We start from the raw sequence: 57,671 nt of genomic DNA on the forward strand, positions 1-57,671 counted from the left end.
CGAATTCAAGAAAAATTAAACCACCTATCCCCTAAAGAATTTAGGGAACAAGTGGTTTAGGTGTTTTGATTGGTGTCCCGTTTTCGGGGTTCACTTCAACTATCAAGGGGTTTTTCATATGATCCCGGAGAGGATCGAACTCACGACCTCCACCCTGTCAAGGTGGCGCTCTCCCTGCTGAGCTACGGGATCCCAACTATAAATATTACCACCAGCAATGTGTTTTCATTTCATTCGTGTAATCGGAGGATTTGTATAATCTGTTGAATATTGTAACATTTGATGTATTCCTATAATAGCAACAAACTTTAATAGTGTAAAGATGTAATTTTCTGAATATTATCATTCCAATTTTTATATAAAAAAATAAGCTCCGAAGAGCTTATTTTAATAATAATATTACCGCAATTATCAATGATATTATCAAAAATAAAATCATAAATAATGGAACTCAGTCATGAGCTATCGCCCTGTAACTGTCATTCCTGCTGTGTAAATTGTATCAATAGAACCGTCAGCGTCTTTTATTTCGACTTTATAACGATATGTTCCATCCTCATAAATATCATCGCCATATCCTGTGAAAGTTGCAATTTCATCATTGCTTCCAGCTGGGACCCATTGATTTTGCCAACGGAAGTTGGTTTCAAATTCTCCCCATCTATCGCCATATTTCTTTTCAAGGCTGACATTGTAATGAATTTCTTCCGCTCGGTCATTTGTAATTCTTGCAATTACGCTGTTACCAAAAGTAACTTGTGTAGAGTGTACCTGAACTGTAACACCGTTCACCGTTTCGCTAGGACCACAAATATAACGACAGAACTCGCTTGCTCCGTCAGCATGTGCCTTTGGTGTATCAATGTTCATAGCTGTTAAACCACCTAAAGCTAAAGCTCCTGTTAATAATACTTTACCAAATGTTTTCACTTGAAATTCCCCCTAAGTATATTCTCAATTCGTTCCATAGATACCACATTAAGTAGTTTTATAACATTAATCTAATCGAACGCTTTTTTCCTCGAGTGTATTCGCTATGAATCTTTCATCTTGTAGTAATCTAACCTCTACATATAATTTCATAGTTTTGATTCCATATATGTATCATGATTTACATAGAGCAAATCTGTTAATACGTTTTGGTTATTTACTTATCACACTGCTTTTTATTACCTTTTATTGGTAAAACGTTGATTTTATTATATACCATTATTATCTATTTACAAGAGAAAATCATACTGTATGCAAAAATGCATAATAAAAAACACTGCTTGTATTCTGAATTACAGAATACAAGCGGTGCTGAGTTTCAATTAATATTTGATTGGAACCTAATGCTAATTTTTTATGTTTAACAGTATACATATATCACTGTTTTTTAGTCATAATTGATAAACCTTGTTCAGAGGACGCTATTCCTGCTGGGCTACGGAATCTTCAAAAGGGAAAGTATAAGCGATTATGCTAGTAATGTATGAAGGGATAATGATAAGAAGAAAATTCAGTGAAAAGTAGTTTTTGAATGTAGCCGTTATATTATTTCCGGTATTTATCTAAAGGATTTTCATCGCTTAAATCAACAATTAAAGGGCATAAAAATAACAGTGGTAAAGCGGCGTTAGCTTGATGAAAAGTATCATTAGACATATATTGTCTTCCAAAACAATACGGACAATCTTTTTCAAATGTTATGAGAAGCGACCATACGTCTTTTACTTTCCACTTCGTTTTACAATACGTACAACGCGCCATTGAGTTCCTCCTCATTTTAAGGTGTTTTCTAATATATTCTACTTTATTGTACGAAAGTCATTTGAATTTGATGTGGCAAATTTCTGCGTTCTCTTTAATAAGTGGACTAGTTAAATCTCTACTATTCCAAACAAGAGCAACGTTTGCTTTTTGTTTTAAAATTCGTTGGCATTCAATTTTGAAAGCCTCTTTATCAAACCAATGAAATGCTTGGGCAACAGTTACTAAATCTACACTATTTTCTTTTAAAGTGGTATTTTCAGCAGTTGCTTTTATGGATTGAAAACGAGAATATAGTTTTGACGATTGCTCAGCCATCTTCCTCATATCATTATTTGGCTCAACTCCAATAACATGTAAACCACTTTCAAGCAGCTGGCGGCTAAATATCCCCGTACCCGTACCTGAACCAATATCAGCTACAATCGGATTTCCTTTCAGTTGGTTAGCTGAAAGTAAGTAATCAATATATTCATTAGGATAACTAGGACGATATTGTGCATATATATCGGCCCTGTCAGTAAAATTTTCTGTTGTTTTCACAGTACTACCTTCTTTCTTACAATATTATGTACAGAAATAGAAATTAAATATGAATTTCGGCATCAGTCTCTAAGTCTACCACTTAAGAGTCCAGCTAAATAGAAAGCCTCAGTTTCTGTATTCAAATATCCTTCATCCGTTTAGTATACTATTTTAGATAATATCTTCCAAAAGGCTATAATGGCTTACTTAAATAAATCCACATAACTGTATGTTTTTATGAATTTATTTAATAATTTATGAGCAGTTATATGTCGTATTACGTTTACGTAGGTAAGAGATTTTCATTTTTGCTATTTAAATTGGCCAATATATCCTTTTTACAATTTACTGAAAATCATGTATAACAGAGATACAAGATTATTTTATAAATATTCAGGAGTAGAGGGAGAAAAGTTGTAATGGTAAGAAAAACGTTCAAGATGCGCGTGTCTAGAAATAGAACGATTTCGATTAATGGATCGATTCTTGATGTGGATGTTACACATGATGAATTTTTACAAGAGTTTGTTGAGTGGGTTGATTCTAAAGGTTGGTCGTTTATGGGGATAACGGATGAGATTACGCCCGAGGAAGCTAGTCAAAAGTTAATAGATTCGTTGATTGATGAGAAGGATAAGAAAGAGTAATTCCTTCTTATTTTTATTGTATATTTATGTTCTTTATCGTAAAAATATGATATAGTAAAAAATAGTGAAAATTCTTCCAGTTTAATACAAATTACATATGATTGGTAGATATATTATTTTGTTAAGGGATTAAATGGAAAAGGGAGAGTCATATGGTAAATTTTAAGAAAATTTCGGTTTTTATTACAGTTATTTGTTTGTTTTTGTTGACACCTATGACATTGCGTGCTGAGACGAATATTGGAGTAAATCCAGAACAAGTTGCACCACCACCTGCGGAAGGACCAAATGTTTTTAGTCAGTTTGCAACGACAATTGATGCGAAAACAGGAGATGTTTTGTATGACAAAAACGCATATCACCGCGCATATCCTGCTAGTACGACGAAAGTGTTAACAGCGATTCTACTCATGGAGCATACAAAGCCAGAGGATCAATTTACATTTTCACAATTAGCATTAGATCAAGAGAAGAGTAATTATCAAATTGAGTTTCAACCTGGAGAGACAATTAATAGAAATACTGCGCTTATGATTTTAATGGTGCTGAGTGCGAATGATGTGTCGTATGCGATTGCGGAGCGGATTGGCGGGAGTGTTGAAAATTTCGCCAATATGATGAATGAGAAAGCAAAGCAATTAGGAGCGAGAGATAGTCACTTTGTAACACCGAATGGATTGCATGATCCGAATCATTATACGACGCCATATGATATGGCTATGATTACGAAAGGTGTGCAAAATTATCCTGAAATTTTACAAGCGATGAATACGAAAAGAACGACAGTTACGACGTCTAGGCAGACGGTGTCTATTTTTAATAAATCTAATTTTTTTGAAAATCCATATAGCATTGGCGGTAAGACAGGGTTTACGAATGAAGCGCGTAATACACTTGTTTTATTAAATGAGAAAGATGGAAATCGTATTATAAATGTAGTAATGGCTTCTCAAAGACCTGAAATTTATGAAGATTTGAAGCAGATGGCGGACTATTCTTTTGGTCAATTTGTGAAGCAAACTGTACTAGATAAACATAGTTGGCATCAAAAAACAACATATTTAAATAAAGATATTAATAGTGAACTTGAAAAAAGTGCAGAACTTATGCTTAAGAAAGATGAAGGGAAAAATGTGAAAACTATTTTCCGGGCAGCTTCATTAGATAAAGAATCTTTGTATCATAAAGGAATTCATCGTGGTGAGGTAGTTGGTGCAGTTGATATTACGAAAAATAATCAAACAATTGCGACGGTAAATGTTCTTTCAACAGAAGATGTCACTTTTGCGATGCCTAAAAAAGATACAATTGTATCAGAAGAAAAAGAGTCAAATGTGAAAGTAATAAGTGTTGGGGTAGGCGCACTTGTACTATTTGGAGCCATTTTATATGTAGTGCTACGCCGAAATACAAAAGGAATGAAAACAGAAGAAAAATAACGTATTAGTAAAAAGGCTGTGGAGATTTTATCACAGTCTTTTTCTATGCTAAAAATACTTTTAACTAATAATTGTAAATTTTCTTATTGCAATAACCTAAAGTTCGTTATATCATTTACTTGTGTTCTTGTTAAAGAACGAAATGAACATTGCATACTTCAAATAATATAAAACAACGGAGAGGGAGAGAGTCGATGAAATTAATTTGGAAGGTAATTAGCAACGCGATCTCATTTGTTTTATTTGCATTGATGGTGTTTTTAGCTTTTGTAGTTATTTCTTCAAAAGCAAGCGGTGGTGATCCCACAGTGATGGGATATCAATTTAAGAGCGTTCTTTCAGGATCAATGGAGCCAACGTTTTTAACAGGATCAATCATTGCAATAGAACCAAACAAAGATGGTTCTAAATATCAAAAAGGTGATGTTATTACCTTTAAAGAGAAAGATCAAAAAATTATCACTCACCGTATTATCGGTGTAAAAGATACAAATGGAAAAGTAGTGTATGAAACAAAAGGGGATAACAACAACGGACCAGATTTAGAGCCAGTACTTGCAGAAAATGTAGTTGGAAAGTATGCAGATATTACAGTTCCGTATGTTGGGTATTTACTGAATTATGCGAATTCAAAAGCGGGAGCAGCATTACTTCTTATTATTCCAGGAGTCTTTTTACTTGGTTATTCCGCGATTTCTATTTTTGGTGCTATTCGTAGTATTGACGGAGAAAAGAAAGATAAAAAAGTAGAACAATCCGTCTAGTTCGTTTGGTTATACTTTCCGTTTAGGAAGTTAACAAATATATATTAAGGGGATATGGACATGACTTTAAAGAAAAAATTAGGAATGGGTATTACATCAGCAGTACTAGGAGCAGCGTTAGTTGGTGGAGGAACATTTGCGTTTTTCAGTGATAAAGAAGTGTCAAACAATACATTTGCGGCTGGGACACTGGATTTAGCATTAAATCCATCAACAGTTGTTAACGTATCGAATTTAAAACCTGGGGATACAATTGAAAAAGAATTTAAACTAGAAAATAAAGGCTCTTTAGATATTAAAAAGGTTCTACTGAAAACAGATTATAATGTAGAAGATGTAAAGAAAGATAATAAAGATGATTTTGGTAAACATATTAAAGTAACATTCTTAAAAAATGTAGATAAGCATGAGACAATTGTGAAACAAACTACTTTAGATAAATTAAAAGGTGACACACTTACAGCTGTAGATAATGATTTATCGGCTTGGTTCTGGGATGAAAAAGGTATTTCAGCAGGTAAATCTGATAAATTCAAAGTGAAATTTGAGTTCGTTGATAATGGAAAAGATCAAAATCAATTCCAAGGCGATAAGTTACAATTAAATTGGACGTTTGATGCACAACAAACAGCAGGTGAAGAAAGATAATAACAAAAAGGGCTATCACATGGATAGCCCTTTTTCTATTTTTCTAGTATTTGTCTATCAATTTTAATAGTTCTTTACTATAATATAGATAATGTTCTGTATAAAGAACGTAATGTTCGATGGGGGAGATTAAGATGCTGAAAAGACCGCGGAATTTTAAAAAGATGCTTATATTGCCGTGTATGTGTTCTATTACGTTTTATTTAGGATCTCAAATTATGACGTATACAGAAGCGGCGTTCATTCATGAAACGAAAGTGGAAGCGACGCTTTCTACAGCAATTATATTTCCGAAAACAGTTAATACGTTAAAAGAGCAATCTGAGAAACATAAACAGTTTATTGAGCGTGAGTATGGAACGATGAAGGGGAAATCGAAAGCAACTTCTATTGAAGAAATAAAACAGGCGATTTCTGTATGGCAACAAGGGCGTGAGAAAATTGTTGCTGAGAAGGAAGCTCTGCAAAATGTATATACTGAAATAGAGGCTCCTTACAATCAAATACAAGAAGAATTAAAGGTAAATAAAGATGAGTCGATGCAGCAAGTGTCCGTATATGTAAATGAAGGCTTTCGCAGTATCAAAGAGAAACATGACTATATTGAGAAAGAAATTAGCTTGAAAGCTATTGATGAGCAAATTCAGGCTCTTCAGCAACAATTAAACATTGCAATTGAAGCGGAAGGACAAAAGAAAGCCGAAGAACAAAAGAAAGTAGAAGAACAGAAGAAAGCCGAAGAACAAAAGAAAGTAGAAGAACAAAAGAAAGTAGAAGAACAGAAGAAAGTAGAAGAACAGAAGAAAGTAGAAGAACAAAAGAAAGCCGAAGAACAGAAGAAAGTAGAAGAACAGAAGAAAGTAGAAGAGCAAAAGAAAGCAGAAGAACAGAAAAAAGCGGAGTAACTGCTGTAGTGAAACGGCTGGAAAACAAGAATGTGGTGCAAGAGATAATGAACGAATAAGCAAAACTAGTAATATTTATATGAGTGTGAGGGAACGTTAGCCCTCACCTCTTTGTTTTTCTTTTTTCTTATAGTATTAAATGCATTTGAGTGTGAAAAAAGTTATAAATCATCATTATTTTTTCTGAAAAATCTAAATAATATTGAGAAATAAAAATAATTGAAAATATTAATAAATATGTGTTGTGTTTATATAGGGTTGTTCGTTATAATGAACATAAGGTTTTTAAAAAAGAACACATATTAGCTAAGCTAATATAGTTTTCTTTACATCTCTTATTGAAAAATAAGTGATAAAAATATAAAAAAAAGCTAGGGGGAATTGATTGTGAGTCTGAAAAAGAAATTAGGTATGGGAGTTGCATCAGCAGCATTGGGGTTAGCTTTAATTGGTGGAGGAACATTTGCATTCTTTAGCGATAAAGAAGTATCAAACAATACATTTGCAGCTGGGACGTTAGACCTTACATTAAACCCTAAGACGCTTGTAGATATTAAAGATTTAAAACCAGGGGATTCTGTTAAGAAAGAGTTCTTATTACAAAACAGCGGTTCGTTAACTATTAAAGACGTTAAATTAGCAACAAAGTATACTGTTAAAGATGCAAAAGGTGATAATGCTGGTGAAGACTTTGGTAAGCACGTTAAAGTAAAATTCCTTTGGAACTGGGATAAACAAAGTGAGCCTGTATACGAAACAACTTTAGCAGACTTACAAAAAGTTGATCCAGATCTTTTAGCTAAAGACATCTTTGCTCCTGAGTGGGGAGAAAAGGGTGGATTAGCAGCTGGTACAGAGGATTATCTATGGGTACAATTTGAATTTGTAGATGATGGAAAAGACCAAAATATCTTCCAAGGTGATACATTGAATTTAGAATGGACATTCAATGCTAACCAAGAAGCTGGGGAAGAAAAATAATAAAAAAGCGGGTATTCCCGCTTTTTTTTATAAAGAAAAAGAAGTGCTGGTTGTAAGCACTTCTTTCTATTATTATTTTTGATTTTGCTTCCACTTTGTAAATTCAAGAAATTCACGAAATTGTTCTTTGGAGACACCAGAGTTCATTGCATCTTTAACGAGTTGTGTCCATTCGGAGTCTAGGTTAGTTGCCTTTGTTGTTTCATCATGAAGTAAAGTATCAACTGGAATTTGTAGAACTGCTGCGATCTTTTCAAGAAACTGAATGGAAGGGTTTTTTTGTAAATTTCGTTCTATAGAACTAATGTAAGATTTAGCAACGCCAGCTTTTTCGGCAAGTTCAGTTAATGAAATACCTTTTTGTAAACGAAGGCGTTTTATACGTTCTCCAATCATATTTGCGCACCTTTCTATCAATATGTAGTTGTCTTATGATGTCATTATTATAACATAAACTTCGTTAAAAAGAACAAACCTATTGAGCCTGACTGGATGGCTTCATACGTTGGAAAAATTGTTCGATGTCTTGCATGGCGATACCAGCATCTAGAGCTTCAAGTATTAAATCAATCCATTCTTGATCCAGTGCGTCTGTCTTATCTTTGTACAAATGTAATTCCTCCCTAATTATCGGTCATAATTGCTGCTACAGAATACATGATAATGCAATCGGACTTTGTGTTTTATATAGTGAATTATCAAATACTTTGTAGATGAAACAAAGATAAAATCCCCATTAAACTCCCTCTATGGAAATTATAAATTGTTCGATAAAAACTTTCAATATTTTCAGAAAACATTGTTGAATTGTGATATATCCGTATGCTAACTATGAAATTTTTACAAATATATTAAAAACATTACATAATATGACTAAATATTGAAAAAATATTGAATTTTTAATAAAATTTAATTTGTAATACATATTATTTATTAGGGGAGGAAATAAGGGATGAACAAGAAACCGTTCAAAGTTTTGTCATCGATCGCTTTGACAGCTGTATTAGGCCTTTCATTCGGAGCTGGCACTCAATCGGCATATGCTGAAACACCTGTGAATAAAACAGCTACGAGCCCAGTGGATGATCATTTAATTCCAGAAGAGCGTTTAGCAGATGCACTGAAAAAACGTGGGGTAATTGATTCTTCAGCTTCAGAGAAAGAAACAAAGAAAGCTGTTGAAAAGTATGTAGAGGACAAAAAGGGTGAAAATCCTGGGAAAGAAGCAACAAATGGGGATCAACTTACGAAAGAAGCATCTGACTTTTTAAAGAAAGTGAAAGATGCGAAAGCAGATACGAAAGAAAAACTAAATCAGCCAGCAACAGGGACACCTGCAGCGACAGGACCAGTTAAAGGCGGACTAAATGGTAAAGTACCAACTTCTCCAGCAAAACAAAAAGCATATAACGGCGATGTTCGTAAAGATAAGGTACTTGTTTTACTTGTAGAGTACGCTGATTTTAAACATAACAACATCGATAAAGAACCTGGTTATATGTATTCGGAAGACTTTAACAAAGAACACTATGAAAAAATGTTATTCGGTGATGAGCCATTCGCGTTAGAGGATGGAAGCAAAATCGAAACATTTAAACAATATTACGAAGAGCAATCCGGTGGTAGTTACACAGTGGACGGAACAGTTACAAAATGGTTAACAGTTCCTGGTAAAGCTGCTGATTATGGTGCAGATGCTGCTACAGGTCATGATAATAAAGGACCAAAAGGACCACGTGATCTAGTAAAAGATGCATTAAAAGCAGCTGTAGATAGCGGTCTTGATTTATCACAGTTTGATCAGTTCGATCAATACGATGTAAATGGTGATGGAAATCAAAATCAACCAGACGGTTTAATCGATCACTTAATGATTATTCATGCGGGTGTTGGACAAGAAGCTGGCGGTGGTAAATTAGGTGATGATGCAATTTGGTCACATCGCTGGACAGTTGGACCAAAACCATTCGCAATTGAAGGCACACAAGCGAAAGTTCCATATTGGGGCGGAAAGATGGCAGCATTCGACTACACAATTGAACCAGAAGATGGCGCAGTTGGTGTATTCGCGCATGAATATGGCCATGATTTAGGTTTACCAGATGAGTATGATACAGACTATACGGGTCATGGTGAGCCAATTCAAGCTTGGTCTGTTATGAGTGGCGGCAGCTGGGCTGGTAAAATCGCTGGAACAACACCAACGAGTTTCTCACCACAAAATAAAGAGTTTTTCCAAAAAACAATTGGTGGTAACTGGGCAAATATCGTAGAAGTAGATTACGAGAAATTAAATAAAGGTATCGGTCTAGCAACATATTTAGACCAAAGTGTTACGAAATCTAACCGTCCAGGTATGATTCGTGTTAACTTACCAGATAAAGATGTAAAAACAATTGCACCAGCATTTGGTAAGCAGTATTACTACAGCACAAAAGGTGATAATCTTCATACAACGTTAGAAACACCACTGTTCGATTTAACGAATGCAACGAATGCGAAATTTGATTTCAAATCGTTATATGAAATCGAAGCAGAGTATGATTTCCTTGAAGTACATGCTGTAACAGAAGATGGTCAAAAAACGTTAATTGAAAGACTTGGCGAGAAAGCAAATAGTGGAAATGCAGATTCGACAAATGGAAAATGGATTGACAAATCATATGATTTAAGTCAATTCAAAGGTAAAAAAGTAAAATTAACGTTTGAGTACATTACGGATGGTGGTTTAGCATTAAATGGTTTCCTACTTGATAATGCGTCATTAACAGTAGATGGTAAAGTTACATTCTCAGATGATGCTGAAGGTACACCACAATTAAAATTAGATGGTTTCGTTGTATCTAGCGGAACAGAGAAGAAAAAACATAACTACTACGTAGAGTGGAGAAACCATACTGGATCAGATAGCGCATTGAAATTTGCTCGCGGTCCAGAATATAACTCAGGTATGGTTGTATGGTATGCAGACTCAGCTTACGCAGATAACTGGGTTGGTTTACATCCAGGACATGGTTTCCTTGGTGTAGTTGATTCTCATCCAGAAGCAATTGTAGGAACTTTAAATGGTAAACCAACAATTGATAGTAGTACACGATTCCAAATCGCTGATGCGGCATTCTCATTCGATAAAACGCCAGCTTGGAAAGTTGTATCTCCAACGCGTGGAACGTATACGTATGATGGCTTAGCGGGTGTAGCGAAGTTTGATGATTCGAAAACGTATATTAATCAACAGATTCCAGATGCAGGACGTATTTTACCGAAGCTTGGTCTGAAGTTTGAAGTAGTAGGACAAGCTGATGATAATTCTGCAGGTGCTGTTCGTTTATATCGTTAATACTGTGAAACTACCGAGAGATTTTCTTTCGGTAGTTTTTTTGTGAGCAATGAATTTTATATAGTTGAAAAAGTCATATATAATGTAACTTTAAGAATAGAAATTTATTATATATGAAGTCTATATAAATAATGAAAGAACTGGATAAAAATAGTGGGAGAAGGTGAGTGAATGAGTATTTCCTCTATTGTAAGTAGGCAAAAGGAATATTTTTTAAAAGGGCATACGAGAAGCATCGAAATGAGAAAGAATAATTTGAAGAGGCTTTATGAAGGCATTCAGCGTTTTGAAGAAGAAATATTTCAGGCATTGAAATTAGATTTAAATAAGTCAGTTCACGAGTCGTTTACAACGGAAGTTGGATATGTATTAAAAGAAATTTCTTTTCAATTGAAACATATGTCATCGTGGAGTAAACCAAAGCGAGTTCGAACAGCACTGACTCATTTTGGATCAAAAGGAAAAGTAGTGCCAGAACCGTATGGTGTTACGCTTATTATTGCACCGTGGAACTATCCGTTCCAATTAGCAATTGCACCACTTGTAGGAGCACTGGCAGCTGGAAATACAATCGTTTTAAAGCCGTCAGAGTTAACGCCAAGCGTTTCAAAAGTGCTTAAGAGAATGTTAGGTGAGTTATTCCCAGAAGAGCTTGTAGCGGTAGTAGAAGGTGGCGTTGAAGAGAGTACATCTTTGCTGAGGGAACCGATTGATTATATTTTCTTTACTGGTAGTGTTGGCGTTGGAAAAGTTGTAATGGAAGCAGCAGCGAAACAGTTGACGCCGCTTACGTTAGAACTTGGCGGGAAAAGTCCTTGTATTGTACATAAAGATGCAAAGATAGAGATGACAGCAAGAAGAATTGTTTGGGGTAAGTTTTTAAATGCAGGGCAGACGTGTGTAGCGCCTGATTATATGTACGTGCATTCTTCCGTGAAAGAAAAGCTAATTGAGGCAATGCGACATGAAATTACAGAGCAGTATAGTAAAGAACCTTTGCAAAATGAAAATTACGTGCGTATTGTAAGTGAGCGTCATTTTGAACGATTATGTCGATTTTTACAAGATGGTCAAGTCGTAATTGGTGGAAACTATAAGAAAGATACATTACATATTGAGCCGACAGTACTAGCGGATACTACATGGCAAGATGCTGTTATGGAAGATGAAATTTTTGGCCCGATTTTACCAATCATAGAGTACGACAATATAGAAGATGTAATTGGCACAATTCAGCAACATCCGAAGCCGTTAGCGTTATATGTATTTTCTGAAGATAAAGAAGTACAAAAGAAAGTGACGAGTAATATTTCATATGGTGGAGGCTGTATTAATGATGTTGTCTATCATCTTGCCACGCCATATTTACCTTTTGGGGGTGTTGGAAGTAGTGGATTAGGGGGTTATCATGGGAAAGAAAGTTTTCGGACTTTTTCACATTATAAAAGCATTTTAGCCCAATCTACAGCATTCGACATGAAAATTCGTTACTCTTCTACAAAAAGTGCTTTAAAATTCATACGAAAGTTGTTAAAATGATGATGGTGTTTATCAGTAGGCGCAGCCGTATGATAATAGCCCCTTCGCAATGGAAGGGGTTTTTCTGTTCGACGTTATGTATCATGCGAAAATGAATCAAACATACTACATAAAGAATAGAAACGAACGCTTGCTAAATAACCATTTTTGTTTGGATCGAAACAAAAAATAGTCTATAGAACATAAATATTTATTCATGAATATAAAAATTTAAAATTTAAGGTAGATAGGACGGGAAAATGAAAAAGATTATTAAAGTTGAAGCAGTTGAAAAACATTTTGGAAATCAAGTGATTATCCCACCTCTTTCTTTAGATATTAAAGAGGGAGAGTTTTTAACAATTTTAGGGCCGAGTGGCTGCGGGAAAACGACTTTACTTCGTATGATCGCAGGATTTGAAACTCCAACTAAAGGGAATCTTTTATTAGATGATGAAAGAATTAACGATTTACCGCCATATAAGCGTCATATGAACCTAGTGTTCCAACATTACGCACTATTCCCACATATGACAGTGGAGAAGAATATTTGTTTTGGTATGAAAATGCAGAAAGTATCAGCAGCAGAGCAGAAAGAGCGTGCTGAAGAGGCAATGCGTTTAACGCAATTACTTGAGTTCCGTAATCGTAAACCTGCGAAGCTTTCTGGTGGACAACAGCAGCGTGTTGCAATTGCAAGAGCAATTGTAAATAATCCGCGTGTATTACTATTAGATGAGCCACTTGGAGCGCTTGACTTTAAGTTACGAAAAGACTTGCAACGTGAATTGAAAAACTTACAACGTAATTTAGGAATTACGTTCATATACGTAACGCACGATCAAGAAGAAGCAATGAGCATGAGCGATCGTATCGTGGTTATGAATAAAGGACATATCGAACAAATCGGAACGCCGAAAGAAATTTATAATAAGCCGAAAACGTTGTTCGTTGCGACATTCATCGGTGAAAATAATATTGTGAAAAACGGGGAAGGCTATGTAGCAATTCGCCCTGAAAATGTAAAAGTACGTTCGGTTGAAGAACCAATTTTAAAAGAATACCATCTTGGACATATTGAAGATATAGAGTTTGTCGGAAATATGGAGAAGCTTTATGTACGTGATGAGAAAACATCAGAATTACTAATGGCATATCAAACTGCTGAAGAGGCAGCGCAGTGGAGCATTGGAGATAATGTATATGTAGGCTGGGAGCAAGAGGACGAGGTGACCTTAAATTGAAAAAAGGGAAATTACTCGCACTACCTACAGTCGCGTGGTTATTAATTTTCTTCCTAATCCCGCTCGTATTCGTATTAGGATTCGCCTTCATGCAGCGCGGAGCTTACGGGACAGTAGAAATGCAATTTACGCTGGAGAATATATCCCGTGTGTTTGATCCATTGTACTTAGGGACATTATGGGAAACTGTTAAAATCGCAGTTATTACTACAGTAATATGTTTATTAATTGGTTATCCATTTGCGTATACAATTACAATTGTTGACCGCAAATATCGTTCTATTCTTTTATTATTGGCAACGATCCCGTTTTGGATTAACTTTCTTGTTCGTTCATACGCATGGATTGTTATTTTACGTTCACAAGGCCTTGTGAATACGTTGTTATTAAAGCTTGGTATTATTAGTGAACCGTTAAATTTATTATATAATACTCCTTCTGTAATACTCGGAATGGTCTATTCTTTATTACCATTTATGATCTTACCAGTGTATGCAGCAATTGAGCAGCTAGATAAGCGTAAGCTAGAAGCGGCTTATGATTTAGGAGCAACACCAATAAAGGCATTTTGGAATATAACAGTGCCGATGACAATGTCAGGAATTGCGACTGGTTCTATTTTAGTATTCGTTTCTTCTATCGGAATGTTTGTTGTATCAGACGTGATGGGCGGATCGAAAGTAGCATTAATCGGAAACGTTATTCAAAACCAATTCTTAGGTGCACGTGACTGGCCGTTTGGATCTGCGTTATCGATTATCGTTGTTCTATTCTCTGTTCTGTTAATTTACTTATATTATCGTGCAACGAAAGTATATAAATATAATGAGAACGGAGGGGAATAGGCAAAGATGAAGAAGTTTTTAGTTTCTTATTCTTGGTTAATTTTGTTATTCTTGTATTTTCCAATGATGGTTTTAATGGTCTATTCTTTCAACGACTCTCGCATTAATGCGGAGTGGGAAGGTTTTACATTCCATTGGTATACAGATTTATTTCAAAAACAAGATGTTATTGATGCATTTGTAAATAGTATTACGATTGCAGTTATAACAACGATTGTGACAACGGTACTTGGCGTATTCTTTGCGATTGCTTTACATCGTTATAAATATCGTTTCGAAGGGGCTATTAATGGCCTTGTATATTTACCAATTTTAATTCCTGATATTTTAATGGGATTATCTTTACTAATTCTTTTCAGTCAGTTAGGAATGGAACTTGGACAAACAACGATTATTATTGCACATATTACATTTAGTATTTCGTTTGTTGTTGTTATTTTAGCTGCGCGTCTTTCAAGTATGGGACGTGACTTAGAAGAAGCTGCAAATGATTTAGGAGCAACGCCTTGGCAAACGTTTCGTTATGTAACGTTCCCAGCAATTGCACCGGGAGTTATTTCGGCAGCATTATTAACATTCACATTATCAATTGATGATTTTGTAATTAGTTTCTTCGTATCAGGACCAGGATCAACAACATTGCCATTATACATTTACAGTATGGTTAAGCGCGGAGTATCACCAGAAATTAATGCTCTTTCTACAATTTTAATTGTTGCTATCGTAGGATTAATGGTTCTATCTGAAATCTTCCGTAACAAAGGTGCAGATGGTGAAGAAAACTCTGGAGGACACCTTCCTTTATAATACGAACGATATAGAAAGTACGAGGGGGTAATAAACCGATGAAATTAATGAAAAGAATAGCTGGCGCAGCAATTAGCTTTAGCCTTGTTGCTGGTGTACTTGCTGGTTGTGGTGAAAAAAAAGAAGAATTAAATATTTATAGCTGGGCTGACAATTTTGATGAGCAAGTGCTAAGAGATTTTGAAAAGAAATATAATGTGAAAATTAACTATGATAAGTACGCAAGTAACGAAGAAATGCTTGCGAAATTACAAGCTGGTGGCGCAAAGTATGATTTAATTCAGCCATCTGATTACATGGTTAAAACAATGGCGAAAATGGATTTATTAGCGCCGTTAGATAAAAAGAATATCCCAAATATCGAAAACATGGTTTCTAATTTCAAAACACCGGCGTTTGATCCAGAGAATAAATATTCTTTAGTGTACACTTGGGGTGTAACAGGGATTGCATACAATAAAAAGTATGTGAAAGAAGCACCTACAAGCTGGGCTGACTTATGGAATGAGAAATATAAAGGACATGTAACGTTACTAAACGATTCTCGTGAAGTATTAGGAATGGGTCTTAAGAAGCACGGTTTCTCAAACAGTACGAAAGAAGATGCAGAGTTAAAGACAGCAGCAGATGATTTAAAGAAGCTGCTTCCAAACTTATTAGCATTTGATACAGACAACATTAAACAAAAATTCATTACAGAAGATGCTTGGATCGGAACAGTTTGGTCTGGAGATGCAGCATTTATCGCAAAAGATAATAAAGATGTAGAATACGTTGTACCAAAAGAAGGCGGCACAATTTGGGCTGATACGTTAGCAATTCCAAAAGGTGCAAAACATAAAGAGCTTGCTGAGAAATTTATGAACTACTTACTAGATGAAAAAGTAAGTGTGAAAAACTACGAGTCAATTGGTTACAGTAATCCAAATGAAAAAGCTCATCCTCTTCATAGTAAAGAATACCGTGATAATCACATGATTTTCTTAACGAAAGAAGAGTTAGATCGTACAGAATGGCTTGTTGATGTAGATGATAAGTTAAAAGACTATGATCGTTACTGGACGGAGCTAAAAACAAAAGGTAAATAAGTAAGGAAATGCGGTTTCTAAAGTAGAAATCGCATTTTTTCATAGTAGGAGGAAATCGTTTGAAGAAGAAGTTACATCAATATGAGATAATGTGTATTGCTTTATTATTTGCTGTATTTGGTATTGTTGCTTGGCGCGTACATGCAGGTGGCGTTACCGTGATGGATACATATGTCCGTGGATTAGTAAAAGGGCTACAAACGGAGAGTTCCCTTACATTTTTCTCGTACTTTACAAAATTGGGATCAGCAATTGGGATAGTCGCTACGCTCGTTATAAGTTTGCTTGTTTTTTGGAAGAAGCGTTATTATGCTACGATGATTGTGTATCCACTGGGAATTTTAATAACACATCTTGTGAATAAAGGGATAAAAGAGATTGTACAGAGAGAACGTCCGTCATTAAATGAAGCGCTAGATGCACTTGGATATAGTTTTCCTAGTGGACATGCAATGCTATCAATTATGACATTTGGATTTCTTGCTTATATCATTGCTGCTAATTTGAAAAGCATAGCTGGGAAATGTGTCACAACGATTTTGATGGGCACAGTAATTCTATCGATTGGATTAAGTAGAGTCATTTTAAATGTACATTACCCAACTGATATTTTAGCTGGTTACTGCGTAGGTTGTATTTTGTTAGTTATCGCTATTTACTATCATCGTTTACTTACTGAGAGATTGGGGTTTAATAAAGAGAGATAGAAAAAACGCCTGGAAAAACTATCATTATAGTGTTCCTAGGCGTTTTTTGTTTGTATAAAGATATGATACAGTATAAGTGACAATTGAATTATTTAAAGTAGGTGAAAATGTGTGAAGACAAATGTTCATAAAGTTGATAAGTGGGGCAAGTTAGGAGCTTTTTTGTATCAATTTCGTTATACAGTAATTGTAGCGTTACTGTTGCTCGCAATCGCACTTGGGATTTTTGCTCCAAAGCTACCGGGAGTATTAGGTGGTGACGGTTTCCAAACGGAAGGCGACTATCAAAAAACAAAAGAAATTTTAGATAAAGATTTTAAGAGGTCTCAAGATACGCTTCTGCTCGTTTTTGAGAAAAATAAAGATGCTTCGCATGAGGAATTTAAAAAACGAATAGATGAAATTGTAAAGAATGTTCAAGAGAAAGAGAACTATGAATCTTTCCATCACCCAATCCAAAATAAAGAAATGCTACAAGGTGATATCGGTTATGCGACAATTTTATTTTCCGGGAAAACAAATAAAGAAAGAATGGAAAAGACATTACAATTTGCTGATGAGATTGAGAAAGAAAGTAATGTAGCATTAAAAGTAACACCTACAGGATTTCCGAAAATTAATCAAGAGATTAATGAAAGAACGCAAAATGATTTAAAAGTAGCAGAAATGATTGGATTACCAATTGCGTTTCTTGTATTACTATTTTCGTTTGGTAGCCTTTTGGCATCAATTTTACCGATTTTGAATGGGGCGCTTAGTGTTATTAGCACGATGGGTATATTGTATTTTATCGGTGTGGATAAAGAACTTTCTATTTTCGTGTTAAACGTTGCACCGATGATTGGACTTGCACTATCTATTGATTTTGCGCTATTATTTGTGAACCGTTTTCGAGAGGAAGTTGCTAAACGAACGGTAAAAGAAGCGATAGCAATTACATATCAGACGGCAGGACGTGCAATTGTATTTTCAGGATTATGCGTATTTGTTGGGTTGTCAGGTTTGTTTTTCTTTAAGATAGATTATATTCAATCTGTCGCGATTAGCGGAATGATTGTTGTGATTATGAGTATTTTATTCTCACTCACACTTCTTCCAGCGCTATTATCGTTAATAGGTAAAAGAATATTAAAAAAGAATCAAGTAGCACATACGCCGGCAAAAGCATGGCGTAAATTTGCACAATTTGTAATGAAACATCCAATCGCAATGATTATTGTTGTTACAACATTTATTGTTATTTGCTTATTGCCGTTACGTACAGCTAATTTGCAGTTCCCTGGTGTTGAAGCTTTACCTGAAAAGAGTGATACAAGGATTGCATATGAAAAGTATGAAGAAGCATTTAATGAAACTGTCAAAACACACGCTGATGTTATGTTAGTTGTAGAGACGAAAGAAGATATGAAAGAAAAAGAAAGTCTACAAAAGATAGAAGAAGTCGTTCAAAAGTTAAAAGATGATAAGAAAGTACATGAAGTAAGAAGTTTATACGACGGGTTAACTGGAATGAAAGCAGATCAAGTTGTTGGAATATTGCAGTCGCCAGAGTCAGCGAAACTAACTCCTGTATTTGAAGCATACACGAAAGGGAATAAGACGACGATAGAAGTCTTTTTGAAAACAAAACCACGTACAGAGACTGCAAAACAGTGGGTGCGTGACTTTAAAAAGAACTATAAAGAAACGGATGTTACGTATTATCTAGGCGGAATGACGACGTTTCAACAAGAATTAGAAGATGAAATTAAAGATAAAGTTGTAATTGGTATGTCTGTTATATTTGGATCGACCTTTGTTATATTATTATTTGCATTCCGATCTATACTCATTCCAATTAAGGCAATTATTATGAATATACTTAGTTTAAGTGCAACCATTGGAATTGTTGTTTGGTTATTTGAAGGTGGTCATTTCGGTTTAGAAGCGAGTCCGGTTCTGTTTGTCTTACCAATCTTCATTTTTGGCCTCGTATTTGGGCTTAGTATGGATTATGAAGTATTTCTTATTTCACGCATTCATGAGCTCTATGAAGAAACAGGAGATAACGATCAAGCAACGTTAGAAGGGCTCGTTTCAACAAGTAGAATCATTACATCAGCTGCTTTAATAATGATTGTTGTAACGGGTGCATTCGCATTTACTGATATTTTACCAGTAAAGCAGATGGGGCTTGGCGTCGCATTAGCAATATTTCTTGATGCAACAATTATTCGTCTTATGCTCGTACCAAGCTTAATGAAGTTATTTGGAGACTGGAACTGGTGGTTGCCATTTCGAAAAAAACGAGAAAAATCATCATAAAAAAATGCTCATCATATTGATGAGCATTTTTTTATGAATAGCAAGACCTACATTTTGCAAATAGTATGTGATAAGAACATTACATACAAGTAGGTGAAGGCAATGTTTCGTTATTTTAAGTTTAAGTTAAATGATACAGTACAGTTTGCAGAAAACGATGGGCATATGTATCGCATTGTCGGTTATCGGTTAGAAAAGGGATTTTATCCAAAAGATGAATGGACTCATATCATTTATGAACTACTTAGAGAATTTGACGGGTATACGATGGATGCAGAGGAGGAAGAACTTGTAAAGGTCGTTCAAGTAGAGGATGAGTATTACAAAATACAAGAAGTATCAGGTTATCGTTATCCAGTAAAAATGAAACAAAAACAACAAGTGATGAAAATAGAAAGGATGGACGATTTATTAGATGCTTACAATGATTATAAAAGGTTGGCAGATTTCTTTAAAGATTTATCGTATGAACAAAAAGCTGAAGAAGTATTGTTAGAAATGAAAAGGCTTAGAGCTTGAGGGGCAGTCTATTATAAGACTGTCCTCTATTTTTGACGGTGCATCAAAGTGTGTTTTCCGTTACAATGAGAGAATCAATAGAAATAAGGTGATAAACAGTATGGAAACAAAGAAAAAGGGCGAATGGTGTGAAATTACCGTTCCAGCTAAATGGAATGGTATAAGTATTGAATCGGTATTAAAAGTAGAATGGGAAATACCGAAAAAGCTATTACATCAGCTTCGTATGGAAAAAGGTGTTACGGTTAACGGGGAACAAAGAAGATGGAATGAGCTTTTAAAAGAGAACGATAAGTTACAAGTTCATATGTTTGCGGAGGAAGAGTACGGTGTAGATCCAGAATATGGTGAATTACATGTAGTATACGAAGATGATCACGTACTCATCGTAAATAAACTAGAGCAAATGGACACACATCCTGCTGAAAAAGGTGGAAACGGGACGCTTGCAAATCTTGTTGCTTTTCATTTTCAAATGCAAGGTTTAGAGACGAAGGTTCGTCATATTCATCGTTTAGATAAAGATACGACAGGTGGTGTCGTGTTTGCTAAGCATAGAATTGCTGGTGCAATTATGGATCGTTTATTAATGGAACGAAAAATTAAAAGAACGTACGCAGCGCTCGTTGAAGGGAAAGTAAAGAAGAAACAAGGAACGATTGATGCTGCTATCGGAAGGGATCGCCATCATGCTACAAGGCGTCGTATTTCTCCAAAAGGTGACCAAGCTATCACATATTATAAAGTAGAAAAGTATTTTAAGAAGCAAAACACGACTTTCGTAACGTTACAATTAGAAACGGGTAGAACGCATCAAATTCGTGTTCATATGAGTCATAATGGTAATCCACTAGTTGGGGATGTATTATATGGTGGGCAAACAAAATATATGTCCAGTCAAGCATTACATGCGATGAAGATAAATTTCTTGCATCCAATTACGAAAGAAGCGATTGAAGTTGATGTGCCGTTTCCTACAAAATTAAATAATAAAATAAAAGAATTTCAAAAAGAAAATGCGTAAAGTATAAGTTTTAATTTGAAAAAAGTAGATTTTTGCAGGGATTTCTCTAAAAGAAGCGAAGCCGTTAAGAGAAAAGAGAGGTGAGAATTACTTGATCAAATATAAGTATGTACTTGGAATATTTTTCGCTTGTCTTTTAGTTACTCTATGTCTTTACCCCTATTTACCAAATCGTATGGCAGTACATTGGAACGTAAATGGTGAGCCAAACGAGTTTATGAGTAAACAAGTTGTTGTAGCATTTATTCGTTGTTTTATTATTTTTTCATATGGATTTTTGTATATTATTTCACATAATATATTTAAGTTTAATGAAAGAGAGCATTGTATTATAGGTGGATTTATAAAGAAAATTACATTATTTATGTTGTTTATTCATATGCTTATTCTCTTGATTAATTTTGGAGATTTTATATTCTTTCAAACAGGATTAACGATTGGGATTAGTATGTTTCTTTTTATGCTGAGTAAAGAATTTAAGAAAATAAAAGGCAAAGAAAAAGATCCAATTAAATTACAAAAAATTCGTTTAGTAAGTAGACGGATTTTTCAAGTGATGGCATGTGGCATATTGTTTTCATTGTTTTTGAACTTAGAGTGGGGATTTTATATATTGCTTAGTGTAATAAGCTGTGGATCTATGTTGTTTATGTTCTATATTTTCTATTCATACATAATAGAAAGCTATGAAACTTGAAAAAGAGTCTTCTCATTATGAGAAGACTCTTTTAATCTATTTACTTTGTAATAAATTGTTGTGTCCAGTAGTTGCCGCTTTCTACATAACCAACACCGATGTGAGTGAAGCCGTTATTTAAGATGTTTGCACGGTGTCCAGCGCTGTTCATCCAAGCTTGTACTACTTCTTCAGGTGTACGTTGGCCTTGAGCGATGTTTTCACCTGCAGATGTATAAGAAATACCAAATTTCTTCATCATGTCAAACGGAGACCCGTATGTAGGGCTGTTATGATCAAAGTAGTTGTTTTTTTGCATGTCTTCAGACTTAATGCGTGCTACTTTGCTTAATTCAGTATCGATTTTTAGTGCTGGTAAGCCTTGCTTTGTACGCTCAGCGTTTGTTAATTCAACAACACGTTGTTCGAACTCGCTTAAAGATTTTGCTTCTTCAGCAGGCTTTTGCTCAGCAGGTTTTTGTTCAGCAGGTTTTTGAGTATTGTTGTTTTCAGCAGGCTTTTGAGCTTCTGGTTTTTGAACTTCTTCAGCAGGTTTTTGCTCAGCAGGCTTTTGAGTTTCTGGCTTAGCTGTTGGTTGCTCAGTTACAACATTTTCAGTAGGTTGTTGACCAGGAATAATGCAATTTGGTAGGAAGTTTCCTTGTTGCCATTGCGCTAATGACTCAACGCCCATAGATTGTAAGAATGCTTGTAATTCTTGTTGGTTCATTTGTTTCATCATTACTTTTGAATGCTGAATATTTTGAACCTTAATGTTAGATGGTTGTACTGTTGCAGCTTGTGCATCTAGAGAAGATACTCCTAAAGTAAGAGCTGTTGCAGCAGCTACAGATAATAAAACACGCTTTTTCATGATGTGTGTCCCCCTATATAAAGTTTTAATTTGTTTTCACACGATTTGTTTTTGACAGCCTGTCTGACTGACAAATTCATCGTAGCATACAATTTGCGAGAAAAAAGATGGAAAAAAATTCATAGACTTTAAAATTACCTAATTTATCCTAAGAGAAGAAGTGAGCAAAAATAAGAGAAATATAGAGTATAAAAGGAATTTATAGTGTTTTTATACTTGATTTTAAGAGGGGTTTTTTGGATAAATTTACCTAAAGAGAAAATAAAGAATCCTATTGTATCAATGGTTTGAGCGATTTTTTGAGGAATATAATGGATTGATTTTTACAAAACTGTAATGTTTCTGTTGTTCTTTTTTATAATAAAGTAACATATTTTTAATGTTGTAGCAGACAAAAAAGCGGCTATCTCTTTACATAGACGAAGGAGATAGCCGTTTTCCTATTATTACGTATGTTACGAGTTAGTTTCAATTGCTTCTAATAATAAATCTACAATGTGAATTCCTCTCATTTTATGAGAAAGCCCTTCTCGCTCAATTCCTAATTTCATTTGTAATAAACAACCTGGATTTGCAGTAACAATGGTTGCTGCGTCTGTTTCATGCACACGGTCCATTTTGTAATCTAGAAATTCCATTGATAACTCTGAATGAACAATATTGTAAATACCAGCAGAGCCACAGCAGCGGTCCGCATCTTTCATTTCACGATATGTTGCACCTTGGATAGCCTCTAGTAACATACGAGGTTCAGAAGCTGTGCGCATAACATTGCGTAAATGACAAGAGTCTTGATACGTAATAATTTGCTGCGTGAGTCGTAAATCAGTTCGCTTATGGAAGTCTAGTTCTACTAGTATAGCAGTAATATCTTTAATCTTAGAAACAAACTGCTTAGCACGTTCAGCCCACTCTGGATCATCCTTTAAAAGATAATCATAGTCTACGAGGTAAGCTCCGCAACCACCTGCATTCGTAATAATATAGTCGATGTTTAAATCTTCGAATGCCTTTATATTTCGCTTTGCTAATTCTTTTGCTCCACTCTTTTCACCAGCATGTCCATGCAATGCACCGCAGCAACTTTGTGTTTTCGGAATAACGATATCACAACCAGCTAATTGAAGAAGTTTCATCGTTGCGTTATTTGTTTCTAAAAACATAGTATCCATTAAGCAGCCTGTGAAGAATGCAACTTGTTTTTTCTTTGTACTTTCTGCAGGTAAAAATGAAGGACGATCTTTCATTGCTTTCATTTTTGGCACTTTTGGCAAAATGAGATCGATCGTTGCAAGTGTTTCAGGGAATAACTTCATAATACCTGTTTTATGTGTTAGTGTTTGTAAACCAGAACGTTGATAAAATCCAATTAGTCCTGTTAATGTTCTCATTCGATTTTGATGGGGGAACAATCCTTCAAAAACGACTTTTCGAACAGCTTTCACTGGCATTGAGAATTTTTTATTTTGATTAATAATATCACGAGCTTCTTCTAATAAATGTCCATAATTTACACCAGATGGACAAACAGGCTCACAAGCACGGCAACCAAGACAAACGTTTAATGTATTTTCAACATCTTCATCTGGTTCGATTAAACCATCAACGATAGCTTTCATTAATGCGATACGTCCGCGCGGTGAATGTGACTCTTTATATCCGGATTGAATGTAGGTAGGACAAGTAGGTAAACAAAAACCGCATCGCATACAGTTTAGTAATTCATCTTCACTTAATCGTTCTTTAAATTCTTTTTGAATATTTTCTTTATTTAATGTGGTCATCGCTCAACCACCACTCTTTTTCGAGTGTCTTTCGCGAACATTTTTCCAGGATTCATAATGTTATTTGGATCGAAAGCTTGCTTTATTCCTTGCATAGCTGCAATACCTTCTTTACCTAATTTCATTTCTAAATATGGAGCTTTCATCGCACCAACACCATGTTCACCAGTAATTGTGCCACCAAGTTCAATTGCTTTCGTAAATATTTCAGCAAAAGCTTGTTCAGCTCGGTGCATTTCTTCTGCATTACGAGCGTCTGTCATACAAGTTGGATGTAAGTTACCGTCACCAGCGTGTCCAAACGTACAAATAGGAATATTATATTTTTTTGCAATGGCATTAATAGCTTCAACCATCGGAGCGATTTGTGAACGTGGTACAGTTGCATCTTCTAATATTGTAGTAGGTTTTAATCGTGCGAGCGCTGATAGTGCACTACGGCGAGCGGTACGAAGTGCATCTGCTTCCGTTTCATCTTTTGCAATGCGAACATCAACTGCATTCATAGAGCGGCAAACGTTAGCCATGTTTTCAATATCTCGATTGACTACTTCGGGCGGGCCGTCTTGTTCGATTAATAAAATTGCTTTTACATCTGTAGGTAAACCGATTTGTGCAAACTCTTCTACTACTTCAATTGTCGGTTGGTCTAAAAATTCCAGAGTTGCTGGAATAATTTTATTTGCAATAATAGAAGAAACAGCACGTGCAGCTTCATTAATATCTTCATAGAGTGCAAGCATTGTTTTCTTTGTTTCAGGCATAGGAACAAGTTTTAATATCGCTTCTGTTACCACGCCAAGTGTTCCTTCAGAGCCGATAAATAAACGAGTTAAATCGTAACCAGCTACATCTTTTGCTAATTTGCCGCCAGTACGAATAATATCACCATTTGGTAAGACAAGTTCAAGCCCCATTACATAATCACGTGTTACGCCATATTTCAAGCCGCGTAACCCACCTGAATTTTCATTAATATTGCCGCCGATTGTAGAAATCTTCATCGAACTTGGATCTGGCGGATAAAATAAACCTTTTTCTTCTACTGCTTTAATAATATCAAGTGTAATGACACCAGCTTGTACAGTAATTGTTAAGTTTTCTTCATCAATTTCTAAAATATTGTTCATATGGCGGAAAATAAGGACGATACCGCCTTCAAGTGGACATGTTCCTGCGCAAAGATTTGTTCCAGACCCACGAACATACACAGGAATTTTGTGAGTGTTACATACCTTTAACACTTCAGCTACTTCATTTGTATTACGTGGAGCAATGACTGCATCAGGCATTGCTTGGAAGTTTGGAGTGGCATCATAACTATAAGTTAAACGCCCCATATTGGATGTATCTACATTATCTTCGCCAACAATAGATACGAATGAATGAATAATTTGCTTTTCTAACATTGGAAATCCCCCTCAAACTGTTAACGTGTTTAGTTATAATAAACAACGTGGTAACAGTGCTTTCATTATAATGATAAAAAAGTAAAGGGATTCTTTCTATGTGTAATCATCTAAAGATTAATCTGTTTTATCGTTCTTTTTTGTATGATTATCTAATAGGAGGAGTGCGAAGTATAAAACGTTTAAGTCTTTGAATTGTTTTGGATCAAGTCCTGTATGCTCTTCAATCTTTTTTAGCCTGTAATGTAATGTGTTAATGTGTATATGTAATTGTTTAGCTGTCTGTTTATAAGATTGGTTATAATCGATAAATAAGCGTAAGGTGTGCATAAGCTCAGGAGATGATAGTAAGTTTTCGATGGTACGCTCTAGAAATTGTTCACGCGTTTCGGCAGAAATATCTTGTAAACACATTTCTAAACGTAAATCTTCATTAAATACAATTTGTTTCGTTTCCAATGATACAGAAAGAGCACGTAATGCTTGTTCGTAAGATATGTTCATATTGTTTGGGGTAACTGTTTGTCCAATCCCGATATATAAAGGAATAGAAAATAAAGCTTCGCAGTCTTGTTTTAATCGTTTTAAAAATTGGTATGTTTGCTCGTTGGAGCTCATCGCTGTAAATAAAATAAAACGATCATTTCCCCACCGAACAAATAGATGCTCTTTTGTTAATATATTGCGTATATGTTGCCATATTTTACGCTGGAGCATCGTGTCATTTTTTCCAATAGAAAACAAAATAAGTTGTTTCTTCTTATATAAATCAATGCCAAGTGTTTTGGCGCGATCGAGAAAACTTGGAGACCATGCTGTATTTTGAAGCCAATCAAAGACGAAAGCTTCATAAGAACGGTGCTCAAGTTCTAGTTGCTCTAAAAAGTAGTTTTCATGAATTAATAACTCGGTCATCTTACGCAATATTTCTCCATAGCGTGAAATATTTTCAGGTTCTCCTGTAATTCCAATAACACCAATTACTTCGTCATGAAATAATAAAGGAAGATTCATTCCAGCCTTTACACCTTGCAACTGCCTTTCATCTTCTGTTGTAATGATGACAGTTTTCTTTTGGTTAGCGCAGCGGAGTGCACCTTCATGAAATTGACCAATTCTTTCTGTATCTGTACTTGCAATAATAACGCCTTGTATATTAATAATAATAATATTCTCTGTAATTAGTCTGCGTACTTCTCGTACAATTTTATTCGCTAAATCAGGAAATAGCATAATTGACACACCTCAAATTCTATTTGTTGTACATTATATATGTAAATTGAGTAAGAAAGGAAAATTTCACACTTTCCACACATTTATTTGTTATTTTACAATTATAACGAAATCATCCGAAGATGGAGGGAATCTTTTGAGAAAGTATGTTTTTCTTCTCTGTTTTTTATTTCTATTAGTAGGGTGTCAAGGAAGTTCATATACACCAATTGCTAAAGATAAAAATGTTATTATAACAACGAATATAAAAGAAGGAAGCATTAGTTTTATTGATAAAAAAAATAAAAAGTTAATCACGACATGGGAACTAAATGAGCCAATGGCCGGAATCACACTGCTTCCAAACGGTGAGGAAATCCTTGTATACGGTAAGCAATTAGAATATATGTATGTATATTCATTGGCGGAAGGAAGGCAAGTGGAAAAATATAAAACTGGAAAGGGCATTGTAAATGTGGTCGTATCAGAAGATAAAAAGCAATTATTTGCTGCCGATCAAAATGTTCAAAAGGTAAGGTTCTTTACGATAAATGGGAAAGAGACAGGAAATGTTTCAACAGGAAAAGGTCCTATAACGATGGTAGAGTATCATAATCGGTTATCTGTACTAAACTTTTATGATACGAAACTAACGACAATTGATACGAAGAAAAAAGAAGTTGTTCAATCCTTTATGATTCCGCCAGCATCAACCGGAGCAACGATTAGTCCTGATGGGAAAGAAATATGGATTGGCGGACATGGTGATGGAAATCAAGTAAATGAGAAAGTGTTAGTGTATTCTTTACAGGGGGGAGAAATGGTGCGCTCTTTACACGCTCCATTTATGCCTGTGAATATAACGAAGGATAGTAAGTACGTATATGCACTAAGTCATGGTTCGAACACACTTAGAAAGTTTGATATTAGCACATATAAAGAAATAGCTTCTGTAGAAGTAGGATCGAATCCATTTGCATTTTTGGAGAGCGGAGCAGAAGGATATGTAGCAAGTTATGATAGTGATGAAGTGTGCGTTATGGATATGAAGAATTTGAAAATAAAACAAACAATTAAAGTCGGAAAAGGACCGTTTCAACTCATAGAGAGGGAAGGGAAGGATAATGAATAAATATAGAGTGCTAGTTGTAGATGATGAAAGTGATATGAGGCAGCTTGTTGGAATGTATTTGGACAACTTCGGATATGAGTGGGGAGAAGCTGAAAATGGAAAAGAGGCTCTTAAAAAACTAGAAACAGATCATTATGATTTCGTTGTATTAGATATTATGATGCCAGAAATGGATGGACTTTCAGTTTGTAAAGAAATTAGAAAAACGTCAGATGTGCCGATTATATTTTTAACCGCAAAAGGTGAAGAGTGGAATAGGGTGAACGGCTTACGTATGGGAGGGGATGATTATATTGTAAAACCGTTTAGTCCTGGGGAATTGGTTGCCCGTATGGAAGCTGTGTTAAGAAGATATACAAAGCAAGAACAGCAAGAAGAGATTCAATTTGGACCAATTCTTATCAATGAAAAAAGTAGACGAATAGAGGCGGATGGTGAGCCGATTTCTCTTACAGTAAAAGAGTTTGATTTACTATATTTTCTTTGTCAGCATACAGGACAAGTATTTAGCCGGGAACAATTACTTGAAAAGGTATGGGGATATGATTATGCGGGAAGTACAAGAACAGTAGATACGCACGTGAAAACGATGCGCTTGAAGCTTGGAGAAAGTGGAAACTACATTCAAACTGTTTGGGGTGTAGGCTATAAATTCGAGGTGTAACGTATGTTTACGATGGTACAAAAACTTTGGCTTACAGTAGTGTGTGCAGTATGTGTAACAGTGTCCTTTCTTTATTTCGTATCTTTATACTCATATGAAAAACTATACGTTGATAATTTAAAAGGTTCATTAGTAATGGAAGGGAAAAATCTTGCTGCTCAGTATGATAAGCGCGAAGGAATATCAATTTTTGAAGAGAAAGTAAGATCATTTGATCAAATATCTAGTTCAGACGTTCTTTTCGTGTCTAATCCGCGTGATTTAAGTGCATGTTTACCTTTTGATGTGCATCATCATTCTCTTATAAGTGAAGGAGATAGGCAAACGCTATTAGATGGGAAAACTGTGACAAAGATAGGATATGAAGAACATTTTGAACGTAATATTATGGGGGTTGTCATCCCTGTATTGGAAAATAAAAAATTAGTCGGAATTGTATATTCTTATATTCCTTTAAAAAGTATAAAAGACTTAATATATGATATGGGTCTTATTTTAGCACCACTAGCAATTGCGATGATTTTAATTACGATATGGGTTGGAAGAAAAATTATAATTGCAATAACGAAGCCGCTTTCGCAAATGGAGCGGGTTGCAAACCATTTGGCTACGGGAGATTTCTCGGAGCGGATTACCGTTTCTTCAGAGGATGAAATTGGACGACTAGGAAAAGCATTTAATAAAATGGCAAATTCATTGGAAACAGAAGATGTAAAGCGTAAGGAATTTTTAGCAAATGTTTCGCATGAACTTAGAACACCACTTAGTTATATAAAAGGGTATAGCGAGGCTATTTTAGATGGCGTTGCAAAGGGACCACAGCAGGAAAAAGTAACGCAGCTAATTCATAAAGAAGCAGGTCGTATGCAGCGTCTCGTTCATGACTTGTTAGACTTAGCGCAATTAGAAGGTGAGCACTTTCCGTTAAAGAAGCAACCTATCGTTTTTTCACAGCTGATTGAAGACGTATTAGATACGTATGAGATTAAGTTTATAGAAAAGGAAATTCATATTTCAACCAATTTAAATCCAGAGGTCATTGTCATGATTGATGAGGATCGTATGCAACAGGTGCTTCATAATGTGTTAGATAATGCGATACGGTATACAAATCAAAATGGAAATATCGTTATAACTTTAGAGCAAATCGATGATTACTGTGAATTAAAAATAAAAGATACAGGAATTGGCATTGATATAGAGCATTTAGAAAATCTTGGCGAGCGCTTTTACCGAGTTGATAAAGCGAGAAGTCGTCAACATGGTGGAACAGGTTTAGGCCTTGCTATTGTGAGACAAATTGTTCATATACATGGTGGACAGTGGAAAATTAAAAGTGAAAAAGATAAGGGAACAACGGTTATTATTAAACTGAATGTACAGGATGAGGTGGGCATGTTCTAATTTTTAGGACATGTTCTTTATATTGAAGGGAATATTTATCTCGCTATTTGCCGGGCAGTAAGCCCCCCCACCTCAAAATTCAGCGGAAGCAAAGAAGTTAGGTGGGGGATGAAAAAAAACTACTGATTAAAGTTTCACTTTATACGTAAAAATATAAATTAATATGTAATAAATATCGGAAATTTGACTATTTTATGAACAAAACATTTGTACTTCTTATCAATTCGGTCTAAAATAGTTATGATGCAAAGTTCTTATAAATCGTTTCAATTGTTGTTTGGAAGATACTGAGGTGATTTAACTGGAGTACAAATCTATTAAACCGAAAAAAATTTACGAAGAAGTATCTGAAGCTATTTTAACAATGATTAAAAATGGTACGTTAAAACCTGGTGACAAACTACTCCCTGTGCATCAATTAGCTGAGCAGTTTCAAGTTGGCAGATCTGCTGTTCGTGAAGCGCTAAGTGCGCTAAGAGCGATGGGCTTAATTGAGATGAAACAAGGAGAAGGTACATATGTGAAGAACTTCGATTCTTCTTCATTAACAAAATCATTAAACAATAGATTATTAATGAAGAAAGAAGATATTTTGAATTTATTAGAAGTACGAAAGGTGCTTGAAGTGGGGGCAGTTCGAGTAGCGGCGGCAAAACGTACGGAAGATAATTTACAAAATATGAAACATTGGTTAGATGAAATGGCAAAGAGCATTGGAGATGAAAAGGCTGGCGAAAAAGCTGATTTTCAATTTCATATGGGAATTGCAGAGTCTTCGCATAATAACATTTTGCTTGAACTCATGAATCATGTTTCAGAGATGATTGCTGAAACAATTGGTGAATCAAGACGCATTATTTTATATGGTGAACAAACGACATCAGAACGACTTATAGAAGAGCATCAAGTTATATATGATGCGGTGTTAAAACAAGATGTAGAATTAGCGCAGAAAGCAATGCTAGATCATTTAACAAATGTAGAACATATTGTCACAGGTAAAAACGATATAAATTCGTAATTTAATCTTTTAAAAATTTAATTTTCTGATAAAATAGAGAAAGATTAAGTAAGCGTTTTCTTTAGGAGAGGGAGAGGATAGGCCATGGTTGAGCCTATTTCTTCTCTACTCAATCATCTGATGACCATATGTTTGTTGGCGAAGTTGTAAAAAGGGGGAGTAATAGTTATGAAAGTTACTTTATTTGTTACTTGTTTAGTCGATATGTTTGAAACAAATGTCGGTAAAGCAACAGTTGAAGTGTTGGAGCGTTTAGGTTGTGAAATTGAATTTCCAGAAGCACAAGTTTGTTGTGGTCAGCCTGCTTATAATAGCGGCCATGTAGAAGCAGCAAAAGAAGCGATGAAACATATGATTGAAACTTTTGAAGATGCAGAATATATTGTTACACCATCTGGCTCGTGTGCGACAATGTTTCATGAGTATCCGCATGTTTTCAAAGATGATCCAAAGTGGGCTAAACGTGCACAAAAAGTTGCTGATAAAACTTATGAATTTACACAGTTTATTGTAGATGTTTTAAAAGTTACAGATGTTGGTGCAAGTTTATCAGGGATAGCTACTATTCATAAATCATGTCATATGACACGTATGCTCGGAGTAAAAGAAGCACCAGGGATTTTATTATCAAATGTAAAAGGATTAACTGTGAGAGATTTGCCAAACGTGCAAAATTGTTGTGGGTTTGGGGGAACGTTTTCAGTTAAGATGACTCCAATCTCTGAGCAAATGGTAGATGAAAAAGTAGATAGTGTAATGGAAACAGGTGCAGATTATTTAATCGGTGCAGATTGTGGGTGTTTGTTAAACATTGGCGGACGTATTGAGCGTTTAGGAAAAGAAGTAAAAGTAATGCATATTGCTGAGGTACTGAATAGTCGCTCATGAAGGGGGAACATAAGCTATGTCTATGAAAATCAGTGAGAAAAAATTTAATGATCGCGTTGGTGATGGAATTCAAGATTCGTTTATGCGCGGAGCAGTATCTTCGGCACAAACGCGCTTATATACGAATCGCTTAAAAGCCGCAGATGAATTAGGAAACTGGGAAGAGTGGCGTGAACTAGGTGAACAAATCCGTCAACATACGTTAGAAAATCTTGATTATTACTTAATGCAGTTAAGTGAAAATGTATCAAAAAGAGGCGGACACGTGTACTTTGCGAAGACGAAAGAGGAAGCAGCAAAGTATATTCAAGACGTCGCCAAAAAGAAACAAGCGAAAAAAGTAGTAAAATCAAAGTCGATGGTAACAGAAGAAATCAGTATGAACCATGCGCTTGAAGAGATTGGCTGTGAAGTGTTAGAGAGTGATTTAGGAGAGTATATCTTGCAAGTAGATAACGATCCACCTTCACATATTATTGCACCTGCACTTCATAAAAATAGAACGCAAATTCGCGATGTATTTAAAGAAAAGCTAGGCTATGAAAATTCTGATGACCCGTATGAAATGACAAAGTTTGTTCGTAAACAACTTCGTGAGAAATTTATGGATGCAGAAATTGGTGTAACTGGTTGTAACTTTGCTGTTGCAAATACGGGCTCCCTTTGTTTAGTAACGAATGAAGGTAATGCAGATCTTGTTATGTCAATTCCGAAAACACAAATTGCAGTAATGGGTATGGAACGTATGGTTCCGACAATGGAAGAATTAGATGTTTTAGTTGGTTTACTATGTCGTAGTGCAGTAGGTCAAAAATTAACAAGTTATGTAACAGTAGCAGGACCAATTCAAGAAGAGGAAGTTGATGGACCTGAAGAATTCCATTTAGTTGTTGTTGATAATGGTCGCTCTCAAATTCTTGGATCTGAATTCCGTTCAGTATTACAATGTATTCGTTGCGCTGCTTGTGTTAACGTATGTCCTGTATATCGTCACGTTGGTGGACATTCATATGGATCGATTTATTCAGGACCAATCGGCGCGGTATTAACACCGCTTCTAGGTGGATATGATGATTATAAAGAGCTTCCTTATGCATCTAGTTTATGCGGAGCATGTACAGAAGCTTGTCCAGTAAAAATTCCATTGCATGATTTATTATTAAAACATCGTCAAGTCATCGTTGAGCAAGAAGGTCGTGCACCACTTGCAGAAAAACTAGCGATGAAAATGTTTAGTATGGGTGCTTCTTCAGCTGCTTTATATAAAATGGGTTCAAAAATGGCACCAGCGGCAATGAGTCCATTTACATCTGGTAATCGTGTATCAAAAGGTGTTGGCCCACTTAAAAACTGGACGGATATTCGTGAATTCCCAGCTCCAAGTAAAGAACGATTCCGTGATTGGTATAAAGATCATAAGAAAGGCGGGGATAAATAATGACAGGATTAATTCAAAACCGTGATGCCTTTCTAGATAACATTGCAAAAGAACTTGGGCGCGCGCGTAAAACAGAAGGTGTAGAGCGTCCAGTATGGAAAAGTAATGTGAATATAGAAACGTTAAAAGATTATTCACAAGAAGAATTACTAGAAGTGTTTAAAAATCAATGTACAAACATTCATACAACTGTAGTAGAAACGACAAATGAACGTTTACGTGAAGACCTTCAACAAGTAATCATGGAAAACGGCGGAGGACCTATTTTATTATCAGCGGATGAGCGTTTTGATGCATATGGTTTAACATCTTTATTTAAAGAAGAACTTCCAAAGCGAGACGTTGAAGTAAACGTATGGGATCCAGAGAGAAAAGACGGAAATATGCGTTTAGCTGAAAAAGCGAATATTGGTATTGCATTTAGTGATTATACATTAGCTGAATCTGGTACAATTGTTGTACAAAGTCATAAAGGACAAGGACGTTCTTTACATTTTTTACCGACTGTATATTTAGCTATTATTCCACGTGAAACACTTGTGCCTCGTATTACACAAGCAGTTCAGGATATGAACTCACGTGTAGAAGATGGCGAGACAGCGGCATCTTGTATTAACTTTATTACAGGACCAAGTAACTCGGCTGACATTGAGATGAATCTTGTTGTCGGAGTACATGGACCATTAAAAGCAATATATTTCATCGTATAAAAGAGGGGAAAGCAGGCCAGAAAATGGCCTGCTTTTTTAGTAGAATAATGGATAATATGAAGTAGAAGTTCTCTCCTTTTTTTGCTATGTTTTTTGGGAAAGGAGAGGAAGGGATGTTCACTTATTTATATGCACTGTTAGCAGGAATGGTGTTTGGGTCTTTTTTTATGTTAGTTGCGATGAGGGTTCCATTAGGGGAGTCTATCATTACCCCGCGTTCACATTGTCATTATTGTAAATATGTGCTAAGGCCAAAAGAACTAATCCCCATCATTTCATTTTATATACAAAGAGGCTGTTGTACGAATTGTAAGAGGCAAATTCCGATTATGTATGTAGCATTTGAATGTATAACAGGAAGTATATTTCTTCTTACCGTGTATATGATTGGAATAGAACGAGAGCTTATTATCATTTTATCCCTTTTTTCGCTACTTCTTATTATTTCACTTACAGATTACTTATATATGTTAATTCCTGATTGTATTTTAATTTCATTTGCCGTTTTACTCATTCTCGAAAGTGTTTTTGTACAATTAGTTACTTGGACAGATAGTATAGTTGGTAGTGGTGTTATATTCATTTTGTTATATTGCATGCAAAAGATATATCCAGAAGGGCTTGGCGGTGGAGATATAAAACTACTTTCGTTGCTTGGGTTTATAGTAGGAGTGAAGGGAGTTTTTATCATTTTATTTTTAGCATCTTGTTTTAGTCTTTGTTTTTTCGGGATTGGGATCGTATTAAAGCGTATAGAAGTACGAAAGCCCATTCCATTTGGTCCTTTTATTAGCCTTGGGGCAATATGTTATGTATTGGTCGCATATTCAAAGTAGAGAGGGAATAGAAAATGAACGTATATATGGATGATCAAAGAAGTTGTCCGTTCGGGTATGTGCCGGCAACTACAGTAGAATGTACCTTACAAATGGTTCGGGATTATGGTGTGAATATTCTTTCCCTTGATTTTAATATGGGATGGGGAGAAAAAAGTGGACTAGATTTTGTAGAAGCCTTTTGTACAGAAGGGTTATATGTAAATGAAATTCACCTTCATACGAATGATATCATCGGTATGCATAAGATGAAACAAAGATTGGATAAGGGAAAGGAAGAAGGAGAAATTAATCCTTACCTTGTTGTTAAATATGTGGGAAGCTAAAAACTCCAAAGTAAAACTTTGGAGTTTTTAATGTTTCATATGTGCTTGTAAAGGAATAATCTCTTCTTGTTGAGCTGCTGCGATTTCAGTTTCTTCCTGTTGAACGTCAGGTGTTTTCTTAGTTAAGTAGTGGTATACCATACCGACAAATACTGATCCGCCAATAATGTTACCGATTGTAACAGGAATTAAGTTATGAATAGCACCTGAAAAAGAAATTGTCTCAGGATGCGGTGAAACTAAAGATAAAGCAAAGAGTGATAAGTTTGCAATACTATGTTCGTAACCAGATAAGAAGAATGTGAAAACAAGTAGCATCATGACCATTATTTTTGCTGTGTCACCTTTGACCTGAGAAGGTAAGAAGCAAGCAAGACATACGAGCCAGTTACATAAAATGGCTTTAAAGAATAACTGCATTGTAGGTGTGTTCATCTTTCCTTCAACGACTTTACTCATTAAGTGACCGTGATCAATTGCTTCAAAAATTCCAGTTGCGTAAAATAGTAAGGCAAAGAATAACGCGCCACCTAAGTTACCTGCGTAACAAGCAACCCAGTTACGCAGTGTATCAGAAATCGTTGTTTCCTTTCTTAAAGTTGCTACAGTAAAGTACATTGTGTTTCCAGTAAACAATTCAGCACCGCCATATATAATAAGTACGAGAGCAATCCCGAAAAACATAGAAGCAGCTAAATAAGTTGCTGGTGAATCTGCAATGTGAAAAAAATTACCTAATTTAAAACATAGTACAATAATAAAACCGATATAAATACCCGCAAGTGCAGCACGAATGAAATATTGCATTGGGTTTGTATCTAGCATTTTCTTTTTGCTTTTAGCCAGTTTGACAACATAATCTAGTCCTTGTTCTAGCATGAGTAATACGCTCCTTTAGTAAATCTTCTATAAATACTCCTTATATGAATAAAGTACATGGAATTGTTCTCACTTTCAATAAGTTTGTGCAATGTTTCACAAAAAGGACATACATATATTTAGAAAACGTTTACAAAAGATAGTATAATGGAATTTTTTCTGGATATTGAGAGGAAGAAAGCAAAAAGAAAAAGCGCTGTAATTACAGCGCTTTTTCGTCTAAATTCTTTTCTACTTTTACTTCTACTTCTTTTGAGAAGAACCAACCACCAACTGCGATTCCGACTAATACAATCCAGAATGTAAGCTTCCACGGAGTGGATTCTGGGAATGAATGTGGAATTACATTTAATGCAGGGTGTGCTAATGTATAAACTGCTAGCTTTACACCAACCCAACCTACAATTAAGAATGCTGCAGTTTCAAGTCCTGGTTTACGTTTTAAGATTTGTACGAAAGCAGTTGCTGCAAATCGCATAATGATTAATCCGATAAGTCCACCCACAAAGATAACAACGAATTGCCCAGTATCAAGACTACCAATTGTACCTAATCCTGTTTTTGGTAAAGTCATTGCTAGTGCAACAGCAGCTAAAATTGAATCAACTGCGAAGGCGATATCAGCAACCTCAACTTTAAATACAGTCCACCAAAAGTTCTCTTGTTTTTTCTTTGCTTCTTTTTCTTCAGTTTCTTCATCCGTATTCTTTTTAATATACGTTTTAAATAAGTGATTACCAGCGATAAACATAAGGTAGATGGCACCGATTGCTTGCACTTGCCATACATCGACTAAGAACGAAATCATAAATAACGATCCGAATCGGAAAACAAATGCCCCCGCTAATCCATAAAATAGTGCTTTCTTTCGTTTTTCTTCTGGTAAATGTTTTACCATAATTGCAAGAACAAGAGCGTTATCAGCCGCTAAAATTCCTTCAAGTGCAATTAGGATGAGTAATACCCAACCATACTCCAATAATAATGATACATCCATGTACATTCTCCTCTCATTTCTATAAGTTCTAAATAAGTGAAGAATTTCCCCACTATTTAGTTTCCCCATACTCCTGCCTATTAACTTTGGAAGAATCTGGAAATGAATACAAAAAAGACCTCTGCCGTTAATAGGCAAAGGTCTTGCTAGACATATGTAATGAAAATGCCAACAAAGCCGGAAGAACTAAGTTCTACGTAATGACGACTTTGTTTCCAAGAAATTTTCTTGGACGCTACTCCCCTTTGGAGATATGCTATTGTATTCTCATTATATGGATAATTTCTACGGTTGTCAACCTGTTAAAATATCTTCATTCGGATATTTTATTTTCCGGTTCTTTTTACGAGCAAATGAAAAAGCCAATGTTAAAGGACCCATTTTCCCAAAAAACATCATAAAGATAATAATAGCTTTTCCGATTATAGTTAAGTGGGGTGTTAAGTTCATACTGAGGCCAACAGTCCCAAATGCTGAAAATACTTCGAAAGCACTCATCAATAGAGGAACTCGCTCAGTAATACTCAAAATTAAAATAGCAAAAAAGATAAATGAAATGGAAATAATAGTAATAGTTAATGATTTGACAATGAGAGTATCTTTAATGGATTTTTTAAATACGACAATATCCTCTTGTTCTTGTAGAAATTTAAATACGCCAAAAAATATGATTAAAAATGTTGTTAACTTAATCCCACCACCCGTTGAAGCGCTACCAGCACCAATAAACATAAGGAGCATCATTAATAGGAGGGAAGGTTTTGACAATGTAGAAATATCAACTGTATTAAACCCGGCAGTTCGCGTCGAAATTGCTTGAAAATAAGAGGCTATTCCTTCTTCAAATGGGGTAAAACCTCTCATAGAAAGGGAGTTATGGAACTCGAATATAAAAATAAAAAGGGTAGCAATAATGTTGACGATTAGAGTAGAAGAAAGCATAAGTTTTGAATGTAGTGTAAGGTTTTTAAAGTTTTTCTTTCTTTTTATGTCTACGATTACTGTAAAACCTATTCCACCTAAAATGATGAGAGAGGAAATGACGAAATTGACAAGAATGCTATGAGAATGGGACATTAAATTATCGCTCCACACAGAAAAACCAGCATTGTTAAAGGCTGAGATTGAATGGAAAAAACTATAATAGATCCCTTTGGTAACCCCATATTTTGGTACCCACTCAAAAGAAAGAATTAAAGTAGCGATACATTCGACTGTAAAAGAGAATAAAAATAACGATTTGGCAAGACGGATGACGCCGCCGATATTCGTTTGATTTAATGCTTGTTGTAATAAAATACGGTTTTGAAGACCGATTTTTCTTCCGAGCATAATCGCAATTAAGACAGCAAAGCTCATAATGCCAAGCCCGCCAACTTGTATAAGCGCTAAAATGACACATTGTCCAAATAAAGTAAACATTTTTCCGGTATCTACAACACCAAGCCCAGTAACAGTACAAGCGGAAACGGTTGTAAATAAGGCATCGAGCCATGAAATGGACGTTGTCGTAGCAATGGGCAGTTTTAATAAGCATGTGCCGACAACTGATAATAGAAGAAAAGATAAAGTAAGAACGCGTGGAGGGCTCATGCTAATATTAATCCGTTTCATTTCACATATCGCTCCTTTCATTTTGCTTTGATTAGTATGTGAAAAAGCACTATTATGTATGTTGAAAATAGAAAGAGGCAGAGAATATCTGCCTCTAAGCCATATGTTATATTATTATCCACGTAATTGTTGTTGTGCTAAAGCAACAAGACGTTTTGTTACTTCACCGCCAACTGAACCGTTAGAACGAGATGCTGTATTAGACCCTAAGCTTACACCAAATTCTTGTGCAATCTCATATTTAAATTGTTCAAGCGCTTGCTCTGCACCTGGAACTAATAATTTGTTTGTTTTTACCATGTTGATACACATCCTTATGAGTAGTCCAGTTCAGCTAAGTTCTTATCTAAACTGGTAACGTTATTTTATGTGGAAATGACGTAGTCATACGCGGAAGTAATCGGTGCGATTAGAAGTTCTTGGATAGAAAAAAGAGTAGCAAATTTGCTACTCTTTTTTTAGTATTGTCGCCGTTCCTTCCACGACAATATCATCTGATTGATTATATATGTTTGTTTGCAACGTAATGATTTTTTTATCGTCACGCTTCTTAATAACCTCTGCCACAACACGAAGTGTATCACCGATTTTGACAGGGGCACGGAATGAAACATTTTGGGATAAATAAATCGTATTTTTGCCTGGGAGTTTCGTTCCAAGGATGGTAGAAATAAAACTCGAAACGAGCATACCGTGAGCAATACGTTCTTTAAACATTGTTGTTTTTGCAAAAGAATCTAAAATATGAATAGGATTCACATCTCCAGTCAATTTTGCAAAATTGATAACATCTTCATCCGTAATTGTTTTTGTAAGGGATGCTTGATCACCGACTTGAATCTCATCATAACGAAGCTCCGGAACAGTTTGTGCTTCTTGAAATGGATTCATTTTGTCCTCCTTCTTTTCCATATCGAAAAATGCTAGCCATCTTGATGTAGTAGGAGGAAGAAAGAGTTTTGTTTGTGCTGCAGTTAGCTCCCACATTTTTCTTACTTGATGGAAGTAAATAGATTTTTTGAATTTTCCTCGAACTTTTTTGCGAGTTCCAACTGTTTTGACTTGAACTCTTCCAAAAAAACCTCTAACTGTTTTTGAGCCTCTTCACGTTGTAATTGTTGTTGCTCAATAAATTGTTTTGTTGTTTCTTCAAATTGACCGCTTGTTTGTGTAAGGATTGACAAAGATGTTTTTGTAGGAGAAACAGTAAGTTGCTGCATATGAGCAGAAAGTTCCTTCCACTTGTCTTGCCACTCGTTAATTTGATCATTTAAGGAGTTTCCAGTTAATTGTTTCACGTAATCTGTATATTGGTTATTGAACTGAGCAGTGAGTTGTTGTAGTTCTTTTTCTAGTTCATCTACTCCTGATGTTAATTTATGCAAAGCGTCTTGTTGTTGTTTTAATGTTTCTAAAGTAAGTTGCTCTAATTGTTTCCCAGCTGAAGAGAAAAGGGAAAGTGATTGAGACCAGTTTTTCCAAAATGCATCGACTAATTCGTATGGTTTAGTTTCCATTGTTTGACCCCCAAATGTTTTTTTGCATATTGTGAACGCAGATTACTCTGCTGTACCACCAGGTGAAGATGAAGAATCCTTTTCATCCTTTTCTGGAGAAGTAGAAAATGGAAAGAATGCATTGGTGTATAACGTGAAAAACGTTCGCAACATATTTTGATAATGTTCAAAAGAAGTCGCACATGTTGTTAAATATTGCTCTCCATATTCAGTTAAAGAATAAATTCTTTTTGCCGGCCCTCCATCGCTTGTATCCCAAGTAGAAGAAATAAGGTTTTCTTTTTCTAATTTGCGTAGTGTTCTATAAACATTACCTTGGTCAACAGAAGAAAAGCCGATATCCATTAGCATTTGAATAAGTTTGTAACCATGAAGACTCCAGTCTTTTAGACAGAGAAGTAAGAAGGGAACTAAGAAGTTTTTTGGCATGGAGTTTGGTTGTTTCGCTTGGTTGTTCTCCAAACTTTCGCGTTGTTCTGGTTCATTTTGTAGCATGATTGTGCATCACCTCATGAATCAGTTAGATGGAATTTTTTGCTTATAAGTGCAATTTACACCTATCTGTTTTTAAAGTCAACACATTTGTTAGAAAATAGAAAAAAATAAAATATAGACTTGAAGTTTTATTCAGAATATTAGAAAATAGTGAATAGGTTGAATTGTTTCAAAAACGAAAAAGGGAGTGTAGGTAAAGTGATTGATCAAAAATTCGATCCACTACAAGCATGGAAAAATGCTTATGAACAAACCGAAACATTTTGGGGAAAAGCGCTCAATGAAACAATTAAAACAGAAGAATATTCTGCTTGGATGGGCAGCGTTCTAGATTTGAATTTGTTTTATCAAAAAGCATTAAATGATACGACAAAAAACTATTTAGAACAAGTAAATGTGCCGACGAAAGAGGATATCGCAAGAGTGGCTACGCTTGTTATTAACTTAGAAAATAAAGTAGATAACATTGAGGAGTTTCTAGAGGAGAAAGTAGATTCTTTAGGACAAGCTCCTACATTAAAGCGTGATGTGACGAAAGTGAAACAAGATATTCGTACGCTTGAAACAAAAGTAGATCAAATTTTAGAATTGCTAGAAAAGCAAAATGCAGTACTAGCTAAACTACAAGTACCTGTAAAAGAAGAGATAAAGCCTGCGAATAAGCCGGAAAATAAAAAATGATAAAAGCGCTTGTTTATAACAGGTAAAAGAGAGAGGGAGAATCTCTTTCACGTGTAAACGGCGAAACATAATTATATAGGGACTCTACAGTATGAGTACCAAAATGATTCATAACAATCGTTCACAAATTCATTTAAGGGGGAAAAGAAATGGTTCAATTAAATGGCAAAGTAGCAATCGTAACAGGTGGAGCAAAAGGGATTGGAAAAGCAATTACAGTAGCATTAGCACAAGAGGGAGCGAAAGTAGTTATTAACTATAATAGCAGTAAAGAAGCAGCTGAAAATTTAGTAAATGAACTAGGAAAAGATGGACATGACGTTTATGCAGTGCAAGCGGATGTTTCTAAAGTAGAAGATGCAAACCGACTTGTGGAAGAAGCTGTGAATCATTTTGGTAAAGTTGATATTCTTGTTAATAATGCTGGTATTACAAGAGATCGTACATTCAAAAAGTTAAATCGTGAAGATTGGGAGCGCGTAATTGACGTGAATTTAAGTAGCGTATTTAATACGACAAGCGCGGTTCTTCCATACATAACGGAAGCGGAAGAAGGAAGAATTATTAGCATTTCTTCTATTATTGGCCAAGCAGGTGGATTTGGCCAAACAAACTACTCAGCAGCAAAAGCGGGTATGTTAGGATTTACAAAATCATTAGCATTAGAACTTGCAAAAACAAATGTCACTGTAAATGCAATTTGCCCTGGATTTATTGATACTGAAATGGTAGCAGAAGTACCAGAAGAAGTACGTCAAAAAATCGTTGCAAAAATCCCGAAAAAACGTTTTGGTCAAGCTGATGAAATTGCAAAAGGTGTAGTATACCTATGCCGTGACGGTGCGTATATCACAGGTCAGCAATTAAACATTAACGGCGGATTATATATGTAATGAAGTAAGAAAAAAGTGCATATCCATAGCAGGAATGCACTTCTTTTTTTAGAAGGAAATCGACCAAAAAGGAGATAGGAAAATGACTACATTCGCAACAGAATGGGAAAAGCAATTAGAGCTATACCCAGAAGAGTACCGAAAAGCATACCGCCGAGTGAAAAGGGCGAGTGAAATTTTATTACGTGAACCAGAGCCGCAAGTAGGATTAACGCCGAAAGAGGTTATTTGGACGAAGAATAAGACGAAGCTTTATCGCTACATTCCAAAACAAGAAAAAACACAAAGAGTTCCAATTCTGTTAATATATGCTCTTATTAATAAACCATATATTATGGATTTAACTCCTGGAAATAGTTTAGTGGAATATCTAGTGGATCGTGGTTTTGATGTGTATATGCTTGATTGGGGCACATTTGGTTTAGAAGATAGTCATTTGAAATTTGATGATTTCGTGTTTGATTATATTGCAAAAGCAGTAAAAAAAGTAATGCGAACTGCAAAAGCGGACGAGATTTCTTTACTTGGTTATTGCATGGGTGGAACGCTAACTTCCATTTATGCAGCACTTCATCCGCACATGCCAATTCGTAATTTAATTTTCATGACAAGTCCTTTTGATTTCTCTGAAACAGGATTGTATGGTCCTTTATTAGATGAGAAATACTTCAATTTAGATAAAGCGGTTGATACATTTGGAAATATTCCGCCAGAAATGATTGATTTCGGAAACAAAATGTTAAAACCAATTACGAACTTTGTTGGTCCATATGTTGCTTTAGTAGATCGTTCAGAGAATGAGCGCTTCGTCGAAAGCTGGAGATTGGTTCAAAAGTGGGTTGGTGATGGTATTCCGTTCCCAGGTGAATCATACAGACAGTGGATTCGTGATTTTTATCAAAATAATAAACTGGTTAAGGGTGAACTTGTTATTCGCGGACAAAAGGTAGACCTTGCAAATATTAAAGCGAATGTCTTAAATATTTCCGGGAAACGTGATCATATCGCTTTGCCATGTCAAGTAGAAGCGTTACTAGACCATATTTCTAGCACAGATAAACAATATGTATGTTTACCGACAGGGCATATGTCTATTGTTTACGGTGGAACAGCTGTAAAACAAACATATCCGACGATTGGAAATTGGCTTGAAGAGCGTTCTAATTAAAAATAAAAAAATCCAACTAGCCTATGTTAGTTGGATTTTTTTATGGAAAATAACAAAACATAGAAAGGAGAAATTTATATTTTAGGAGTATGATTATGAAACTTATGACCGGTAAGTTGTTTTGGAATACAGGAGTTTCTGTACCTTGTTATCCACCGTTAGAAAGTGATATGATATGTGATGTACTTGTAGTCGGAAGTGGCGAAGCAGGTGCTCATATAGCGCATTCGTTAGCGAAAATTGGTATGAGTGTTACTCTTATTGAAAAAAGAGCAATTGCGTGTGGTAGCACAGCTGCTAATACAGGTTTACTACAATTTCTTCATGATAAATCGTTAACTTCTCTTATTCATACATTTGGTAAAGAAAAAGGGGTACGAGCATATAAGCTTTGTTATGAAGCGCTAAGAACAATGGAAGAGGTTATACCGACTCTTGATATTGATCCCCATTTTATTCCGCGAAATAGTTTATATTATGCAAGTAAAAGTGAGGATGTCTCATTTTTACAAGAGGAATATAATACGTTACAGAATTATGGATTTCCAGTTGAATATTTTACAGAAGCTGATATTAAGAAACGTTATTCTTTTGCAAAACAAGCAGCGTTATATATGCAAGGTGATGCTGAGGTGAATCCGTATTTACTAGCGCATAGTTTTTTGCATAAAGCAAACCAAATGGGAGCTAATATATATGAACATACAGAGGCAATACATATAAAAAAACACCAAAATGATTTAATTTGTTACACGAAAACAGGAAATCAAATTGTAGCAAAGAATATTATTATGGCGACAGGTTATGAAGCGCTTTTTGGAAAGAAAGAAAAGAATACAACAGTAGAAACTTCTTATGCAATTGTAACAAATGAAATAAATCAGTTTGAAGGCTGGCATGAGCGATCGTTAATTTGGGAAACGGCACGGCCCTACTTATATTTTCGAACGTATCGAAACCGCATTATTGTAGGCGGATTAGATGAAGCGATACAAATTCAAACAATCGGTGATACGAAATTATTGCATAAGCGTGATATCCTTATTAATATTGTAAAAGAACTGTTCCCGCAGTATAAAAATATACAGGCAGACTACTATTGGGCAGCCGCATTTGGTGGTACTCATGATGGTCTCCCCATTTTAAAAGAAGACGAAAAGATACATAATTTGTTTTACGCATTGCCGTATGGAGGTAATGGAACTGTATATGGAATGGTCTTTGCCAAATTATTTGAGCAGTTATTTACAAATAAAGAAAGTAAAGATTTTTCTTTATTTAATCGATAGAAAAAAGGTAGCGAAGTGATGGAATGAGAGATATAAAAAAGTTTTTACAAAAATTACGTCCTGTACAACTCATCGTTTTGTTTTATTTATTAGCGGTAGTTGTATCGGTAATATTGCTTAGTTTCCCGTTTGTTACGAAGGCTGGTGTGAAATGGACATTTATAGATGCCCTCTTTACATCTGTTAGTGCGGTAAGTGTTACGGGACTGTCTGTTGTTACGATTTCAGATACATTTACTACGGCAGGAATTATTATGTTAGCCCTTATTTTACAATTAGGCGGCTTAGGGATTATGGCACTTGGTACGTTTGTTTGGATTATAACGGGGAAAAAAATCGGTTTGCAGAGAAGAAGACTCATTATGGCAGATCATAATCAAGGGAATTTATCAGGCCTTGTAGAATTGATGCGTTCTATTTTAATTGTAATTATTTCGATAGAACTTATTGGAGCAATACTATTAGGTACAAGATTTCTACTTTATTTTCCAACTTGGCAAGAAGCTTATTTCCACGGTTTCTTTGCCGCTGTTAGTGCAACTACGAACGGAGGATTTGATTTAACTGGACAATCACTAATTCCGTACAAAAAAGATTATATTGTGCAAATGATTCATATGTTGCTTATTATTTTAGGAGCGATTGGCTTCCCGGTGTTAATGGAAGTAAAACAATTCTTTAGTAAAAGGCGACAGCAACTATTCCGCTTTTCGTTATTTACAAAATTGACGACAACGACATTTTTTGCACTCGTTATCGTTGGAACAATTATGATTTTTCTACTAGAACGAAATCAGTTTTTAGCAGGAAAGTCATGGCATGAAACAGTTTTCTATACATTATTCCAATCTGTGACGACGCGAAGTGGTGGACTGGCTACAATGGATATACGTGAATTGTCACAACCGACGCTTTTATTTATGAGTATATTAATGTTTATAGGGGCATCTCCAAGTTCGGTTGGGGGCGGAATACGTACAACAACATTTGCTGTTAGTATATTGTCACTATACACCTTTGCAAGGGGCGGTAGAACAGTTAGAGTCTTCAAACGTCAGTTACATGAAGAGGATGTACTGAAAGCATCTGTCGTTATGACGATGGGGATTTTGTTATGTGCTACTGCGCTATTCGTTTTATCTATTACGGAAAATGTACCGCTTATGAGCTTAATTGTTGAGGTTTGTTCTGCTTTCGGAACGACAGGACTATCAACAGGTGTTACGCCTGATTTAACAACTATTGGGAAACTTGTACTCATTGTGCTTATGTTTATCGGACGCGTTGGTATTTTAACATTTATTTTAGCTAGTGGTGGAAGGGAACAACCACCTCGCTATAAATACCCGAAAGAACGGATTATTATTGGATAGTATGAAACCATTCTACCTATGTTAGGTAGAATGTTTTTTTAGTCGTTAATGCCAAATTGTGGATGCATAAAAGCTTCATTTTTATTATCTGATTCGTTTTTTAGCAACTCTTGATTTTCTTCTGAAATCCACCCAATATCATTTGTAGGATGGATCCACTCATCACCAGCCATAATGGCAGGATCTACTTCATCACTCCAATTGTTAAGTGGACTGTTCTCGGAATTATATTTACTGTCTCCAATTACAACATCATATGGATTCACAAAAGGTTGTTGCATCGTTTTTCCTGTTCCTTTAAAAGATGGAAAATTCATTTGATGCGGGAGCGTTTCGTCTAAAATTGGTGATTGAATCTTTTCTTTTTTCTTCAAAATCATCGCTCCTTTTTATAATGATTTCTTCATACGTAGTATTTCCATCGAACGCCTCTTATGTACTTGTTAACACTTGCCAGTAATAATTATTTTAAATTGTTTCAAACTAGAGTAGAAAGTGATTTCTTGAGAGCAGGTGAATGTATTGGTAAAAAGAAAAGTAAAACAAAATGCGGCAATCAATAATAATAAAACTCCGAAAGAAAGCTTACCAGATGCAGAATTTGCATTAGAGTATGAAGGAGAAAATAGCGCAAAGTATGCTAATCGTAATTCAAAAAAAGGGAAACAAAAATGAGGCGTTTTTACAAACGCCTCATTTTTTTGTGGGATTATAAAGGTTTTTTTAATTATTTGTAAATTTAGTGTTTTCTATTATCAGAAAAATGCGAAAAAACATAGAAGTAGCAACGTATTACACAAAAACAAACAACAAACAAAAGATTAATGTTGGTTTAATACTGCTTTTACACTAGTTGTTTATATTTGAGTTGTACATAAGATTTGTAAAAGGAGAGAGAAACAGTGAAAAAAACAATCTTTAAAGCTGTAGCGACTGGAATGGTATTTTCGTTATTAATGGGGTGTGGTGCAAAGAAGGAAGAAAGTGCTGGAGCGAAAGTGAAAGATGAAAAATTATCTGGATCATTAACTGTTTACACAGCAATTGAAGAAGAGCTTGTACCAATTTATCTTGATTCCTTTAAAAAGAAATATCCTGATGTGAAATTAAACATTGTACGTGATTCAACAGGAGTTATTACTGCGAAATTGCTAGCTGAAGGGAAAAATACACAAGCAGATGTTGTATGGGGAACTGCGGCATCAAGTCTATTAGCTTTAGATAAAAAAGATATGTTAAAAGGATACTCTCCAAAAGGAACAGATCGTGTTCTTCCGCAATTTAAAGATGATAAGCAACCTGAAAAATGGGTAGGAAATACTGCATTTATGACGGGGATTGCTGTAAATAAAGAAGAATTAAAGAAGAAAAATTTACCGATGCCAGAATCATATGAAGATTTAACGAAACCAGAGTATAAAGGAACACTTGTTATGCCACATCCAGCATCATCTGGAACAGGGTTTTTAACAGTTTCTGCATGGCTACAAATCATGGGTGAAGATAAAGGCTGGGATTACATGAAGAAACTTCATGATAATATGGCAAGTTATACGCATTCAGGATCAAAACCAGCAAAATTAGCAGGAGCAGGTGAATATCCAGTCGGTGTATCAATGGTTTATAGTGCTTTAAAAGAAAAACAAAAAGGTGCCCCAGTTGAAGTTGTACTGCCGAAAGAAGGATTAGGATGGGAAGTAGAAGCGAACGCACTTATTAAGAAAGATAATGCGAAAAATGATAAATTAGCGCAAGCATTTTTAGATTGGGCAATTACTGATGATGTAATGAAGTTATACTTTGAGAAAAATGGATTTGCGACAATTAAAAATGACTATAAACTTCCAGAGGGATTCCCGAAAGATGTTACTGAAAAATTATATAAAAAGAATGACTTTAAATGGGCAGCAGAAAATCGTGACAAAATTTTAGAAAAATGGGAAAAAGAGTTTGGTCAAAAAGCAGAACCGAAAAAGTAAGTGAGTGGGAGAGAGAAAAATGAGCGAATATTTATCAATTCAACACATTCAAAAACAGTTTGATGCATTTACAGCGTTAAAAGATATTTCTTTTACTGTGAACAAAAATGAGTTTGTTTGTTTATTAGGCCCAAGTGGTTGTGGGAAAACGACGTTGCTTCGCATTTTAGCGGGACTAGAGGAACCAACGACTGGCAGTATAGCTGTGAATGGAAAAGATATTACAGCATTGCCTCCTGGAAAGAGAAACTTCGGAATGGTTTTCCAATCGTATGCTTTATTTCCGAATTTAACAGCACTTGAAAATATTGAATACGGCTTAAAGACAAAAAAATATGGGAAAGCAGAAGTGAAAGAGAAAGCGCTAGATGCGTTAAAACTTGTAGATTTGCTGAATGTAAAAGATAAATATCCTGCTCAAATGTCTGGTGGACAACAGCAGCGAGTAGCACTTGCACGTGCGCTCGCTCTGTCTCCAGATATTTTGTTACTCGATGAGCCGTTATCAGCTTTAGATGCAAAAGTGCGTGAAAAATTACGTAGAGAAATGCGTGATTTGCAAGAGGAAATAGGAATAACGACGATTATGGTAACGCATGATCAAGAAGAGGCATTAACGATGGCTGATAAAATTGTTGTAATGAATCATGCGGAAATTATGCAGATTGGAACACCAGAGGAGATTTATCAAAGACCAGCCAATCCGTTTGTGGCAGATTTTATTGGTTCTATTAATTTCTTTTCGAAAAATAACGAAGAACATGCAATTCGTCCTGAACATGTAACAATTGTACAAAAGGAAGGTATTAAAACAGTTGTGGAAAGTATGGAATTTCGCGGATCCGTATATCGGACGGAAGTGCGAGTCATAGAAGAAAACACACACCTTTATAATGAGAAAATTGTAGTGGATATATTAGCATCAGAAGTAGAAGCAACCGCTATTAGAAAAGGAAAGCCGATTCAAATCTCTTTCTCAGAAAATCATATGTTGTCATATGGAAAGAAGGTCATTGTATAGATGGAGATGTTAGAAAACTATAAGGTAGAAAGTACGAAAAAAAAGATTAAGAGAAGTATTGGGAAAGAGGAATGGATCCAAAGGCTCGTAATTATCGGTATGATCCTTTCCTTCCTTATCATACTTGTATTGCCGCTATTACAAATATTTACACAAGCTTTTTATAATAAAGATGGAGTTTTCATTGGTTTAGCGAATTTCAGTAAATATTTCACAACACCAACTTTAGTTCAGTCTTTACAAAATACAGTATGGATTTCGGGCGCAACAACAATTATTTCAGTTGCAATCGCATTCGTTTACGCATATGCAATTGCCCGTACGAATGTTTTTGGAAAGCGTGTATTTCAGTATGTAGCGTTATTACCATTGTTCGCACCAACGATGATGCACGGTATAGCACTTACATATTTATTTGGTAATCAAGGGCTAGTAACGAAAGGGATGTTTGGGTTATTTGAAGGTATACAAATCCCTTTATATGGACCAGTAGGAATTGTAATAGCTGAAGTTATGTATACATTTCCGCAAGCATTTCTTATATTGCTAATTGCCTTTCAAGGATCTGATTATCGATTATATGAAGCTTCTAATATGTTAGGGGCGAGTAAAACAAAGCAATTTTTCACGGTTACTTTACCTAGTGTAAAGTACGGATTAATTAGTGCAATGTTTGTTGTGTTTACACTTAGTTTTACTGATTTTGGGGCACCAAAAATTGTTGGTGGGCAATATAATGTGCTTGCTACTGACGTATACAAACAAGTAATTGGACAGCAAAATATGCCGATGGGTGCAACTGTCGGAATGATTTTATTAATCCCAGCTATATTCGCATTTGTAGTTGATCGTATTACGCAAAGAAAGCAGGCGAATTTCTTATCTTCAAAAGCAGTACCATACAGAATAATAGCTAATAAGAAAAGAGATGTAATCTCATTCATATATTGTAGTGTAATTACACTTATGATCATTCTATTATTTGTTGCAGTTGGTATTGCTGCAAGTGTGAAAGTATGGCCATATAATATGAGTTTTACATTTGAGCATTTTAATTTTTCGAGTTTAACAGGAGATGGACTTGAAGCATTTAAAAATAGCGTAATTGTTTCAGCAGTTACAGCAGTTATTGGGGCGATTTTAACATTTGTATTCGCATATGCAATTGAGAAAATAGACCAGCTACAATTTTTTAGAAAAACAGGTTACTTTTTCTCTATAGTGCCGTTAGCGATACCAGGTTTAGTACTCGGATTAGGATATGTCTTTTTCTTTAGTCAACCAACGATTCAAATTCTGGGACTATCAGTAACGAATCCGTTTCATTCTTTATACGGAACAATCGCTGTGTTAGTACTAGTAAATATCATTCATTTTTATTCTGTAACATTTGTCACGGCAACGACTGCCTTAAAGAAATTAGACCGTGAGTTTGAGCTTGTTTCGCAGTCAATGGGTATTCCGTTTTATAAAACATTCTTTAGAGTAACAGTACCAATGTGTTTACCAGCAATTTTAGAAATGGTGATGTACTACTTCGTAAATTCGATGGTAACTGTGTCAGCAGTTGTATTCTTATATGCAGCTGATTTTAAACTAGCTGCCGTATCAATCGTAAATATGGATGATGCAGGAAATGTAGCGCCAGCAGCTGCAATGAGTGTACTTATTGTTATTACAAATATTGTAGTGAGAGTTGTATATGAATGGGGAACGAAAGCACTTCGTAACCGAACTTCGCAATGGCAAAAAAGATAAATAAGAAGGGTGATGGACAGAATGAAAATTGAAGCAGTTATTTTTGATTGGGCAGGTACGACAGTTGATTACGGATGTTTTGCACCACTAGAAGTATTCATGAAGATTTTTCATAAACGCGGCGTTGAAATTACAGTAGAAGAAGCACGTAAGCCAATGGGATTATTAAAAATAGATCATGTAAGGGCACTAACAGAAATGCCTCGTATTGCGGATGAGTGGAAGCGTGTCTTCGGTCAATTACCAACAGAAGTAGACATTCATGAGATGTATGAAGAGTTTGAAGAAATTCTCTTTTCTATTTTGCCAAGTTATGCTACGCCGATTGAGGGGGTAAAAGAAGTAATCGCTTCTTTACGTGAGAGAGGCATTAAAATCGGTTCAACAACTGGTTATACGAGAGAAATGATGGATATTGTTGCAAAGGAAGCAGCGTTACAAGGATATAAACCTGATTTTCTTGTTACGCCAGATGATGTTCCAGCAGGCCGTCCATATCCATGGATGTGCTATAAAAATGCAATGGAACTTGATGTGTATCCGATGAACCATATGATAAAAGTAGGGGACACAGTATCAGATATGAAAGAAGGTAGAAATGCTGGAATGTGGACAGTTGGTGTAATTCTTGGAAGTAGTGAGCTCGGTTTAACGGAAGAGGAAGTGGAGAGTATGGATTCGGTAGAGCTTCGTGAAAAAATAGAAGTAGTTCGTAATCGGTTTGTTGAAAATGGGGCTCATTTTACGATTGAAACGATGCAGGAGCTCGAAAACATAATAGAACATATCGAGAAACAAGAACTAATTATTTCATAAAAGGGGCACTGGATCATGAATGAAAATCACTATTTATTATTAACACCAGGACCATTAACGACAACAAAATCAGTAAAAGAAGTTATGCTATACGATTGGTGTACGTGGGATGTTGAATATAATACGATGGTGCAAGAAGTAAGAGCTAAACTTGTATCGTTAGCGACGAAGGAAGAAGAGAAATATACAACAGTGTTAATGCAAGGAAGCGGTACGTTTTCAGTTGAAGCAGTAATTGGTTCTGTTATTCCGGCAAATGGGAAGCTTCTCGTTTGTACAAATGGTGCGTACGGTAAGCGCATCGTGCAAATGGCAGAGATGTTACAGATTGATGTAGTGGTCAGTCAAACAGAAGAGTGGGAACCTACTAATATTGTAGAAGTAGAAAAGTTATTGCAAGAAGATAAAGAGATTACGCATATTGCAGTTGTTCATTGTGAAACAACGACAGGTATTATAAATCCAATTGTAGATGTATGTAAATTAGGAAAGCAGTATGGAAAGGTTACAATTGTTGATGCGATGAGTAGTTTCGGCGGGATTGAAATAGACATTGCTGATTTACAAATTGATTTTTTAATTAGTAGTGCAAATAAGTGTATTCAAGGGGTTCCTGGATTCGGATTTGTAATCGTAAAACGTGATGAATTATTGAAGTGTAAAGGAAAAGGACGTTCTTTATCTCTTGATTTATATGATCAATGGGAAACGATGGAAAAACAAAATGGGAAATGGCGTTTTACTTCACCTACACATGTTGTACATGCTTTTTATCAAGCACTACTTGAACTAGAAAAAGAGGGGGGAGTGAGAGCGCGTTACAATCGATATTACAACAATCAAAAACTACTAGTGAATAGAATGGGAGAAATCGGATTTAAGCCACTAGTAGATGAGAAATATCAATCTCCTATTATTACATCTTTCATTTATCCAAAAGAGGGGTTCGAGTTTCAACAGTTATATAACGAATTAAAGCGTTATGGATTTGTTATTTACCCTGGAAAAATTTCGAAAGTAGATACGTTTCGCATTGGAAATATCGGTGATGTACATGAAGAAGATATTAATCGCTTAGTTGATAGTATTGCTAAAGGAGCTGTTATTGGATGAAAGTATTTTGCTTAGGTGGAGCAGGTAAAATTTGTCGTGAAGCTATTTTGGATTTAGTTCAATTTTCATCTTTTGAGACGATTACAGTAGCTGATTTTAACGAGGAAGAGGGCCGTAAAGTAGTAGAATGGCTCAACGATCCTCGTGTTGATTTTGTAAAAGTAGATGTAACGAATCACGAGGATACGGTTGCAAAAATGATTGGTTATGACATTGTAATGGACGGTACGACGATAAAGCTAAACGGATTGTCGACCCGCTGTATTGCAGAAGCAGGGTGTCACGGTGTGAACTTAAATGGATTTGGTGAAGAAAATGAATCGCATGCTATATTTGTTCAAAACGAAAAAACATGTTTACCTGGATTTGGCATGACGCCAGGTGTAACGCAAATGATGGCAATGCATGCAGCAAATCAACTGGATACTGTAGATACGATCCGCGTAAGTCACGGTTCGTATCGTCCGATTGCTTTTTCTGCATCAATTACAGAGACAACGACATATGAATATGATCCACATTTACCATCGCGTACAGTGTATGAAGATGGTGAATTTAAGCAAGTACTTCCGTTTGCGCGTCCAAGAGAAATAGAATTGCCAGCGCCTTATGGTAAGACAACGCAGTATATAATCCCGCATTCTGAAACAATTACGTTAGCAAAGGCACTAGAAAATAAAGGTATCAAACTGATAGAGACGAGAGGAACTTGGCCAAAGCAAAATATGCAACTTGTACATGCTTTATATGATTACGGCATATTGCGTAATGATCAGATTGAAATAAATGGGAAAGAAATTGGTATTATGGATTGTATTTCGCAGTATTTATTACAATCGAAAGAAGGACAAGAAACAGAGGTTTATGGTTATGCACTTCATGTAGAAGTAATAGGTATGAAAAATAATGAGAAGCAAAGACATGTATTATATCATACACATCCGTTATCTGATGGCTCTGTTGTAGGATGGGAAAAATTAAGAGCTTATACGAGAAACGTCGGTATTCCATTTGGGATTGCTGCAGAGTTAATTGCAAATGGAAATGTAAATAGGGTGGGTGTTGTTACGCCTGAAGAAGCTTTTGAAAATCCACAATTGATTTTTGATGAGCTAGCAAAGCGCGGTATTCATATTCATGAAAAAGTTTCTGCTTATAAAGAAAATTACAACCTTGTATAAATAAGGAAGTTTATGAGGGAGATATAAATGAGGTGAAGCTATGTCTGTAGTAGGAGAAGAAAGAAAGCGAACCATTCTTGAAAAGGTAGAATTTAAAGGGAAAGTAAAGGTTTCAGAATTAGCGAGAGAATTTGCTGTATCAACAGAAACGATTCGTCGATATTTAGAAGAATTAGATCGTGAAAAGAAGTTGAAAAAAGTGTATGGTGGAGCTGTTCAACTTCCAGGCGCTGGGGTAGAGGCACCAATGTTAGAAAGAGAAATGCTACATATAGAAGAGAAGAAAAGAATTGGTTATAAAGCAGCGACATTTGTAGAAGATGGTGATGTCATTGCAATTGATGATGGAAGTACACCGCTTCAAATGGTTCCATACCTTGTTCATCGTAAAAACTTAACGATTGTAACAAGTTCATTTCCAGTCGCAACACAATTAATTTCTTCTATTAATAAAAAGATGTTTCACGGTGAAGTTTTATTTATAGGTGGAAAAGTATCTCCAAAGCATTCGCGTGTATCAGGGTCTATTTCTCAGCAAGTAATACAGCAATTCCATTTTCATAAAGCGTTCGTTTCGATTGATGGGCTATTACCTAGTTTTGGAGTTTCCAGCTTTGAATTAGAGAAAGCGAAATTGTCAGAGGCGATGATGAAATTAGCTGAGAAAACATATATTTTATGTGATCATACGAAGGTAGGCGTGAAAGGGAATTATCGTATAGCAGCATTTTCACGTATTCAACATGTAATTTGTGATAAAAAAATGCCATATAGTTTTGAAGAAGAACTTATGAAGCATAATATTCAGTGGACAGTTTGTTAAATACAGTGAAAGTACCTAAACTCCCGCCTAATTTTTAGGAGGGAGTTTTATTGTCTGTAAATCGTAAAATAAAAGATTTGCATTTATGCAAAAAGTGGACACATTTTCTCATCTCTTTCATATAATTTACCAATACAAAAAAAGTTGGTCGAAGGAAAGAAGGGAGAACATGTCAGAACGAATATATAATAAACTTGTATTGTACGCGAATATTTTGCAAAAAATCGGTGTCATCAATGAGAAGGAAAAAAGTGAAATTCTTCATACGATAGGTAAAAAAGCCCTTTGAATAAAGGGCTTTTTATTATTTATCTTTAAAAATATAAATTTAATGTAATATTCTCATTGACAATGATAATGATATTCATTATCATTTATTTGTGGATAATTGATAAGTATTATCAATTATAAAAATTATATATGATAGGGGATATTATTTTGAAAAAAAATTATATGAAGGCGCTAGTAGTAGCGACAACATTAGCAATTCCATTTGCTACGTACTCTACTCCAGCATTAGCAGCACTAAAAGTTGAAGCAAATCAATCGGTAGCAGCAGCGAGTGATCGCACGTATGATACTGAGATTAAAATATATAAGGATCAAAAAGACGAGCCATCTATGGTTTCTCAATATATAAAAGATCCTAAAGTAACAATTGCAGCTGGCAAAAAAATTGTCACTGTAACAATGCAAGATAGCGATTATTTTCAATATCTTAGAATAGAAGATAGAAACCAGCCTGGTGTATTTCATGATGTGAAAGTTTTGTCAGAAGATAAGAGGAAGAATGGAACGAAAGTAGTTCAATTTGAAATTGGCGAGTTTGAGAAGAAGCACAATATGCAAATGCATATACTTATTCCAGCTATTGGATATGATCACAAATATCAAGTTCAATTTGAAATTAAAGATCCAACTGTAGGTAACAAAGAAACAGAGAAACCAGATGATAACTCTAATTCAGGCAATACGGAAACGGATAATCCAGTTGATAATCAAAACATGATAACAGATAACAAATTAAGAGAACTTGTTAATAAAAAAGTATTTAATAGAAAAGATTTAAATACACCAATTACGAAAGAAGAGTTATTACAAGTAAAGGATTTGTTTTTAAATACAAACGAGATACTTGATTATAGTGCATTAAAATATATGCCAAATTTAAAATCTTTAACAGTTGCGAATGCAAAGATAAAAGATCCGTCGTTCTTTGCGAACCTAAAGCAATTAAATCATTTAGCTTTGCGTGGTAATGAATTTTCAGATGTAACGCCACTTGTTAAGATGAATAATTTAGAGTCTCTTGATTTAAGTAATAATAAAATTACAAATGTTGCACCACTAACTGAAATGAAAAATGTAAAAACTTTATATCTATCAGGCAACCAAATAGAAGATGTAACAGCATTAGCAAAAATGGAACAACTAGATTACTTGAATTTAGCAAATAATAAAATTAAGAACGTTGCTCCATTAAGTGCTTTAAAAAATGTAACATACTTAACTTTAGCAGGTAATCAAATTGAAGATATTAGACCGTTATATTCATTACCTTTAAAAGATTTAGTATTAACGCGTAATAATGTTAAAGATTTATCGGGTATTGATCAAATGAATCAATTAAATAAATTATTTGTCGGGAAAAATCAAATTAAAGATGTGACACCACTTGCTAAAATGACTCAGCTTACAGAATTAGATTTACCTAATAATGAATTAAAAGATATTACTCCATTATCAAGTCTAGTAAACTTACAAAAGCTTGATTTAGAAGCGAATTATATTACAGACTTATCACCAGTGAGCAATTTGAAAAAATTAGTATTTCTAAGTTTTGTTGCAAATGAAATCCGTGATGTCCGACCAGTTATAGAACTAAGTAAGACGGCTTATATCAATGTCCAAAACCAAAAAGTATTTTTAGAGGAAACAGAAGTAAATAAAGAAGTAAAAGTACCTATATATGAAAAAAATGGTGAGATTTCTACGAAAATTCGTCTGAAGAGCGATAACGGTACGTATAGTAATGGTGTAGTGAAATGGAGTACACCAGGTGAGAAAGTATATGAATTTGGTGTGAAAGATCCATTTGCGGATACAGGAATCTTCTTTACAGGGTCTGTTATTCAAAATGTAGTAGAAAGTAAAGACGGTAATACATCTAAAGAAGATGAGAAAACAGAAGTGGTAGAATTTAAAGATGTACCAAAGGGACATTGGTCAGAAGAAGCAATTAATTACTTAGCGAAAGAAAAGTTATTTATAGGCTATGGAAATGGTGAATTTGGATTTGGTGATAACATTACTCGTGGACAAGTAGCTCTTCTAATACAAAGGTATTTAAAATTAGAAAATAATCTAGAACCAAAAACGGCATTTACAGATACGAAAGGAAATATGTATGAAACGGCTATTGATGCAGTGGTTCAAGCTGGTATTATGACAGGGTATGGAAATGATATATTCCGTCCAGATGGAGTATTAACTCGATATGAAATGTCAGTAGTACTACAAAGAGTATTTCAGTTAAAAGAAAATGAAAATAGTGCAGAGAATTTCAAAGATATACCAAATGGCCATTGGGCGAAAGGATATGTGAAAGCTCTAGTAGATAATAAAATATCAAAAGGTGACGGG

56 protein-coding genes, 1 tRNA gene, 1 pseudogene and 1 riboswitch (1 of these 59 running past the window's edge) are annotated in these 57,671 nt (G+C 35.2%); of the genes and pseudogenes, 40 read left to right on the forward strand and 18 right to left on the reverse strand.

Translation table 11 applies throughout. The features are described from left to right. Window positions 1-119 precede the first annotated feature (119 nt). The 4 genes and pseudogenes from ASE54_RS00005 to ASE54_RS00020 all read right to left on the reverse strand — a co-directional run. Window positions 120-192, reverse strand: a tRNA-Val gene (locus ASE54_RS00005). 270 nt (window positions 193-462) lie between these two features. Then, complete coding sequence (locus tag ASE54_RS00010; RefSeq protein WP_000846651.1) at window positions 463-930, reverse strand: hypothetical protein; 468 nt, start codon at window positions 928-930, stop codon at window positions 463-465. Window positions 931-1,536: 606 nt separating this feature from the next. Beyond that, complete coding sequence (locus ASE54_RS00015) at window positions 1,537-1,752, reverse strand: hypothetical protein (RefSeq protein ID WP_000090226.1); 216 nt, start codon at window positions 1,750-1,752, stop codon at window positions 1,537-1,539. Window positions 1,753-1,827: 75 nt separating this feature from the next. Then, window positions 1,828-2,295 (reverse strand): annotated as a pseudogene (locus ASE54_RS00020) (class I SAM-dependent methyltransferase); the annotation flags it as partial. A gap of 401 nt (window positions 2,296-2,696) precedes the next feature. Between ASE54_RS00020 and ASE54_RS00025 the strand changes: the two are divergent. The 6 genes from ASE54_RS00025 to calY all read left to right on the forward strand — a co-directional run bounded on the left by ASE54_RS00025 (window position 2,697) and on the right by calY (window position 7,661). Continuing rightward, the gene (locus tag ASE54_RS00025) at window positions 2,697-2,924 is read left to right on the forward strand and encodes a hypothetical protein (protein WP_000251862.1); all 228 of its coding nucleotides are present in this window, start codon (window positions 2,697-2,699) and stop codon (window positions 2,922-2,924) included. Window positions 2,925-3,076: 152 nt separating this feature from the next. Next, complete coding sequence (locus ASE54_RS00030; RefSeq protein WP_000247041.1) at window positions 3,077-4,363, forward strand: D-alanyl-D-alanine carboxypeptidase family protein; 1,287 nt, start codon at window positions 3,077-3,079, stop codon at window positions 4,361-4,363. A 194-nt stretch (window positions 4,364-4,557) separates the two neighbouring features. Then, entirely contained in the window at window positions 4,558-5,127 is a 570-nt protein-coding gene (locus ASE54_RS00035; RefSeq protein ID WP_000767804.1) for a signal peptidase I, read from the forward strand. 60 nt (window positions 5,128-5,187) lie between these two features. After that, on the forward strand, window positions 5,188-5,775 hold the full coding sequence (locus tag ASE54_RS00040; RefSeq protein ID WP_000172852.1) for a CalY family protein: 588 nt from the start codon (window positions 5,188-5,190) through the stop codon (window positions 5,773-5,775). Between the two features lie 134 nt (window positions 5,776-5,909). After that, window positions 5,910-6,680 (forward strand): DUF4047 domain-containing protein, encoded by a 771-nt coding sequence (locus ASE54_RS00045; RefSeq protein WP_014895204.1) that lies wholly within the window; start codon window positions 5,910-5,912, stop codon window positions 6,678-6,680. A 387-nt stretch (window positions 6,681-7,067) separates the two neighbouring features. Further along, complete coding sequence (gene calY / locus ASE54_RS00050; RefSeq protein ID WP_000053713.1) at window positions 7,068-7,661, forward strand: biofilm matrix protein CalY; 594 nt, start codon at window positions 7,068-7,070, stop codon at window positions 7,659-7,661. Between the two features lie 72 nt (window positions 7,662-7,733). Here the strand turns inward: calY and ASE54_RS00055 are convergent, their stop codons facing one another. Together ASE54_RS00055 and ASE54_RS00060 are read right to left on the reverse strand one after the other, a co-directional pair. Next, on the reverse strand, window positions 7,734-8,057 hold the full coding sequence (locus ASE54_RS00055; protein WP_000578875.1) for a helix-turn-helix domain-containing protein: 324 nt from the start codon (window positions 8,055-8,057) through the stop codon (window positions 7,734-7,736). A gap of 79 nt (window positions 8,058-8,136) precedes the next feature. Next, window positions 8,137-8,271: an anti-repressor SinI family protein gene (locus ASE54_RS00060; protein WP_000276219.1), complete on the reverse strand. Its 135-nt coding sequence runs from the start codon at window positions 8,269-8,271 to the stop codon at window positions 8,137-8,139. Window positions 8,272-8,613: 342 nt separating this feature from the next. Between ASE54_RS00060 and inhA1 the strand changes: the two genes are divergently transcribed. The 11 genes from inhA1 (at window position 8,614) to ASE54_RS00115 (ending at window position 21,754) form a co-directional block, all read left to right on the forward strand. Then, complete coding sequence (gene inhA1, locus ASE54_RS00065; RefSeq protein ID WP_001035950.1) at window positions 8,614-11,001, forward strand: M6 family metalloprotease immune inhibitor InhA1; 2,388 nt, start codon at window positions 8,614-8,616, stop codon at window positions 10,999-11,001. A gap of 171 nt (window positions 11,002-11,172) precedes the next feature. Next, a complete protein-coding gene (locus ASE54_RS00070; protein WP_000028385.1) occupies window positions 11,173-12,540 on the forward strand; it encodes an aldehyde dehydrogenase in 1,368 nt (455 codons plus the stop codon). A gap of 239 nt (window positions 12,541-12,779) precedes the next feature. Beyond that, window positions 12,780-13,763, forward strand: a complete 984-nt coding sequence (gene potA, locus ASE54_RS00075; RefSeq protein WP_000720333.1) for a spermidine/putrescine ABC transporter ATP-binding protein PotA — start codon at window positions 12,780-12,782, stop codon at window positions 13,761-13,763. Beyond that, entirely contained in the window at window positions 13,760-14,608 is an 849-nt protein-coding gene (potB, locus tag ASE54_RS00080) for a spermidine/putrescine ABC transporter permease PotB (RefSeq protein ID WP_000715500.1), read from the forward strand. The genes potA and potB overlap by 4 nt, the downstream gene beginning before the upstream one ends. A gap of 6 nt (window positions 14,609-14,614) precedes the next feature. Next, window positions 14,615-15,415: a spermidine/putrescine ABC transporter permease PotC gene (potC, locus tag ASE54_RS00085; RefSeq protein WP_000714192.1), complete on the forward strand. Its 801-nt coding sequence runs from the start codon at window positions 14,615-14,617 to the stop codon at window positions 15,413-15,415. A gap of 38 nt (window positions 15,416-15,453) precedes the next feature. Further along, window positions 15,454-16,503, forward strand: coding sequence for a spermidine/putrescine ABC transporter substrate-binding protein PotD (gene potD, locus ASE54_RS00090; RefSeq protein ID WP_000772489.1), 1,050 nt, complete (start codon window positions 15,454-15,456; stop codon window positions 16,501-16,503). 59 nt (window positions 16,504-16,562) lie between these two features. Continuing rightward, window positions 16,563-17,210, forward strand: a complete 648-nt coding sequence (locus ASE54_RS00095; RefSeq protein ID WP_000727778.1) for a phosphatase PAP2 family protein — start codon at window positions 16,563-16,565, stop codon at window positions 17,208-17,210. 111 nt (window positions 17,211-17,321) lie between these two features. Then, window positions 17,322-19,514: an MMPL family transporter gene (locus tag ASE54_RS00100; RefSeq protein WP_000856414.1), complete on the forward strand. Its 2,193-nt coding sequence runs from the start codon at window positions 17,322-17,324 to the stop codon at window positions 19,512-19,514. 102 nt (window positions 19,515-19,616) lie between these two features. Then, window positions 19,617-20,033, forward strand: coding sequence for a hypothetical protein (locus ASE54_RS00105; RefSeq protein ID WP_000490302.1), 417 nt, complete (start codon window positions 19,617-19,619; stop codon window positions 20,031-20,033). Window positions 20,034-20,133: 100 nt separating this feature from the next. Further along, entirely contained in the window at window positions 20,134-21,057 is a 924-nt protein-coding gene (locus ASE54_RS00110; RefSeq protein ID WP_000448345.1) for an RluA family pseudouridine synthase, read from the forward strand. A gap of 91 nt (window positions 21,058-21,148) precedes the next feature. Further along, the gene (locus ASE54_RS00115) at window positions 21,149-21,754 is read left to right on the forward strand and encodes a DUF1648 domain-containing protein (RefSeq protein ID WP_000599009.1); all 606 of its coding nucleotides are present in this window, start codon (window positions 21,149-21,151) and stop codon (window positions 21,752-21,754) included. 40 nt (window positions 21,755-21,794) lie between these two features. Here the strand turns inward: ASE54_RS00115 and ASE54_RS00120 are convergent, their stop codons facing one another. From ASE54_RS00120 to ASE54_RS00135, 4 genes are all read right to left on the reverse strand, one after another. Then, a complete protein-coding gene (locus ASE54_RS00120; RefSeq protein WP_000747567.1) occupies window positions 21,795-22,607 on the reverse strand; it encodes a CAP domain-containing protein in 813 nt (270 codons plus the stop codon). Between the two features lie 455 nt (window positions 22,608-23,062). After that, the gene (locus tag ASE54_RS00125) at window positions 23,063-24,391 is read right to left on the reverse strand and encodes a (Fe-S)-binding protein (RefSeq protein ID WP_000209614.1); all 1,329 of its coding nucleotides are present in this window, start codon (window positions 24,389-24,391) and stop codon (window positions 23,063-23,065) included. Beyond that, entirely contained in the window at window positions 24,388-25,800 is a 1,413-nt protein-coding gene (gene glcD / locus ASE54_RS00130; protein WP_000890758.1) for a glycolate oxidase subunit GlcD, read from the reverse strand. The genes ASE54_RS00125 and glcD overlap by 4 nt, the downstream gene beginning before the upstream one ends. A gap of 117 nt (window positions 25,801-25,917) precedes the next feature. After that, window positions 25,918-27,042, reverse strand: a complete 1,125-nt coding sequence (locus tag ASE54_RS00135) for a sugar diacid recognition domain-containing protein (protein ID WP_003256589.1) — start codon at window positions 27,040-27,042, stop codon at window positions 25,918-25,920. Between the two features lie 127 nt (window positions 27,043-27,169). On the opposite strand from ASE54_RS00135, the gene ASE54_RS00140 reads away from it, so the two are divergent. The 9 genes from ASE54_RS00140 to ASE54_RS00180 all read left to right on the forward strand — a co-directional run bounded on the left by ASE54_RS00140 (window position 27,170) and on the right by ASE54_RS00180 (window position 35,431). Further along, complete coding sequence (locus ASE54_RS00140; protein WP_001234158.1) at window positions 27,170-28,144, forward strand: hypothetical protein; 975 nt, start codon at window positions 27,170-27,172, stop codon at window positions 28,142-28,144. After that, window positions 28,137-28,808 (forward strand): response regulator transcription factor, encoded by a 672-nt coding sequence (locus tag ASE54_RS00145; RefSeq protein ID WP_001046401.1) that lies wholly within the window; start codon window positions 28,137-28,139, stop codon window positions 28,806-28,808. The genes ASE54_RS00140 and ASE54_RS00145 overlap by 8 nt, the downstream gene beginning before the upstream one ends. A gap of 3 nt (window positions 28,809-28,811) precedes the next feature. Continuing rightward, complete coding sequence (locus ASE54_RS00150) at window positions 28,812-30,212, forward strand: ATP-binding protein (protein ID WP_000494814.1); 1,401 nt, start codon at window positions 28,812-28,814, stop codon at window positions 30,210-30,212. Between the two features lie 331 nt (window positions 30,213-30,543). Continuing rightward, entirely contained in the window at window positions 30,544-31,233 is a 690-nt protein-coding gene (locus ASE54_RS00155) for a FadR/GntR family transcriptional regulator (RefSeq protein WP_254894088.1), read from the forward strand. Between the two features lie 168 nt (window positions 31,234-31,401). Beyond that, a complete protein-coding gene (locus ASE54_RS00160) occupies window positions 31,402-32,121 on the forward strand; it encodes a (Fe-S)-binding protein (protein ID WP_000869152.1) in 720 nt (239 codons plus the stop codon). A gap of 16 nt (window positions 32,122-32,137) precedes the next feature. After that, window positions 32,138-33,559, forward strand: coding sequence for a LutB/LldF family L-lactate oxidation iron-sulfur protein (locus ASE54_RS00165; RefSeq protein WP_000061930.1), 1,422 nt, complete (start codon window positions 32,138-32,140; stop codon window positions 33,557-33,559). Then, window positions 33,559-34,269: a lactate utilization protein C gene (locus ASE54_RS00170; RefSeq protein WP_000147194.1), complete on the forward strand. Its 711-nt coding sequence runs from the start codon at window positions 33,559-33,561 to the stop codon at window positions 34,267-34,269. Before ASE54_RS00165 ends, ASE54_RS00170 begins: the two co-directional genes overlap by 1 nt. 113 nt (window positions 34,270-34,382) lie before the next feature. Then, window positions 34,383-35,105: an A24 family peptidase gene (locus ASE54_RS00175; protein ID WP_000495721.1), complete on the forward strand. Its 723-nt coding sequence runs from the start codon at window positions 34,383-34,385 to the stop codon at window positions 35,103-35,105. 14 nt (window positions 35,106-35,119) lie between these two features. Beyond that, the gene (locus ASE54_RS00180) at window positions 35,120-35,431 is read left to right on the forward strand and encodes a cyclic-phosphate processing receiver domain-containing protein (protein WP_001103767.1); all 312 of its coding nucleotides are present in this window, start codon (window positions 35,120-35,122) and stop codon (window positions 35,429-35,431) included. Between the two features lie 27 nt (window positions 35,432-35,458). On the opposite strand, the gene ASE54_RS00185 is transcribed toward ASE54_RS00180, so the two are convergent. From ASE54_RS00185 to phaQ, 7 genes are all read right to left on the reverse strand, one after another. Further along, window positions 35,459-36,310 (reverse strand): formate/nitrite transporter family protein, encoded by an 852-nt coding sequence (locus tag ASE54_RS00185; protein ID WP_000893035.1) that lies wholly within the window; start codon window positions 36,308-36,310, stop codon window positions 35,459-35,461. Between the two features lie 202 nt (window positions 36,311-36,512). Beyond that, entirely contained in the window at window positions 36,513-37,307 is a 795-nt protein-coding gene (locus ASE54_RS00190; RefSeq protein ID WP_000383303.1) for a TerC family protein, read from the reverse strand. 82 nt (window positions 37,308-37,389) lie between these two features. Further along, a riboswitch (yybP-ykoY riboswitch) is annotated at window positions 37,390-37,563 on the reverse strand. Window positions 37,564-37,601: 38 nt separating this feature from the next. Next, window positions 37,602-38,921 (reverse strand): TrkH family potassium uptake protein, encoded by a 1,320-nt coding sequence (locus tag ASE54_RS00195; protein WP_000822358.1) that lies wholly within the window; start codon window positions 38,919-38,921, stop codon window positions 37,602-37,604. Window positions 38,922-39,035: 114 nt separating this feature from the next. Further along, window positions 39,036-39,221 carry an alpha/beta-type small acid-soluble spore protein gene (locus ASE54_RS00200; protein ID WP_000241212.1) on the reverse strand — a complete coding sequence of 62 codons (186 nt, stop codon included), beginning with the start codon at window positions 39,219-39,221 and terminating at the stop codon, window positions 39,036-39,038. A 147-nt stretch (window positions 39,222-39,368) separates the two neighbouring features. Beyond that, on the reverse strand, window positions 39,369-39,812 hold the full coding sequence (locus ASE54_RS00205; protein ID WP_001067916.1) for a MaoC family dehydratase: 444 nt from the start codon (window positions 39,810-39,812) through the stop codon (window positions 39,369-39,371). Window positions 39,813-39,913: 101 nt separating this feature from the next. Next, a complete protein-coding gene (gene phaP, locus ASE54_RS00210; RefSeq protein ID WP_000448597.1) occupies window positions 39,914-40,438 on the reverse strand; it encodes a polyhydroxyalkanoic acid inclusion protein PhaP in 525 nt (174 codons plus the stop codon). Window positions 40,439-40,480: 42 nt separating this feature from the next. Continuing rightward, window positions 40,481-40,933 carry a poly-beta-hydroxybutyrate-responsive repressor gene (gene phaQ / locus ASE54_RS00215; protein WP_000939954.1) on the reverse strand — a complete coding sequence of 151 codons (453 nt, stop codon included), beginning with the start codon at window positions 40,931-40,933 and terminating at the stop codon, window positions 40,481-40,483. A gap of 198 nt (window positions 40,934-41,131) precedes the next feature. On the opposite strand from phaQ, the gene phaR reads away from it, so the two are divergent. The 5 genes from phaR (at window position 41,132) to ASE54_RS00240 (ending at window position 46,337) form a co-directional block, all read left to right on the forward strand. Then, window positions 41,132-41,614, forward strand: a complete 483-nt coding sequence (gene phaR / locus ASE54_RS00220; protein ID WP_000566941.1) for a polyhydroxyalkanoic acid synthase subunit PhaR — start codon at window positions 41,132-41,134, stop codon at window positions 41,612-41,614. A gap of 149 nt (window positions 41,615-41,763) precedes the next feature. Continuing rightward, window positions 41,764-42,507, forward strand: a complete 744-nt coding sequence (locus tag ASE54_RS00225) for an acetoacetyl-CoA reductase (RefSeq protein ID WP_000250407.1) — start codon at window positions 41,764-41,766, stop codon at window positions 42,505-42,507. Window positions 42,508-42,589: 82 nt separating this feature from the next. Beyond that, window positions 42,590-43,675 (forward strand): class III poly(R)-hydroxyalkanoic acid synthase subunit PhaC, encoded by a 1,086-nt coding sequence (gene phaC, locus ASE54_RS00230; protein WP_000206331.1) that lies wholly within the window; start codon window positions 42,590-42,592, stop codon window positions 43,673-43,675. A 95-nt stretch (window positions 43,676-43,770) separates the two neighbouring features. After that, window positions 43,771-44,964, forward strand: a complete 1,194-nt coding sequence (locus ASE54_RS00235) for an FAD-dependent oxidoreductase (protein WP_000772567.1) — start codon at window positions 43,771-43,773, stop codon at window positions 44,962-44,964. A 23-nt stretch (window positions 44,965-44,987) separates the two neighbouring features. Then, window positions 44,988-46,337 carry a TrkH family potassium uptake protein gene (locus tag ASE54_RS00240; protein WP_001204689.1) on the forward strand — a complete coding sequence of 450 codons (1,350 nt, stop codon included), beginning with the start codon at window positions 44,988-44,990 and terminating at the stop codon, window positions 46,335-46,337. A gap of 38 nt (window positions 46,338-46,375) precedes the next feature. Here the strand turns inward: ASE54_RS00240 and ASE54_RS00245 are convergent, their stop codons facing one another. Further along, complete coding sequence (locus ASE54_RS00245) at window positions 46,376-46,711, reverse strand: DUF3905 domain-containing protein (protein ID WP_000726020.1); 336 nt, start codon at window positions 46,709-46,711, stop codon at window positions 46,376-46,378. Window positions 46,712-46,859: 148 nt separating this feature from the next. On the opposite strand from ASE54_RS00245, the gene ASE54_RS36145 reads away from it, so the two are divergent. The 9 genes from ASE54_RS36145 to ASE54_RS00290 all read left to right on the forward strand — a co-directional run. Further along, a complete protein-coding gene (locus ASE54_RS36145; RefSeq protein ID WP_000240799.1) occupies window positions 46,860-47,012 on the forward strand; it encodes a hypothetical protein in 153 nt (50 codons plus the stop codon). 227 nt (window positions 47,013-47,239) lie between these two features. Next, on the forward strand, window positions 47,240-48,316 hold the full coding sequence (locus ASE54_RS00255) for a putative 2-aminoethylphosphonate ABC transporter substrate-binding protein (RefSeq protein ID WP_000750915.1): 1,077 nt from the start codon (window positions 47,240-47,242) through the stop codon (window positions 48,314-48,316). 19 nt (window positions 48,317-48,335) lie between these two features. Further along, on the forward strand, window positions 48,336-49,337 hold the full coding sequence (locus ASE54_RS00260) for a putative 2-aminoethylphosphonate ABC transporter ATP-binding protein (RefSeq protein WP_000006195.1): 1,002 nt from the start codon (window positions 48,336-48,338) through the stop codon (window positions 49,335-49,337). Further along, window positions 49,338-51,095: a putative 2-aminoethylphosphonate ABC transporter permease subunit gene (locus ASE54_RS00265; protein WP_000425527.1), complete on the forward strand. Its 1,758-nt coding sequence runs from the start codon at window positions 49,338-49,340 to the stop codon at window positions 51,093-51,095. A gap of 21 nt (window positions 51,096-51,116) precedes the next feature. Then, complete coding sequence (gene phnX / locus ASE54_RS00270; protein ID WP_000687386.1) at window positions 51,117-51,911, forward strand: phosphonoacetaldehyde hydrolase; 795 nt, start codon at window positions 51,117-51,119, stop codon at window positions 51,909-51,911. Between the two features lie 15 nt (window positions 51,912-51,926). Next, window positions 51,927-53,024, forward strand: a complete 1,098-nt coding sequence (gene phnW / locus ASE54_RS00275) for a 2-aminoethylphosphonate--pyruvate transaminase (protein ID WP_001004780.1) — start codon at window positions 51,927-51,929, stop codon at window positions 53,022-53,024. Next, window positions 53,021-54,205 carry a saccharopine dehydrogenase C-terminal domain-containing protein gene (locus tag ASE54_RS00280; protein ID WP_000862157.1) on the forward strand — a complete coding sequence of 395 codons (1,185 nt, stop codon included), beginning with the start codon at window positions 53,021-53,023 and terminating at the stop codon, window positions 54,203-54,205. The genes phnW and ASE54_RS00280 overlap by 4 nt, the downstream gene beginning before the upstream one ends. Window positions 54,206-54,245: 40 nt before the next feature. Beyond that, a complete protein-coding gene (locus ASE54_RS00285; protein WP_000117666.1) occupies window positions 54,246-55,028 on the forward strand; it encodes a DeoR/GlpR family DNA-binding transcription regulator in 783 nt (260 codons plus the stop codon). Between the two features lie 438 nt (window positions 55,029-55,466). Further along, window positions 55,467-57,671, forward strand: partial view of an NEAT domain-containing leucine-rich repeat protein gene (locus tag ASE54_RS00290; RefSeq protein ID WP_000742630.1) — the 5' portion only. It continues 78 nt past the right edge of the window; the window shows 2,205 of its 2,283 coding nt (coding positions 1-2,205); the start codon lies at window positions 55,467-55,469; its stop codon lies off the right edge, out of view.

It is taken from the genome of Bacillus sp. Root131 (genome assembly GCF_001429475.1).
In the GTDB taxonomy this organism is placed as follows: Bacteria; Bacillota; Bacilli; order Bacillales; family Bacillaceae_G; genus Bacillus_A; species Bacillus_A thuringiensis_S.

Coding starts and splice junctions, on each gene's coding strand:
- phnX (WP_000687386.1), top strand. CDS start 51,117: ATGAAAATTGAAGCAGTTATTTTTGATTGGGCAGGTACGACAGTTGAT.
- ASE54_RS00160 (WP_000869152.1), top strand. CDS start 31,402: ATGAAAGTTACTTTATTTGTTACTTGTTTAGTCGATATGTTTGAAACA.
- ASE54_RS00145 (WP_001046401.1), top strand. CDS start 28,137: ATGAATAAATATAGAGTGCTAGTTGTAGATGATGAAAGTGATATGAGG.
- glcD (WP_000890758.1), bottom strand. CDS start 25,800: ATGTTAGAAAAGCAAATTATTCATTCATTCGTATCTATTGTTGGCGAA.
- ASE54_RS00185 (WP_000893035.1), bottom strand. CDS start 36,310: ATGCTAGAACAAGGACTAGATTATGTTGTCAAACTGGCTAAAAGCAAA.
- ASE54_RS00030 (WP_000247041.1), top strand. CDS start 3,077: ATGGTAAATTTTAAGAAAATTTCGGTTTTTATTACAGTTATTTGTTTG.
- ASE54_RS00045 (WP_014895204.1), top strand. CDS start 5,910: ATGCTGAAAAGACCGCGGAATTTTAAAAAGATGCTTATATTGCCGTGT.
- ASE54_RS00225 (WP_000250407.1), top strand. CDS start 41,764: ATGGTTCAATTAAATGGCAAAGTAGCAATCGTAACAGGTGGAGCAAAA.
- ASE54_RS00260 (WP_000006195.1), top strand. CDS start 48,336: ATGAGCGAATATTTATCAATTCAACACATTCAAAAACAGTTTGATGCA.
- ASE54_RS00285 (WP_000117666.1), top strand. CDS start 54,246: ATGTCTGTAGTAGGAGAAGAAAGAAAGCGAACCATTCTTGAAAAGGTA.
- ASE54_RS00125 (WP_000209614.1), bottom strand. CDS start 24,391: ATGACCACATTAAATAAAGAAAATATTCAAAAAGAATTTAAAGAACGA.
- potD (WP_000772489.1), top strand. CDS start 15,454: ATGAAATTAATGAAAAGAATAGCTGGCGCAGCAATTAGCTTTAGCCTT.
- phaC (WP_000206331.1), top strand. CDS start 42,590: ATGACTACATTCGCAACAGAATGGGAAAAGCAATTAGAGCTATACCCA.
- ASE54_RS00240 (WP_001204689.1), top strand. CDS start 44,988: ATGAGAGATATAAAAAAGTTTTTACAAAAATTACGTCCTGTACAACTC.
- ASE54_RS00150 (WP_000494814.1), top strand. CDS start 28,812: ATGTTTACGATGGTACAAAAACTTTGGCTTACAGTAGTGTGTGCAGTA.
- ASE54_RS00175 (WP_000495721.1), top strand. CDS start 34,383: ATGTTCACTTATTTATATGCACTGTTAGCAGGAATGGTGTTTGGGTCT.
- ASE54_RS00170 (WP_000147194.1), top strand. CDS start 33,559: ATGACAGGATTAATTCAAAACCGTGATGCCTTTCTAGATAACATTGCA.
- ASE54_RS00200 (WP_000241212.1), bottom strand. CDS start 39,221: ATGGTAAAAACAAACAAATTATTAGTTCCAGGTGCAGAGCAAGCGCTT.
- ASE54_RS00015 (WP_000090226.1), bottom strand. CDS start 1,752: ATGGCGCGTTGTACGTATTGTAAAACGAAGTGGAAAGTAAAAGACGTA.
- ASE54_RS00280 (WP_000862157.1), top strand. CDS start 53,021: ATGAAAGTATTTTGCTTAGGTGGAGCAGGTAAAATTTGTCGTGAAGCT.
- ASE54_RS00040 (WP_000172852.1), top strand. CDS start 5,188: ATGACTTTAAAGAAAAAATTAGGAATGGGTATTACATCAGCAGTACTA.
- ASE54_RS00205 (WP_001067916.1), bottom strand. CDS start 39,812: ATGAATCCATTTCAAGAAGCACAAACTGTTCCGGAGCTTCGTTATGAT.
- phaQ (WP_000939954.1), bottom strand. CDS start 40,933: ATGCTACAAAATGAACCAGAACAACGCGAAAGTTTGGAGAACAACCAA.
- ASE54_RS00235 (WP_000772567.1), top strand. CDS start 43,771: ATGAAACTTATGACCGGTAAGTTGTTTTGGAATACAGGAGTTTCTGTA.
- ASE54_RS00035 (WP_000767804.1), top strand. CDS start 4,558: ATGAAATTAATTTGGAAGGTAATTAGCAACGCGATCTCATTTGTTTTA.
- potC (WP_000714192.1), top strand. CDS start 14,615: ATGAAGAAGTTTTTAGTTTCTTATTCTTGGTTAATTTTGTTATTCTTG.
- ASE54_RS00070 (WP_000028385.1), top strand. CDS start 11,173: ATGAGTATTTCCTCTATTGTAAGTAGGCAAAAGGAATATTTTTTAAAA.
- ASE54_RS00055 (WP_000578875.1), bottom strand. CDS start 8,057: ATGATTGGAGAACGTATAAAACGCCTTCGTTTACAAAAAGGTATTTCA.
- ASE54_RS00265 (WP_000425527.1), top strand. CDS start 49,338: ATGGAGATGTTAGAAAACTATAAGGTAGAAAGTACGAAAAAAAAGATT.
- ASE54_RS00110 (WP_000448345.1), top strand. CDS start 20,134: ATGGAAACAAAGAAAAAGGGCGAATGGTGTGAAATTACCGTTCCAGCT.
- ASE54_RS00165 (WP_000061930.1), top strand. CDS start 32,138: ATGTCTATGAAAATCAGTGAGAAAAAATTTAATGATCGCGTTGGTGAT.
- potA (WP_000720333.1), top strand. CDS start 12,780: ATGAAAAAGATTATTAAAGTTGAAGCAGTTGAAAAACATTTTGGAAAT.
- phaP (WP_000448597.1), bottom strand. CDS start 40,438: ATGGAAACTAAACCATACGAATTAGTCGATGCATTTTGGAAAAACTGG.
- ASE54_RS00190 (WP_000383303.1), bottom strand. CDS start 37,307: ATGGATGTATCATTATTATTGGAGTATGGTTGGGTATTACTCATCCTA.
- ASE54_RS00120 (WP_000747567.1), bottom strand. CDS start 22,607: ATGAAAAAGCGTGTTTTATTATCTGTAGCTGCTGCAACAGCTCTTACT.
- phnW (WP_001004780.1), top strand. CDS start 51,927: ATGAATGAAAATCACTATTTATTATTAACACCAGGACCATTAACGACA.
- ASE54_RS00195 (WP_000822358.1), bottom strand. CDS start 38,921: ATGAAACGGATTAATATTAGCATGAGCCCTCCACGCGTTCTTACTTTA.
- ASE54_RS00105 (WP_000490302.1), top strand. CDS start 19,617: ATGTTTCGTTATTTTAAGTTTAAGTTAAATGATACAGTACAGTTTGCA.
- ASE54_RS00180 (WP_001103767.1), top strand. CDS start 35,120: ATGAACGTATATATGGATGATCAAAGAAGTTGTCCGTTCGGGTATGTG.
- inhA1 (WP_001035950.1), top strand. CDS start 8,614: ATGAACAAGAAACCGTTCAAAGTTTTGTCATCGATCGCTTTGACAGCT.
- ASE54_RS00025 (WP_000251862.1), top strand. CDS start 2,697: ATGGTAAGAAAAACGTTCAAGATGCGCGTGTCTAGAAATAGAACGATT.